At 64.2% G+C, this 55,632-nt stretch carries 58 protein-coding genes (1 of these 58 only partly in view); 20 read left to right on the top strand and 38 right to left on the bottom strand.

From position 1 onward, the window contains the following. Positions 1-284 precede the first annotated feature (284 nt). Positions 285-503, bottom strand: coding sequence for a hypothetical protein (locus tag JQ580_RS31710; RefSeq protein ID WP_094975513.1), 219 nt, complete (start codon positions 501-503; stop codon positions 285-287). Positions 504-707: 204 nt separating this feature from the next. Then, positions 708-1,685, bottom strand: coding sequence for a magnesium transporter CorA family protein (locus tag JQ580_RS31715; protein WP_212284976.1), 978 nt, complete (start codon positions 1,683-1,685; stop codon positions 708-710). Positions 1,686-2,020: 335 nt separating this feature from the next. Here JQ580_RS31715 and JQ580_RS31720 point away from each other — a divergent pair, with 335 nt between their 5' ends. After that, on the top strand, positions 2,021-2,707 hold the full coding sequence (locus tag JQ580_RS31720; RefSeq protein ID WP_094892196.1) for a L,D-transpeptidase: 687 nt from the start codon (positions 2,021-2,023) through the stop codon (positions 2,705-2,707). Between the two features lie 36 nt (positions 2,708-2,743). Here the strand turns inward: JQ580_RS31720 and JQ580_RS31725 are convergent, their stop codons facing one another. Continuing rightward, entirely contained in the window at positions 2,744-3,835 is a 1,092-nt protein-coding gene (locus tag JQ580_RS31725) for an extensin family protein (RefSeq protein WP_212284978.1), read from the bottom strand. A 64-nt stretch (positions 3,836-3,899) separates the two neighbouring features. Between JQ580_RS31725 and JQ580_RS31730 the strand changes: the two genes are divergently transcribed. Together JQ580_RS31730 and JQ580_RS31735 are read left to right on the top strand one after the other, a co-directional pair. Beyond that, a complete protein-coding gene (locus tag JQ580_RS31730) occupies positions 3,900-5,528 on the top strand; it encodes a fatty-acid--CoA ligase (protein WP_212284980.1) in 1,629 nt (542 codons plus the stop codon). A 191-nt stretch (positions 5,529-5,719) separates the two neighbouring features. Next, positions 5,720-6,574, top strand: a complete 855-nt coding sequence (locus tag JQ580_RS31735; RefSeq protein ID WP_212284982.1) for a DUF1499 domain-containing protein — start codon at positions 5,720-5,722, stop codon at positions 6,572-6,574. 127 nt (positions 6,575-6,701) lie between these two features. On the opposite strand, the gene JQ580_RS31740 is transcribed toward JQ580_RS31735, so the two are convergent. From JQ580_RS31740 to JQ580_RS31755, 4 genes are all read right to left on the bottom strand, one after another. After that, positions 6,702-7,622 carry an MBL fold metallo-hydrolase gene (locus JQ580_RS31740; protein ID WP_212284986.1) on the bottom strand — a complete coding sequence of 307 codons (921 nt, stop codon included), beginning with the start codon at positions 7,620-7,622 and terminating at the stop codon, positions 6,702-6,704. 168 nt (positions 7,623-7,790) lie between these two features. Continuing rightward, entirely contained in the window at positions 7,791-9,005 is a 1,215-nt protein-coding gene (locus tag JQ580_RS31745; RefSeq protein WP_212284988.1) for an acyl-CoA dehydrogenase, read from the bottom strand. A 128-nt stretch (positions 9,006-9,133) separates the two neighbouring features. After that, positions 9,134-10,210 carry a 3,4-dihydroxy-2-butanone-4-phosphate synthase gene (ribB, locus tag JQ580_RS31750; RefSeq protein ID WP_212284990.1) on the bottom strand — a complete coding sequence of 359 codons (1,077 nt, stop codon included), beginning with the start codon at positions 10,208-10,210 and terminating at the stop codon, positions 9,134-9,136. 145 nt (positions 10,211-10,355) lie between these two features. Beyond that, positions 10,356-12,086, bottom strand: coding sequence for a cation:proton antiporter (locus tag JQ580_RS31755; protein WP_212284992.1), 1,731 nt, complete (start codon positions 12,084-12,086; stop codon positions 10,356-10,358). A 67-nt stretch (positions 12,087-12,153) separates the two neighbouring features. Here JQ580_RS31755 and JQ580_RS31760 point away from each other — a divergent pair, with 67 nt between their 5' ends. Continuing rightward, positions 12,154-12,681 carry a DUF3124 domain-containing protein gene (locus JQ580_RS31760; RefSeq protein WP_212285078.1) on the top strand — a complete coding sequence of 176 codons (528 nt, stop codon included), beginning with the start codon at positions 12,154-12,156 and terminating at the stop codon, positions 12,679-12,681. 88 nt (positions 12,682-12,769) lie between these two features. After that, on the top strand, positions 12,770-14,002 hold the full coding sequence (locus tag JQ580_RS31765) for an aminotransferase-like domain-containing protein (protein WP_212284994.1): 1,233 nt from the start codon (positions 12,770-12,772) through the stop codon (positions 14,000-14,002). Between the two features lie 8 nt (positions 14,003-14,010). On the opposite strand, the gene hpaD is transcribed toward JQ580_RS31765, so the two are convergent. Both hpaD and JQ580_RS31775 read right to left on the bottom strand, forming a co-directional pair. Continuing rightward, entirely contained in the window at positions 14,011-14,865 is an 855-nt protein-coding gene (hpaD, locus tag JQ580_RS31770) for a 3,4-dihydroxyphenylacetate 2,3-dioxygenase (RefSeq protein ID WP_212284996.1), read from the bottom strand. A gap of 18 nt (positions 14,866-14,883) precedes the next feature. After that, the gene (locus JQ580_RS31775) at positions 14,884-15,153 is read right to left on the bottom strand and encodes a helix-turn-helix domain-containing protein (RefSeq protein ID WP_212284998.1); all 270 of its coding nucleotides are present in this window, start codon (positions 15,151-15,153) and stop codon (positions 14,884-14,886) included. 163 nt (positions 15,154-15,316) lie between these two features. Here JQ580_RS31775 and JQ580_RS31780 point away from each other — a divergent pair, with 163 nt between their 5' ends. Further along, entirely contained in the window at positions 15,317-15,769 is a 453-nt protein-coding gene (locus tag JQ580_RS31780; RefSeq protein WP_212285000.1) for a hypothetical protein, read from the top strand. A 95-nt stretch (positions 15,770-15,864) separates the two neighbouring features. Continuing rightward, positions 15,865-16,098: a hypothetical protein gene (locus JQ580_RS31785; protein ID WP_106953281.1), complete on the top strand. Its 234-nt coding sequence runs from the start codon at positions 15,865-15,867 to the stop codon at positions 16,096-16,098. A gap of 97 nt (positions 16,099-16,195) precedes the next feature. Here JQ580_RS31785 and JQ580_RS31790 read toward each other — a convergent pair whose 3' ends face one another. The 6 genes from JQ580_RS31790 to JQ580_RS31815 all read right to left on the bottom strand — a co-directional run bounded on the left by JQ580_RS31790 (position 16,196) and on the right by JQ580_RS31815 (position 21,645). Continuing rightward, entirely contained in the window at positions 16,196-17,014 is an 819-nt protein-coding gene (locus JQ580_RS31790) for an aldo/keto reductase (protein ID WP_212285001.1), read from the bottom strand. Between the two features lie 267 nt (positions 17,015-17,281). Continuing rightward, positions 17,282-18,856 carry an alkaline phosphatase D family protein gene (locus tag JQ580_RS31795; RefSeq protein ID WP_212285003.1) on the bottom strand — a complete coding sequence of 525 codons (1,575 nt, stop codon included), beginning with the start codon at positions 18,854-18,856 and terminating at the stop codon, positions 17,282-17,284. Positions 18,857-18,973: 117 nt separating this feature from the next. Beyond that, a complete protein-coding gene (locus JQ580_RS31800; protein ID WP_212285005.1) occupies positions 18,974-19,306 on the bottom strand; it encodes a hypothetical protein in 333 nt (110 codons plus the stop codon). A 9-nt stretch (positions 19,307-19,315) separates the two neighbouring features. Further along, positions 19,316-19,735 carry a hypothetical protein gene (locus JQ580_RS31805; RefSeq protein WP_212285007.1) on the bottom strand — a complete coding sequence of 140 codons (420 nt, stop codon included), beginning with the start codon at positions 19,733-19,735 and terminating at the stop codon, positions 19,316-19,318. A 108-nt stretch (positions 19,736-19,843) separates the two neighbouring features. After that, positions 19,844-20,845, bottom strand: coding sequence for an NAD(P)H-dependent flavin oxidoreductase (locus tag JQ580_RS31810; protein WP_212285008.1), 1,002 nt, complete (start codon positions 20,843-20,845; stop codon positions 19,844-19,846). 62 nt (positions 20,846-20,907) lie between these two features. Next, positions 20,908-21,645 (bottom strand): SDR family oxidoreductase, encoded by a 738-nt coding sequence (locus tag JQ580_RS31815; RefSeq protein WP_212285010.1) that lies wholly within the window; start codon positions 21,643-21,645, stop codon positions 20,908-20,910. 164 nt (positions 21,646-21,809) lie between these two features. Between JQ580_RS31815 and JQ580_RS31820 the strand changes: the two genes are divergently transcribed. Beyond that, complete coding sequence (locus JQ580_RS31820) at positions 21,810-22,274, top strand: winged helix-turn-helix transcriptional regulator (protein ID WP_212285012.1); 465 nt, start codon at positions 21,810-21,812, stop codon at positions 22,272-22,274. Positions 22,275-22,406: 132 nt separating this feature from the next. On the opposite strand, the gene JQ580_RS31825 is transcribed toward JQ580_RS31820, so the two are convergent. Next, positions 22,407-22,565 carry a hypothetical protein gene (locus JQ580_RS31825; protein ID WP_212285014.1) on the bottom strand — a complete coding sequence of 53 codons (159 nt, stop codon included), beginning with the start codon at positions 22,563-22,565 and terminating at the stop codon, positions 22,407-22,409. Between the two features lie 20 nt (positions 22,566-22,585). After that, entirely contained in the window at positions 22,586-22,960 is a 375-nt protein-coding gene (locus JQ580_RS31830) for a PRC-barrel domain-containing protein (protein WP_212285016.1), read from the bottom strand. Between the two features lie 212 nt (positions 22,961-23,172). Here JQ580_RS31830 and JQ580_RS31835 point away from each other — a divergent pair, with 212 nt between their 5' ends. The 3 genes from JQ580_RS31835 (at position 23,173) to JQ580_RS31845 (ending at position 25,132) form a co-directional block, all read left to right on the top strand. After that, positions 23,173-23,400 (top strand): hypothetical protein, encoded by a 228-nt coding sequence (locus tag JQ580_RS31835; RefSeq protein WP_212285018.1) that lies wholly within the window; start codon positions 23,173-23,175, stop codon positions 23,398-23,400. An 87-nt stretch (positions 23,401-23,487) separates the two neighbouring features. Next, positions 23,488-24,039, top strand: a complete 552-nt coding sequence (locus tag JQ580_RS31840) for a DUF4142 domain-containing protein (RefSeq protein ID WP_212285020.1) — start codon at positions 23,488-23,490, stop codon at positions 24,037-24,039. Positions 24,040-24,241: 202 nt separating this feature from the next. Continuing rightward, on the top strand, positions 24,242-25,132 hold the full coding sequence (locus tag JQ580_RS31845; RefSeq protein WP_212285022.1) for an SDR family oxidoreductase: 891 nt from the start codon (positions 24,242-24,244) through the stop codon (positions 25,130-25,132). A 440-nt stretch (positions 25,133-25,572) separates the two neighbouring features. On the opposite strand, the gene JQ580_RS31850 is transcribed toward JQ580_RS31845, so the two are convergent. The 3 genes from JQ580_RS31850 to JQ580_RS31855 all read right to left on the bottom strand — a co-directional run bounded on the left by JQ580_RS31850 (position 25,573) and on the right by JQ580_RS31855 (position 26,323). Further along, complete coding sequence (locus JQ580_RS31850) at positions 25,573-25,809, bottom strand: hypothetical protein (protein ID WP_212285024.1); 237 nt, start codon at positions 25,807-25,809, stop codon at positions 25,573-25,575. Positions 25,810-25,879: 70 nt separating this feature from the next. Further along, a complete protein-coding gene (locus JQ580_RS34185; protein WP_283814018.1) occupies positions 25,880-26,011 on the bottom strand; it encodes a hypothetical protein in 132 nt (43 codons plus the stop codon). A 117-nt stretch (positions 26,012-26,128) separates the two neighbouring features. Beyond that, positions 26,129-26,323, bottom strand: a complete 195-nt coding sequence (locus JQ580_RS31855) for a hypothetical protein (RefSeq protein WP_212285080.1) — start codon at positions 26,321-26,323, stop codon at positions 26,129-26,131. A 94-nt stretch (positions 26,324-26,417) separates the two neighbouring features. Here JQ580_RS31855 and JQ580_RS31860 point away from each other — a divergent pair, with 94 nt between their 5' ends. The 3 genes from JQ580_RS31860 to JQ580_RS31870 all read left to right on the top strand — a co-directional run bounded on the left by JQ580_RS31860 (position 26,418) and on the right by JQ580_RS31870 (position 35,150). Further along, positions 26,418-26,930, top strand: a complete 513-nt coding sequence (locus JQ580_RS31860) for a DUF4142 domain-containing protein (protein ID WP_212285026.1) — start codon at positions 26,418-26,420, stop codon at positions 26,928-26,930. 421 nt (positions 26,931-27,351) lie between these two features. Beyond that, the gene (locus JQ580_RS31865) at positions 27,352-33,648 is read left to right on the top strand and encodes a HAMP domain-containing protein (protein ID WP_212285028.1); all 6,297 of its coding nucleotides are present in this window, start codon (positions 27,352-27,354) and stop codon (positions 33,646-33,648) included. A gap of 14 nt (positions 33,649-33,662) precedes the next feature. Then, positions 33,663-35,150 carry an HWE histidine kinase domain-containing protein gene (locus tag JQ580_RS31870; protein ID WP_212285030.1) on the top strand — a complete coding sequence of 496 codons (1,488 nt, stop codon included), beginning with the start codon at positions 33,663-33,665 and terminating at the stop codon, positions 35,148-35,150. A 95-nt stretch (positions 35,151-35,245) separates the two neighbouring features. Here the strand turns inward: JQ580_RS31870 and JQ580_RS31875 are convergent, their stop codons facing one another. Continuing rightward, positions 35,246-35,515, bottom strand: coding sequence for a hypothetical protein (locus JQ580_RS31875; RefSeq protein ID WP_249134586.1), 270 nt, complete (start codon positions 35,513-35,515; stop codon positions 35,246-35,248). Positions 35,516-35,623: 108 nt separating this feature from the next. Here JQ580_RS31875 and JQ580_RS31880 point away from each other — a divergent pair, with 108 nt between their 5' ends. After that, entirely contained in the window at positions 35,624-35,881 is a 258-nt protein-coding gene (locus tag JQ580_RS31880; protein ID WP_212285084.1) for a hypothetical protein, read from the top strand. Positions 35,882-35,974: 93 nt separating this feature from the next. Next, the gene (locus tag JQ580_RS31885) at positions 35,975-36,223 is read left to right on the top strand and encodes a hypothetical protein (RefSeq protein WP_212285032.1); all 249 of its coding nucleotides are present in this window, start codon (positions 35,975-35,977) and stop codon (positions 36,221-36,223) included. A gap of 72 nt (positions 36,224-36,295) precedes the next feature. Here the strand turns inward: JQ580_RS31885 and JQ580_RS31890 are convergent, their stop codons facing one another. Beyond that, positions 36,296-36,856 carry a type 1 glutamine amidotransferase domain-containing protein gene (locus tag JQ580_RS31890; RefSeq protein WP_212285034.1) on the bottom strand — a complete coding sequence of 187 codons (561 nt, stop codon included), beginning with the start codon at positions 36,854-36,856 and terminating at the stop codon, positions 36,296-36,298. Positions 36,857-37,229: 373 nt separating this feature from the next. Next, positions 37,230-37,451 carry a hypothetical protein gene (locus tag JQ580_RS31895; RefSeq protein ID WP_212285086.1) on the bottom strand — a complete coding sequence of 74 codons (222 nt, stop codon included), beginning with the start codon at positions 37,449-37,451 and terminating at the stop codon, positions 37,230-37,232. A gap of 116 nt (positions 37,452-37,567) precedes the next feature. On the opposite strand from JQ580_RS31895, the gene JQ580_RS31900 reads away from it, so the two are divergent. Further along, on the top strand, positions 37,568-37,762 hold the full coding sequence (locus JQ580_RS31900; protein WP_212285036.1) for a DUF3072 domain-containing protein: 195 nt from the start codon (positions 37,568-37,570) through the stop codon (positions 37,760-37,762). An 87-nt stretch (positions 37,763-37,849) separates the two neighbouring features. After that, complete coding sequence (locus JQ580_RS31905; RefSeq protein ID WP_212285088.1) at positions 37,850-38,152, top strand: DUF6496 domain-containing protein; 303 nt, start codon at positions 37,850-37,852, stop codon at positions 38,150-38,152. 12 nt (positions 38,153-38,164) lie between these two features. On the opposite strand, the gene JQ580_RS31910 is transcribed toward JQ580_RS31905, so the two are convergent. Beyond that, the gene (locus JQ580_RS31910) at positions 38,165-38,527 is read right to left on the bottom strand and encodes a hypothetical protein (RefSeq protein ID WP_162407063.1); all 363 of its coding nucleotides are present in this window, start codon (positions 38,525-38,527) and stop codon (positions 38,165-38,167) included. 277 nt (positions 38,528-38,804) lie between these two features. Next, the gene (locus JQ580_RS31915; protein ID WP_212285038.1) at positions 38,805-40,340 is read right to left on the bottom strand and encodes a Do family serine endopeptidase; all 1,536 of its coding nucleotides are present in this window, start codon (positions 40,338-40,340) and stop codon (positions 38,805-38,807) included. A 209-nt stretch (positions 40,341-40,549) separates the two neighbouring features. On the opposite strand from JQ580_RS31915, the gene JQ580_RS31920 reads away from it, so the two are divergent. Beyond that, entirely contained in the window at positions 40,550-41,386 is an 837-nt protein-coding gene (locus JQ580_RS31920; RefSeq protein WP_212285039.1) for a universal stress protein, read from the top strand. Between the two features lie 15 nt (positions 41,387-41,401). Here JQ580_RS31920 and JQ580_RS31925 read toward each other — a convergent pair whose 3' ends face one another. The 12 genes from JQ580_RS31925 to JQ580_RS31980 form a co-directional block, all read right to left on the bottom strand. Then, entirely contained in the window at positions 41,402-41,614 is a 213-nt protein-coding gene (locus JQ580_RS31925) for a hypothetical protein (RefSeq protein ID WP_212285041.1), read from the bottom strand. A 182-nt stretch (positions 41,615-41,796) separates the two neighbouring features. Then, the gene (locus JQ580_RS31930) at positions 41,797-43,668 is read right to left on the bottom strand and encodes a putative bifunctional diguanylate cyclase/phosphodiesterase (protein WP_249134592.1); all 1,872 of its coding nucleotides are present in this window, start codon (positions 43,666-43,668) and stop codon (positions 41,797-41,799) included. 2 nt (positions 43,669-43,670) lie between these two features. Continuing rightward, entirely contained in the window at positions 43,671-44,126 is a 456-nt protein-coding gene (locus JQ580_RS31935; protein WP_249134587.1) for an FIST C-terminal domain-containing protein, read from the bottom strand. After that, complete coding sequence (locus tag JQ580_RS31940) at positions 44,018-44,821, bottom strand: FIST signal transduction protein (RefSeq protein ID WP_212285047.1); 804 nt, start codon at positions 44,819-44,821, stop codon at positions 44,018-44,020. The genes JQ580_RS31935 and JQ580_RS31940 overlap by 109 nt, the downstream gene beginning before the upstream one ends. Positions 44,822-45,030: 209 nt before the next feature. Next, positions 45,031-45,768 (bottom strand): ribulose-phosphate 3-epimerase, encoded by a 738-nt coding sequence (rpe, locus tag JQ580_RS31945; protein WP_212285049.1) that lies wholly within the window; start codon positions 45,766-45,768, stop codon positions 45,031-45,033. Beyond that, positions 45,765-46,688: a CbbX protein gene (gene cbbX, locus JQ580_RS31950; RefSeq protein WP_212285051.1), complete on the bottom strand. Its 924-nt coding sequence runs from the start codon at positions 46,686-46,688 to the stop codon at positions 45,765-45,767. The genes rpe and cbbX overlap by 4 nt, the downstream gene beginning before the upstream one ends. Positions 46,689-46,784: 96 nt before the next feature. Next, entirely contained in the window at positions 46,785-47,192 is a 408-nt protein-coding gene (locus JQ580_RS31955; protein WP_212285053.1) for a ribulose bisphosphate carboxylase small subunit, read from the bottom strand. A 12-nt stretch (positions 47,193-47,204) separates the two neighbouring features. Next, on the bottom strand, positions 47,205-48,665 hold the full coding sequence (locus tag JQ580_RS31960; RefSeq protein ID WP_212285055.1) for a form I ribulose bisphosphate carboxylase large subunit: 1,461 nt from the start codon (positions 48,663-48,665) through the stop codon (positions 47,205-47,207). A gap of 34 nt (positions 48,666-48,699) precedes the next feature. Next, positions 48,700-49,785: a class II fructose-bisphosphate aldolase gene (gene fba / locus JQ580_RS31965; RefSeq protein WP_212285056.1), complete on the bottom strand. Its 1,086-nt coding sequence runs from the start codon at positions 49,783-49,785 to the stop codon at positions 48,700-48,702. A 12-nt stretch (positions 49,786-49,797) separates the two neighbouring features. After that, a complete protein-coding gene (gene tkt, locus JQ580_RS31970; RefSeq protein WP_212285057.1) occupies positions 49,798-51,816 on the bottom strand; it encodes a transketolase in 2,019 nt (672 codons plus the stop codon). Positions 51,817-51,832: 16 nt separating this feature from the next. Then, positions 51,833-52,708: a phosphoribulokinase gene (locus tag JQ580_RS31975; protein WP_212285059.1), complete on the bottom strand. Its 876-nt coding sequence runs from the start codon at positions 52,706-52,708 to the stop codon at positions 51,833-51,835. Between the two features lie 12 nt (positions 52,709-52,720). Next, entirely contained in the window at positions 52,721-53,758 is a 1,038-nt protein-coding gene (locus tag JQ580_RS31980) for a class 1 fructose-bisphosphatase (protein ID WP_212285061.1), read from the bottom strand. Positions 53,759-53,878: 120 nt separating this feature from the next. On the opposite strand from JQ580_RS31980, the gene JQ580_RS31985 reads away from it, so the two are divergent. Next, positions 53,879-54,856, top strand: a complete 978-nt coding sequence (locus JQ580_RS31985) for a LysR family transcriptional regulator (protein ID WP_212285063.1) — start codon at positions 53,879-53,881, stop codon at positions 54,854-54,856. Positions 54,857-55,084: 228 nt separating this feature from the next. On the opposite strand, the gene JQ580_RS31990 is transcribed toward JQ580_RS31985, so the two are convergent. Then, positions 55,085-55,632 carry the 3' portion of an NAD-dependent epimerase/dehydratase family protein gene (locus JQ580_RS31990; RefSeq protein ID WP_212285065.1) on the bottom strand. The gene runs 349 nt beyond the window's last position, so 548 of the gene's 897 nt are visible here — the last part of the coding sequence; its start codon lies beyond the right edge, outside the window — the gene reads right to left on this strand; its stop codon occupies positions 55,085-55,087.

Here is a 55,632-nt window from a genome sequence, read left to right on the forward strand (position 1 = left end):
ACGCTGCCGCGTCCACCGCAAGCCCGGCTCGCGAACGTGACGACTTCACGTCGCCCCTCCTGGGTGAGCCGGGATGGAGCGACACATACGCCGAAACCGAATTTCGGTAAAGCGGAATATTTTTGCGACGGCAGATTGACAGAGGCCGACACAGGCTCTGTCAGTCTCCAGCTCACCCGCCGGTCAGACCTCAGCCGATTGTTCTGGAGACACTTCGCAGAAGGGAAGCAAGGCGATCCAGACAACGCCGCCGCAAGACCTGGATCGCCCTCGCCTTCCGTTCCTCAATCGATTCGAATCCGACGTGACCTGTCGCGCGGCATTGGAGCGGCCGTGCTGAATGCGGTCGAGCAGTCGTCGTCATTCTCACCGTCGAGCAGCGGAGCACCACAGTGCCGGCACATACGTGCCGACATCGACGACGCCTTGCCGCTCGCCAGGACCTGGCGATAGTTCGCGAGGTCGATGACGTTGCGGGGCGACGTTATGTGTTTTTCAACCATGGCTGTTCCTCGCGGCTACGCCCTGCTTATCGCAGACAAGTTTCGCGCAAACGTTCAGCCCACCGCTCAAATTTTACCGGAGGAATTGCGGCACGGCGAACATGTCACCGCGCGGCCTCAATCCCGATCTATTCTGCGACACGATTCACCGTGTCTGTGTGACCGGCGTAAGGTCTCGGTAGCTATTTTCCAAGCGCGACGTGATCAGAGCCACTTCTTCCACTTGAAGATCCAGTACGGAACGATGGCGGCGATCAGCATCATCACCAGTGCGAACGGATAGCCGTGCGTCCATTCCAGCTCCGGCATCGTCTTGAAATTCATGCCGTAGATCGACGCGATCAGGGTCGGCGGCATCAAGACGACGGCCATCACCGAGAACAGCTTGATGATGTTGTTCTGCTCGAGATTGACGACGCCGAGCATGGCGTCGAGCACGAACGTGATCTTGCTGGAGAGATAGGAGGCGTGGTCGGTCAGAGAGGACACATCGCGCTGCATGGTCTTGAGCTGCTCGCGCATGTCCTTCGACCATTTCACGCCCTCCACGACCGCGGAGAGGAAGGCGACGACGCGGCCAATCGAGACAAGGCTCTCACGCACCTTGGAGGTCAGGTCGCCCTTGCGGCCGATCGAGATCAGAATCTGGGAATATTGCTTGGCGTGACCGTGTCGCTCGCTCTCGGGCTCGAAGATGTCGTGGCTGACCTGATCGATCTCGGCGCCGCACCGCTCCAGGATGTCGGCGCAGCGGTCGATCACAGCGTCCAGCAGTTCCATCAGGACCATCTCGCCGGTGATGGACGGCGTGCAGGAGCGGGCCAGCTTGGCCTCGACCAAGGCGAACGGCTTCGGCAGTTCGTAGCGCACCGTCACCAGGCGGTGGTCGCCGAGGATGAAGGTCACCGCCGTGGTCCGGGGCATATCGGTATCGGAGTGGCACATCAGCGTCGCGGTCATGTAGCGCGCGCCGTTCTCGATATAGAGGCGACTGGAGATCTCGATCTCTTGCATGTCTTCCCGGGTCGGAATGGCAATCCCCGCGAGCCGCTCCACCGCCTTGTCCTCGGCCGCGCTGGGGTTGACGAGGTCGATCCAGACCGCGCTTTCGGGCAGAGCGGTGAGATCTTCGATCACAGCCTTCTTCAGGACGGACTCGGAGGGAACGAAAACCGAAAACATGCACAACTCCAGAGAACCTGCGTCAGAATGACAGGCCTTAGCGCGATTCTGACAAGTTCATGATGACAAGCACATTAACGGAGCGTTTGCATTTGTGGCGGCGCCATGGCTCAACTGTGGCCCGGAATCGACAGTCCGCCTCTCGCAGCCCAAAAATCGGCGCGGGACCGCAAATCTTGCGGCAGAAAAGCCACAGGTCGGGTCTCGCAGCGCGGGATAAGCCCTTCAGTGCTGGAATTGTGCAGATTTCAACGATAATGGGATTAACGGAGTCGAGGAACTTGGGCGGTAAGCTCAGGCCTTCTGCACGGTATTGCTTTGATTGGAACCAAAACATGTCGTCGCTGAAAGTTAAATTGGGAATTCTGGCCGCCGGCCTGATGCTATCGGGCTGCATGCAGGCCACGCATTTCGAGGCGACCGACACAAAGGCCTTCAAGCCCAAGGACAAGGAACTGCTGGCCAAGGTCAGGTACGAGAACACCCCGGTTGCGGAGCCGTTCCGCCGCGCCATCGTCGATTACCATCGCAAGGAATCGCCGGGCTCGATCGTGGTCGATTCCGACAATCACTATCTTTACTACGTGCTGGATGGCGGCAAGGCGATCCGCTACGGCATCACCGTCGGCGAAGAGGCCATGGCATGGTCGGGCATCGCCAAGGTGGGCAGCAAGACCGAGTGGCCGGCCTGGCACCCCACCCCCGGCGAGATCTCGCGCCTGGGCGTGCCGACCTACGTCGCACCCGGTCCGGACAATCCGATGGGCTCTCGCGCGATCTACCTTTATTCCGGCGGCAAAGACACGCTGTTCCGAATCCACGGCACCAACCAGCCGGAATATATCGGCGCCTCGATCTCCTCGGGCTGTATCCGCCTGACCAACGAGGACGCGATCGATCTCTATGATCGCGTCAAGCTCGGCACCCTCGTCGTGGTGCTCGAGCCGAAGCACGGCGACTCACCCTACAATTCGCGGCTGGCGCTCGGCGGCAGCCAGACCGGCCAGGCGGGCAGCTACTGACCCCCTGCTGATCTCCGAGATCCAAAAGCGCCGGTTTCACCGGCGCTTTTTTGTTGCCGGCTTGTGCGGCTGGGACTTGCCGGCATCGGCGGCCGGCTTCTCCGCCGCATCGTCGTCGGCGCCGTCCTTGGCCTCGGACTTGGTCTCGGATTTGGCTGCGACCTCGCGCGGCGGCGCCTCCTCGGGGCGCTCCGCCGGCAGCAGCGGCGCGATTTGCGGCAGAGGATCCCAGACGTTCCACTGGCAGATCCGGTAATCGTTGCGCCGCTGCGCGAGATCGAGATGGATATGGTCCTCATGGTACCAGTCCGAGCCCGGACCGAGCACGGTGGAAAATCGTGAGCAGACCGAATGCAGCACGCGCTCACGCACCTCGCGCGGCATGGTCCGGTCGGTAAGGCCGATCGACTGCCCGTTTGCCAGCTTGATGCCGCGGACGTCGAGGGCGTTGGCCTTGCCGTGCTCGGACAGCAGCGCGCCGGCGACGCGGTTGCGTCCCCGGCATTCGAAGCTGTCGAAATTGTCGAGTTCGCCGATGGCCGAGCCGAGGCTGGTGGCCAGCGGCGCCATGTCCTTGCGCAGCCAATCGGCGATCGCAGAAGCCATGGTGCAGCGAAGGATCGCCGCCGGCTTGACCGTCACCTTGCGCTTATCCGGCAGCACGACGGCTTCCAGCCGCACCAGATCCTCGCCGCCGCAGGCGCCGGGGCCGCGGATATCCGGAACGGAGGGCGCGATCGCGATCTCATCCGTCAACGCGAGGCGGCAGGCGGAGACCGGCTTCTCGGGTGGTGCCGCAGCCTCGGCGGGCTTGTCGGCGCCAGGCTTGTCCGCGGAAGGCTTGTCCGCGGAAGGCTTGCCGTCCGGCGCCGGCGGGGCTTCGTCCGCGGCCTTGGGCGCCTCCTCGGGGCGCGGTCTCGGGAGCGGGATCCTGGCGGAATGAGCCGCGGGGCGCGGCCGGGGTGCGGCGATACCGAAAATATCCAGCGGGGATGTATATTTTCGCGCCTCTGCCCTCTCGGCGAGCACCAGCGACAGCCCGAGCGCAGCGGTAACCATTGCCGCGCCAGCGGACATATAGCCGCGACAAGACCATTTGCGGCGAAAGTCCGGCACGCTAAAACCCATGGCAATCTTTGGCCCAACGCTGAGAGCGACAACGCGCCCAGCGACTTCCCGGAGGAACGTCGGAATGCTTGGTTTGATGCAAGATTGGCCCCTGCTCTGCCACCGGATCATCGAACACGCCGCCAAAATCCATGGCAAGCAAGAGGTGGTGACACGCTCGGTCGAGGGACCGATCCATCGCACCACCTACGCTGAAATCCACAAGCGCGCGCTCAAGGTCTCGCAGGTGCTGGATCGCGAAGGCATCAAGCTCGGCGACCGTGTCGCGACGATCGCCTGGAACACCTGGCGCCATCTCGAGGTGTGGTACGGCATCATGGGGATCGGCGCCATCTGCCATACCGTCAATCCCCGCCTTTTCCCCGAGCAGATCGCCTGGATCATCAACCATGCGCAGGACCGCATCGTGATGACCGACATCACCTTCGTTCCGGTCCTGGAGAAGATCGCCGACAAGCTGACCAGCGTGGAGCGCTACGTCGTGCTGACCGACAAGGCGCATATGCCCGAGACCACGCTGAAGAATGTCGTCGCCTACGAGGACTGGATCGCGGAGGCCGACGGCAAATTCAAATGGAAGGACTTTGACGAGAACACGGCGGCAGCGATGTGCTACACGTCCGGCACGACGGGCGACCCGAAAGGTGTGCTGTATTCGCATCGCTCCAACGTGCTGCATGCGCTGATGGCCAACAATGTCGATGCGCTCGGCACCAGTGCGTCCGAGACAATGCTCCCGGTGGTTCCCCTGTTCCATGCCAACAGCTGGGGCATCGCCTTCTCTGCACCCTCGCAGGGAACCAAGCTGGTCATGCCCGGCGCCAAGCTCGACGGTGCCTCGGTCTATGAGCTGCTCTCGACCGAGAAGGTGACGCACACCGCAGGCGTGCCGACGGTGTGGCTGATGCTGCTGCAGCACATGTCCGCCAACAATCTCAAGCTGCCCGACCTGAAGATGGTGATCTGCGGCGGCTCGGCGATGCCGCGCTCGATGATCAAGGCCTTCCTCGACATGGGCTCCAACGTGCGCCACGCCTGGGGCATGACCGAGATGAGCCCGATCGGCAGCGTCGCGGCGCTGAAGCCGCCGTTCCAGAACGCGACCGGCGAAGCCCGGCTCGACGTGCTGCAGATGCAGGGCTACGCGCCTTTCGCGGTCGAGATGAAGATCACCGACGATGCCGGCAAGGAGCTGCCTTGGGACGGCAAGACGTTCGGACGCCTCAAGGTCTCCGGACCCGCTGTCGCAAAGGCCTATTATCGCGTCGACAGCAACATTCTCGACGAGGACGGCTTCTTCGACACCGGCGATGTCGCGACCATCGACGAGGCCGGCTACATGCGGATCACCGACCGCTCCAAGGATGTGATCAAGTCCGGCGGCGAGTGGATCTCCTCGATCGAGTTGGAAAATCTCGCGGTCGGCCACCCCGCCGTGGCCGAGGCCGCCGTGATCGGTGTCTACCACCCGAAATGGGACGAGCGGCCGCTGCTGATCGTGCAGCTCAAGCAGGGCCAGCAGGCCAGTCGCGAGGACATCCTCAAATACATGGACGGCAAGATCGCCAAATGGTGGATGCCCGACGACATCGCTTTCGTCGACGGCATCCCGCACACCGCCACGGGCAAGATCCTGAAAACGGCGCTGCGCGACCAGTTCAAGGATTACCGCTTCCCGAACGCGGCGGCGTAACGGGCTCACGCGTCTTTCCGGGGGCGATGCTTACACATCGCCCCCGGGGCCGGTGACTGCATCGTCCCCGGGATGACGGGCAGTAACAACCCGGACTCCCTTGAATTTGCCTCCGGGCCGTGGTCTCAACGGCGCATCGTCGCGCCAGATCGGCCGGCACCGCTCCAAAAGACCCCGGCAGAGCTCACCCGATGGCCCGCAGGTTTTCCGCTCCCTATCAGTCGGAGCCCGTGTCCAGCCTTGCGAGCTGGGCGCGCAATCTGGCCGTGTTCGCGGTGGTGGCGGTGGTGGTCTCGATCATCATCGTCCGCTTCGATTTCCTGGAGCCGAAGCCGGCGCTTGCGACCTTCTTCGGCGGGCTCGCAATAGCAGGCCTCTCGATCCTGTTCGGGCTCGCGGGCTTTGCCGCGATCTGGCAGAACGGCTCGCGCGGCATGGCGCGCATCCTGCTCGCGTTCCTGATCGACGGGGCAATCCTGGCCTATCCCGCCTATCTCGCCTTGCAATATCGCAAGCTGCCGCCGATCTACGACATCACCACCGACCCGATTGATCCGCCGCGCTTCGACGCGCTGGCGCGTCTGCGCACCGGCGAGGGCACCAACACCGCGGTCTATGCCGGACTCTATTCGGCGGAGCAGCAGCGCCACTTCTATCCCGATATCGAGCCCGTCGAGCTCGAGATTTCCGTCGACCGCGCCTATGCGATCGCGCTCCAGCTCGTCAACAAGCGCAAATGGATCGTCATCGACGAGCGCGCCCCGCAGCCGCCGCGCCGGATCGGCCGCATCGAGGCGGTGGCGCGCACGCCGATCATGGGGTTTCGCGAGGACATTTCGATGAGATTCGTGGCGGACGGCGACGATTCCCGTGTCGACATCCGCTCGGCCTCGCGCAATTTCGACAGGGATCTCGGCAGCAATGCCGCCCGCGTCAAGAAGTTCATCGACGATCTCAACACCGCTGCCGATGCCGACGCGCTGAAGCCGGTGAAGAAGACCCCGGTGGCGCCGCCGAAGGCGCCGGCGAAGACGGTGAAGAAGTAAGCCAGTCATTCCGGGCGTGCGAAGCACGAGCCCGGAATCCATTCTTCGACAAATGTACGGCCCGATGGATCTCGGGTGCGCAATTGCGCACCATAGTTCTCGCTGCGCGAGTCCCGGAATGACGAGGTTAGCTTGCCATCCGATACGTCCCGCCGATCACGGGATCGCCGTCGGTCGCCACGATACCGCGGGCAACCAGATCCTCCAGGTGCGCCAGCACGGAATAGCCGGCCGCCGTCGTGAGCCTCGGGTCGATGCCGATATAGATCGCGCGGACCATGGTCGGGATGTCGGTCTCGCCCTTGGCGAGGCGGTGCAGGATCGAGGCCTCGCGCGCCTTGCGGTGGCGGATCAGGAAACGCACGAAGCGCTGGCCGTCGGGAATCTCGGGGCCGTGTCCGGAGAAATAGAGATCCTCCTCGCGTGCGGCGAGCCGGTCGAGCGAGTCCATGTAGTCGATCATCGAGCCGTCGGGCGGCGCCACGATCGAGGTGGACCAGCCCATCACGTGATCGCCGACGAAGTTGAACTTTCGCTCCGGCCAGGCGAACGCCAGATGATTGGCGGTGTGCCCCGGCGTTGCCACGGCCTCGAGCCGCCAGCCGTCGCCTTCGACGACGTCGCCATGGGCGACCCTTATATCGGGCACGAAGTCGCGATCGGAGCCTGATTCCGGAGTGTGCTTCTCGCTTTCGAACCGCGGGCGCGAGGCCCGGTGCGGACCTTCGGCGTAGACCGGCGCGCCGGTCGCCTGCTTGATCCGCGCGGTGTTCGGCGAATGGTCGCGGTGGGTGTGGGTGACGAAGATGTGGCTCACCGTCTCGCCGCGCACGGCATCGAGCAGCGCAGCCGCATGCGCCGCGTCGTCCGGCCCGGGGTCGATGATCGCGACGTTGCCGGTGCCTACGATGTAGCTGACCGTGCCAGTGAAGGTGAACGGGCTCGGATTGTTGCAGAGCACGCGGCGGACGCCGGGCCGGACTTCCTCGACGACGCCGGCCTTCAGCGGAAAGTTGCGGTTGAACGGGACGTCGTCATTGTCGGACATGGCTTGCTCATACCTTGCTGACTTCGTCATGCCCGGCCTTGCGCCGGGCATCCACGCTCTTCGCATGGCCCAAGACGTGGATGGCCGGGACATCTGGCGCGAAACCGCGCTTCGCGCTTTTGCCCGGCCATGACGGAGGAGAGTTTTCTCGCCTCGCTCCCTGGGCGTCTAGAAAAACGCCTGAATGCCCGTGATGGCGCGGCCGAGGATCAGCGCGTGGACGTCGTGGGTGCCCTCGTAGGTGTTGACAGTCTCGAGGTTATGGACGTGGCGCATCACATGGTACTCGATCGAGATGCCGTTGCCGCCGTGCATGTCGCGCGAGACGCGGGCGATGTCGAGGGCCTTGCCGCAATTGTTGCGCTTCATGATCGAGATCATCTCGGGGGCGAACTTGCCCTCGTCCATCAGGCGACCGACGCGAAGCGAGCCCTGAAGGCCGAGCGCGATCTCGGTCTGCATGTCGGCGAGCTTCTTCTGCACCAGCTGGGTCGCGGCGAGCGGCCTGCCGAACTGCTTGCGATCGAGCGTGTACTGGCGCGCGCGATGCATGCAATCCTCGGCCGCGCCGAGCACGCCCCAGGAGATGCCGTAGCGGGCGCGGTTGAGGCAGCCGAACGGACCCTTGAGGCCCGAGACATTGGGCAGCAGCGCGTCTTCGGGAACCACGACGCCGTCCATCACGATCTCACCGGTGATGGAGGCGCGAAGCGACAGCTTGCCACCGATCTTCGGCGCGGACAGGCCCTTCATGCCCTTCTCCAGCACGAAGCCGCGGATCTGGTTGTCGTGCGCGGCCGACTTGGCCCAGACCACGAACACGTCCGCGATCGGCGCGTTCGAGATCCACATCTTGCTGCCGGTGAGGCGATAGCCGTCCGCGACCTTCTCGGCACGCGTCTTCATGCCGGCCGGATCCGAGCCGGCATCCGGCTCGGTCAGGCCGAAGCAGCCGACCCACTCGCCGCTGGCGAGCTTCGGCAGGTACTTCTTGCGCTGGTTCTCGTCGCCATAGGCGTAGATCGGGTACATCACCAGCGACGACTGCACCGAGTTCATCGAGCGATAGCCGGAATCGACCCGCTCGATCTCGCGCGCGACGAGGCCATAGGCGACGTAGCTCGCGTTGGCGCAGCCATATTCCTCCGGCAGCGTGATGCCGATCAGGCCGAGCTCGCCCATCTCGTTGAAGATCTCGCGGTCGGTCTTCTCCTCGAGATAGGCCTTGGTGACGCGCGGCAGCAGCTTGTCCTGGGCGTAGGCGCGTGCGGTGTCACGCACCATGCGCTCGTCTTCGGTCAGTTGCTCGTCGAGCAGGAACGGATCGTCCCATTGGAAAGAAGCCGCAGCCGGCTTGTCCTTGGCCTGGGGGCGCACGCTCATGAAACGTCCTTTCGTCTGGTTCCGTCGAATTTGCCCGACAAACTAAAGCGCCGCGGCAACAAGTGCAATTGCATCCTGATTTCGGTCATTCCGGGGCGCGCAACGGCGCGAGCCCGGCAACGGTGGAGTCAGCTTTCGAGCTGCTCGTTGGCGACGATCTCGATGCCGAAGCCCGACAGGCCCTTGTAGTCGTGCACCGAGGAGGTGAGATGGCGGATCGAGGTGACGCCGAGGTCGCGCAGGATCTGCGCGCCGACGCCGACCTCGCGCCACTGGCGGTTGCGGTCGGCTTCCGACGCAGACTCGTCCGGCAGCGCCGCCACGGGAACGCCGGCCGCACCGTCGCGCAAATAGACCAGCACGCCACGGCCGGAGTTCTTGAAATGCTCGAGCACGGCGGCCATGCGCTTGTGGCCGGTGAAGATGTCCTTGACGATGTTCGGCTTGTGAAAGCGCGTCAGCACGTTCTTGCCATCGCCGACGCCGTTGTAGACGAACGCGACGTGGGCGATGGAATCGAACGGCGAACGATAGGCATAGCCCTGCAAGGGTCCGATCGGGCTTTCGGTGACGAAGGTCGAGACCCGCTCGATCAGCTTCTCGCGCGCCTGGCGGTAGGCGATCATGTCCGCAATGGTGACGTGCTTGAGCTTGTGCTGGGCGGCGAAGCTGGCGACCTGCTCGCCCTTCATCACGCTGCCGTCGTCGTTCATCAATTCGCTGATGACGCCGACCGGCGGCAGGCCGGAGAGCTTGCAGAGATCGACGGCGGCCTCGGTATGGCCCGAGCGCAGCAGCACGCCGCCGTCCTTGGCGATCAGCGGGAAGATGTGGCCGGGGCGTGCGAAATCATTGGCGCCGGCATTGGGATTGGACAGCGCGCGGCAACAGGAAGCGCGCTCCTCGGCCGAGATGCCGGTGCCGCCGTCGGGCTTGTAGTCGATCGACACCGTGAATGCCGTGGTATGGGCGGAATCGTTGTGGGCGACCATCGGATCGAGCCGCAGCCGACGCGCGTCCTCGGAGGTCACGGGCGCACAGACGATACCGGAGGTGTGGCGGATGATGAACGCCATCTTCTCGGCGGTGCAGAGCGAGGCGGCGACGATGAGGTCTCCCTCGCCCTCACGGTCGTCGTCGTCGGTGACGACGACGAGCTCACCCCGGGCAAAGGCCTGCAAGACTTCCTGGACGCTATCGGGCATGTCCCAATCTCTATCGGTTACGAGCGGGAGGCTTAGCCGGACTTGGGCCGGGGCGCTAGTGTCCTGAACGCAACCGCATATGCCGCGGCAGGCCTGCCAAGATGGGACAGGCTTGCACCGAAGATACCAGCGATTCAGGCGCCCGTCAGGGCAGCACTTCGCGGCGCTCGCCGAGCCGCTGGTCGAGCTCGGCGCGCTTGTCGGCGAGCAGGCCGGCCTGCGCGGCCTCGATCACGGTAAACAGTTCATGAGCGTCGCTGAGCCGGGTCACGGTGACGTAGCTGGCGCCGGCCGCATAGAGCTCCTCCACGTCCGACAGCAGGTCGGCGGTGGCCACGATCATGGCGGTGGGGTTCAGGGTGCGGACGTGGCGGACCAGCTTCTCGTTGCTGGCGCCCTTCAGAAGCGAATCCGGCACGCTGAGGATGATCATCTCGGACTTGCCGACGCCGGCATGGAGCAGCGTATCCGCACTGCTGATGTCGCCATAGATCACGTGCAGGCCGCGCGACAGCAACGTCTGGTACACATTGGGGTTGAAGTCGATCACGGTGATCTGCTCCAAGAGCACCGGCGCCTGCCGTTCGATCTCGGCCAGCAGCGCGCTCGCCGCACGGAAAAAGCCGAGGATGACGATACGGCGGGCCTCGCCATGGTCGCCCTCGTGCCCCTCCTCCCCATGGCCGTTGCCATGGTCGAGATCGCGCAGGCCGATCCGCTTCAGGGGGCCGATCGCCCAGCGGGTAATCTCGTCGCTGCGGCTCATCGCGAAGGTCGAGAGCACCGCGAGCACCACGAAGGCGAAGGAAGCGGCATTTGCCGTCTGTGCTGCGATATGATGATCGTTGACGCCGGTCTGGATCACCACCAGCGAGAACTCGGAGATCTGCGCGAGGTTCAGCGCCGGCAGCAGGCTGGCGCGCAGGCCCTGCTTCATCAGATAGAGCGGCGTGAAGGTGGTGACGAGGCGGCTGACCACGGTGAAAGCCGCGATCATCAGCGCCAGTCCGATCACGGAGAGGCCGGGTACGGGAATGGTCATGCCGAGCGCGACGAAGAACAGCGTGATGAAGAAGTCCCGCAGCGTGGTGACCTTGGCGGTGACGTCGAGCGCATAGGGAAAGGTCGAGAGCGAGACGCCTGCGATCAGGGCACCCATCTCGCGCGACAGCGACAGCCGCTCGGCGGTCTCGGCGACGAGAAAGCACCAGGCCAGCGCGCCGAGCAGGATCAGTTCGGGCCGCCGAGCGATCTGGTGGAACACGCGCGGCAGCACGTAGCGGCTGACCAGCAGCGCGGCGGCAACCAGCACTGCGACGCGGCCGATTGAGAGCAGGATGACGCTGACTTCCAGATTGGCCAAGCTCGGCTGCACCGCCAGGAACAGGATGGCGAAGATGTCCTGGAGCACCAGCACGCCGAGCGTGATGCGCCCCGGCAACGTGTCGAGCTCGCGCTTCTCGTACAGCACCTTGACGATGATCACCGTGCTCGACAGCGCGCAGGCGACGCAGAGATAGACCGCATCGAAGTGCCCGCCGCCGAGCGACAGGCCGATGCCGACGAAGAACAGGACCCCGAGCAGGCAGCCGCCGAGCAGCTGACCACCCGCCGCGAACAGGATCACCTTTCCCGCCCGCACAATCTTCTTCAGGTCGATCTCCAGCCCGATCATGAACAGCATGAAGATCAGGCCAAGCTCCGAGATGACGCTGATCGATTCCTGCGAGTGGACCCAGCCGGCGCCGAATGGACCTATGCAGAAGCCGGCGATAAGATAGGCCAGGATCAACGGTTGCCGGGAGAAATGGGCGAGCAGGCCCAGCATCCAGGCAAACAGAATACAGAGAGTGATGTCGCGAATGAGCTCGTGCATGCCAAATTGGTCCGTTTTGCCGCACCCTAGGGCCGGGTTGCAGCGCGGCAAGCGAGCAATTCGTCACATGCAACAGGGGCTGTTCGCAGCAATGCTGCTATGCCCCCTCGCCTTTGCCGTGCCCGCCGCCGCACAATCCAAGGTCAATATTGAACAGAACTTTGCCGATTCCCTCACCGCGCTGCCGAAAGAGGGGCTCGCCGTTTCCGGTGGATTCTACGTGCCTGCCTATTCCAGCGTCGCAATGAGCCAGGGCAAGCTGCGCGTCGACTTCTCGGTGACCTTGAGTGTTCACAACGCCTCCGAGACCCAGCCGCTGGTAATCAAACGCATCGCCTATTTCGACACCGCAGGCAAGCAGGTCGAGAGCTATCTAAAGGCGCCTGTGGCCTTGAGGCCGCTGGCCACCGTCTCGATCTTCATTCCGACCGATGACGTGCGCGGCGGGACCGGGGCCAATTTCCTCGTCGACTGGGCCGCGACAGGCGAGATCGCCGAGCCGGTGATCGAGGCCCTGATGGTTGGCGGCGTTGCCAATGCGCATTACGCTTTCATCAGCCAGGGCCGTCCGACCAGGGCGGCCATAAAGAATTGAGCCGTCCGACCCGGACGGTTGGCCAGGATTAAGGCTGCCCGGTGCAAACGCCGGCTGGCTCAACAAGAACAGAACGAGGAACGCTCCCATGACGTCCAGCTTTGAGTTCGCGCCCCTGTTTCCCGCAGGGCTGCCGGCCCCTTCCGCGCGCTGGACCGGCCTTGCCAAATACAGTTTCGTCGGCGGCAACAATGATTCCGAGCAACTGCCGCTTGAGGGGCTGATCGAGGCGACCAATTCCGCCCTGCAAAAGGAAGGCCGATCGCTGGCGACTTACGGGCTGGCGCATGGGCCGCAGGGCTATCTGCCGCTGCGCGAATTCCTGGTGACGAAACTCAAGCGCGATGCCGGCATCGCCTGCACTGTCGACGATCTCATGATCGTGTCCGGCTCGCTCCAGGCGCTCGACCTCGTCAACGCGACTCTGTTGACGCGCGGCGATACCGTGATCTTCGAGCAGGACAGCTATCAGGGTTCACTGACCCGCCTGGCGCGGCTCGGCGTCAACGTCGTGGGCGTTCCCCTCGACAAGCACGGCATGCGCATGGATGTGCTGGCCGCGACGCTGGCTGACCTGAAGAGCCGCGGCATCCGGCCGAAATACATCTACACCATTCCGACGGTGCAAAATCCGACCGGCAGCATCATGCCGGAGAGTCGCCGCGCCGAGCTGGTACGGCTTGCGGCCGAATATGGCGTGCCGATCTTCGAGGACGATTGCTATGCAGACCTGGTCTGGTCGGGCGTGCGCCCGCCCGCGATCTACGCGATGAGCCCGGGTGGCGGCGTGATCCATATCGGCTCGTTCTCGAAGTCGATCGCGCCGGCGCTGCGCGTCGGCTTCATCGTGGCGCCATGGGAGGTGATGTCGCGGATGCTGGCGCTGAAGACGGATGCCGGCTCCGGCGCGCTGGAGCAAATGGTACTCGCCGCCTACTGCAAGCCGCATTTCGCAAGCCACGTGCCGGCGCTGACCAAGGCGCTACGCACCAAGCTCGACACGCTGATGGAGGCGCTGAACGAACAGTTCGGGACCGCTGCCGAGTTCGAGGAGCCCAAGGGCGGCATCTTCCTGTGGGTGAAGCTGCCCGACCATGTCGACACGCTGAAACTGTACCAGGCCGCGCTTGCCGCCGGAGTCTCGATCAATCCGGGACCGGAATGGTCGACCGACAAGAAGCATTCCAGCTCACGTCTGCGGCTGTGCTTTGCGAGCCCGACGCATCAGCAGATCCGCGAGGGCGTCGCCGTGCGGGCCGAGGTCTGCCGAAAGGAATTCGGGGTGCCCGCCCGTAGCGCCAATGTAGAGAAGCGGGCCTGAGGCCGCCCTCACGCCTCGACGTGAAACTCCACGTTGACCTGGCCGCTCCCGGACGACGGAAAATAGTCGCAGAGCTGTTCGGCCGCGCCGCGATAATCGTACCAGCCCAGCGCTGCGAACAGCATGATGGTGTCGGCCATGCCGCCCTCGCCGTTGCACTTGGTGGCGTAGTCCGGGAGCATGTCGAGGAATTCGCGATAGCGGCGGCTCTGCCACAGCTCGAGCACGCGCAGATCGACTTGGCGGTTGAACTCGCTGGCGACCGACGTCCAGGCCTCGGGGCCCAGCTTCTTGTTCGGCCACAGCCGATGCGAGAGCGAACCGCTGGCGAGGATCGCCACCCGTTCACCGGATTCGTCGATTGCGCGGCGGACCGCCTCGCCTAGAAGCCGGCTCTCCTCGAACGAGGTGAACAGCGGCGAGGCGACTGAAACCACCTTCGCGAAACCGTCCGGGTTCATGTAGTGCATCGGCACGATGGTGCCGTATTCGAGCCCGAGGCTGGCCACCTGATGGGCGATCACGTTCAGGCCGGCGTCCCCGGCCTTTGCAGCGATGGCTTTGGCCAGGCGCGTGTCACCCGGCAAATCGTAGCGAAGATCCTGGATCATCTGCGGCGCTTCGTGGCTCGTGAACGAGCCGCGATGCCGCGCATTGGCATTGATGTGGTAGCCGAAATTGGAGAGCCAGTGGGTGTCGAACACCACGAAGCAGGTGACGCCACGCTGTTTCGCCCGCCGGCCGAGTTCGCGCAAAGACCTGACCGCCGGCTCGCGGGCGTCGCGCAACGGGCTTCCGGGTTGCTCCGACAGCATCAACGATGGAACGTGGGTGACCTTGGCCGCGAGTACGAGCTGCCCCATCGTGGTCACCCCGAAAGGTCAGGCCTGCGGCTGGCTGCCGTGGATCGCTGAGGCCAGCCGCAGCAGGAGGACGATCGAGACGTTGCCCTTGCCGGCCTCGATCTGGGCGATGTAGCGCTCGGAAATCCCGGAACGGCGGGCCAGCTCGCGGCGCGACAGGTCGCAGCGCATGCGCGAGGATCTCAAGCGATCGCCGAGTTCGGTCAGAAACGCGGTCTCGGAATAAGGCGGCACGGCACAGCTTCCCGGCAGCACTTCGCCCGCAAAATCCATGACTTGATTCAGCATTGCTCTATCCAGATCCAGGTTCGCCTTCGGGACCGCCATCCTACCCCGGAAACGACCGGCCTCATTGACGCGGATCAAATTCGCGAGCGATCGGCGGCGGCCATGGACGGCAGCGGGCGGGATGCTACACTTTGAAATTCTTCGAGGCGGGGTCTTTCAGGACATGACGCGTTGTTTAAGCCGCTCGATCGCGGCTGCGATGCTGTGGGCGGCGATCAGCTCCACGGCAAATGCCGGGACACTGACCGACACGGTGGAGGAATGGGGCCTGCTCGGCTCCTGGGCTGTCGACTGCGCGGCCCGGCCCGACCGCGACAAGGGCGCGCTCCTGACTTACGAAATCCGGAAAGACGGAAGGGTGATGTACCGGCGCGATTTCGGCGAGGCCAGGGACGAGAACGAAGTGGTGTCGGCCACCGTGAACGCGGAAGGCCTGCTCAATGTGATGGTGTACTTCCCCTCGCTGCATCAGACGCGTGAGTTCGGGCTGCGGCTGTCCAGGGACGGAAGTCTCCGCGCGATCTACAATCGCAGCGAGCGCGGCGAGTACACGATCAGAGACGGCAAATACGTCGCGACGGGCGCACCGACGCCTGCACAGCGACGCTGCGACTAGTCACCTGAACAGCCGTTCAGAATTCTCCTGCAGTTCCTCCGGAACGTTCGCATGAATGCGCGGTTTAGATGTGCATTCTTTTGGAGGAGGACATCATGAAGAAGATTGGTTTTGTAGTTGCGGCCTTGGGTGCGCTCGTGATCGCGGCGCCGACGCTGGCAAGCGCGGAGACCGTGGTGATCAAGCGTGGTGGCTACCACCATCATCACGCTCCGTACGGCGCTCGCGCCGAATTCCGCGGCCACCGCGACCACGGCTGGCATCGTGGCTGGCACAATCGCAACAAGGTCGTGGTGATCAAGCGCAGTCATCGTCACCACTGGGACTAACGCAAAGCCCATTTGGAAATGGCCCCTCACGGGGCCATTTTCTTTGCGCGGTCGCTTGGCTGAATCGACGATTCCTGCAATGTCCGTTTGAACGCAGCTAGTCCCAAGCCGGAGCAAACCCCGGATTGACGCAGCGCCTGTCCTTCGGCAGCGCGGCGATTTTTGCGCGATCGGTCTCGTCGAGCGTAATCTTGAGCGCGTCGAGATTGGACTGCTGGCTCTCCCGGCGCGAGGCCTTCGGAATCGCGGCGACGCCGTCCTGATCGAGCAGCCATTTCAGCGCAACTTGCGCAGCGGTCGCATTGTGTCTCGCACCGATCTCGGTCAGGACGGGATCCGAGGCGATCCGCCCCTGCGCCAGCGGACAATAGGCGACCAGCGGGATCGACTTGGCCCTGAGATAGGCGAGCACCTTCGATTGATCGAGCATCGCGTGATACTCGATCTGGTTGCAGGCGATCGGCGCCCTGATGTCCTCGACAGCGATCTTGAGCAGCGCGGTGGTGAAATTGGCAACGCCGATCGCCCGCGCGCGCCCCTCTTCCTTCAGCTTCATCAGGGTCTCGAACACCGCACCCCAGTTGGCGGTCTGCGACGGCCAATGCACCAGGTAGAGATCGACATGATCGAGCCTGAGTTTGTTCAGGCTGGCATCGAAGGCGCGGCGGATCGCGTCCGGGCTGAGGTTCTCATGCCAGACCTTGGTCGTGACATGCAGTTCGCTGCGCGGCAGGCGAGCCGCGGCAAGGGCAGCGCCGATCGATTCTTCGTTGGCGTACATCTCTGCGGTGTCGATGTGGCGATAGCCGACCGACAGCGCGCTCTCGACCGCGGCGCGGCAGGCATCGCCCTGCAGACGAAAGGTGCCGAGGCCGAGCTTGGGCATGCTGATGCCCTGTGTCTTCAGATTGTCCATGAACAGCTCCTGACATATTGCATCCCGCCGGTCGCGCGGTGAAGCCGCGGGGAACAACTCTTTGGTGATGGAAAAGAGGTGGCGGGAACACTTGTTATAGCGGTTGAGCCATGGTGCGGCCAATCAAGATCGGGTTAGCGTTGTAACGCGTGACGCCTGGCCACCGTCATGGCCGGGCTTGTCCCGGCCATCCACGCCTGACCGCACGAAGAACGCGGATGCCCGGGACAAGCCCGGGCATGACGACTGGGGCGAAGGGCTGGCTTCTCACGAATGCTGCGCGACCACAGCAGGGCGCGCCTGCGGCTGCGGCACGATGTCGACCGACCAGAGGTCGCGATCGTCCACATCCTTCAAAGTCACGGTCATCACGCCGCTGGTCCCGTCGATGTCGACGCGGCCGAAGAACTGCAGTCCGAAACACGGCGCCAAATTTTCGCCCTGCGCGGCGCTGCAGCCATTCTGGTACATCGCGACCGGACCGAAGGTATTGTCGAGCTCGCCCGGGCCCCAGGTGCCGGCATGCAACGGGCCGGAGACGAACTCCCAGAACGGCTCGAAGTCCTGAAACTCCGCCTTGCCGGGATTGTAATAATGCGCCGCGGTGTAATGCATGTCGGCAGTGAGCCAGACGATATTGCGCACGCCGGCGCGCTTGATGGAGGCCAGAAGGTCCGCGATCTCGTTCTCGCGACGGTCGGGGGGCCCATCGCCGAGCGCGACGGCGTCCATGCTGATCAGGCCGATCGGCAGGTCGGCTGCGATCACCTTCCAGGTCGCGCGCGAAGCGGCCAGTTCGCGCTTCAGCCAGGCAAGCTGCTCGGCGCCCAAAATCCAGCCGTGGTGATCGCCGCCCTTGTTCCAGCTGTCGTCGCGATAGCTGCGCATGTCGATCATGAAGACGTCGAGTAGCGGGCCGTAGGCGATCTTGCGATAGACCCGGCCTTGCCGCGCGCCGACATCGCGGATCGGCATGAAGTCGAAGAAGGCACGGCGGGCGCGTGCGACCAGGCTTGGGGTGCCGTCGTCCTCATAACCGGCCTCGTCATGGCTGCCGGTGGGCGACCAATCGTTGGTGACCTCGTGGTCGTCCCACTGCGCGAACATCGGCACCTCGGCGTGAAAGGCGCGAAAATTCTCGTCGAGATGGTTGTATTTGTAGTTGCCGCGAAACTGCGCCAGCGTGTGCGCAACCTCGGACTTGTCCTCGGTCACGAGGTTGCGCCAGATCTCGCCGTTCGGCAGCTTCTGCTCGGAAGGGACCGTGCAATCGGCGTAGATGTGATCGCCGGAGTGGATGAAGAAATCCGGACGATTGTCGAGCATGGTGCGATAGCTGCGATAGCCGCCGCGCGCGACGTCGATGCCCCAGCCCTGCCCCGCGACATCGCCGGACCACAGGAACGAGATCGATTGGCCAGCGGCCGGCGCGGTGCGGAAATGCCCGACGCGGCTCTCGCCGGCAATGCCGGTCGCGATGTCGTCGAAGCGCACGCGGTAGAAGATATCCTGGCCGGACGGCAGATCGTCGAACTGCAGCTTTGCGGTGAAATCGGCGTCGGGCAGAGCATCGCGCGAAGCCGCCGCGATGATGGTCTTGAAACTCTCGACGGTCGAGCATTCCACCTGCATTCGCGCGGGACGGTCGGCACGCGCCCAGACCACGGCGGAGTCGCCAGAGACATCGCCTGATTGAATCCCGCCTGCGATCCGTGGCCGGTCGGCGGCGCGGCTGAGGTTGGGCGCGGCGAGCGTGCCGAGCGAGGCGACGGCAAGGCTTGAGGTGGAGCGAACCAGGAATTGCCGCCGAGTCCATGCGCGCGAAGCGCGGAGCGTTGCCATTCAGGAAACCTTCGTCGAGTCGCGACGAAAGGTGCCTGCGCCGTTTGACTGCCGGCTTACAGTTTCTTGACTCCACGCCTACGGTTTTGCGACGCATCGGTGACGATCGGACGCCGCCTAACTCGACGTCGGAAGCCCGCCGACGTGATTGCCGTCGAGCGAGCGCCCTGCCGCCTTCCTCGCCCTCCTCTCGCGATTCGCGAGGTATCCGGTCAGTATCGCCAGGGGATGTGTGACGAGGAGGCTACGCACGTGCCACAGGCTATAGGTGTAGACGGCCTCGCTGACCTCCGTCAGCTTGCCATGGCTTGCCAGATAGTAGTGACCGCCAACGGCCTTGCCATTGACTGCATCACCTCCGATCGCGACCGCCACGATCACAAAGATGACGAAGTTCAGGACACCCAGGCCGCACACTGCCAACAGGCATCGATAGCGGAAATCAGACACGTCTGCTGCTTAATGCTTCCAGTTGCAGATGCCGCCAGAGCGGCACGGCCAGGTCTGGATGCGTGTGTCCATCGCCTGCGCGTCGAGCGGGTTGCCGTGACGATGCGCGAGCTTGGCGCGCGCCGCGCCGCGCGACTGGGCGGGCCTTGAGTGGGCAACCCTTGGCTCGGTTACACGGACGCGCTCGGCGGCAACCTTCCTCGGCACGTCGACCGGCTCGGCGCGCGCCTGCGCCTCGTTGCCGCCGCGCGCTTCAAGCGCAACCGGCGCGAACTGCGTCTCGGGCCCGAGCCGTTTCGGCGACAGCACGGCCCTGGAGAGATCGAGACCGAGATATTCGTCTGGCTTGTAGTCATCAGCGCGCGCGACGCCGCCCCATGCGAGCATGAGGGCAACGGCAACGGCAAAATGAACGCTCTTCAGGACCACGGACGCCTCCTGAAATTGATTTTGAAAGAGGTAATTTATCCCTATTTAGGAGGCGTCGCGCGCAATTCCAGCGGCCAAGTGCCGCCGTGGTTAAGAAGTTTGCCGGTGTCAGGCGACCTTTCGCGCCGCACCCGTCCCATCCAGGAACCCCATCAGCCGGCTACGGATGATCTGTTCCGCCTCGTCCATGATGCGATCGACGAGTTCCTTGCAGGAGGGGATGTCGTGGATCAGCCCGGCGACCATGCCGCAGCTCCAGGCGCCGGCATCCATCTTGCCCTCCAGCATGATCCTGGGATAGACGCCCGCGACTCGGTCGTGGATGTCGTCGATCTTGAGCTTGTCGCCCTTCTCGCGCTCGATCTCGATGAGGCGATCGACATTGGCGTTCCTCAGCACGCGCTCGGTGTTGCGCAAGGAGCGCATGATCAGGCGGGTGTCGAGCTCGGTCGCAGCGACCAGCGCGTTCTTCACGTTCTGATGCACAGGCGCTTCCTTGGTAGCGATGAAGCGCGTGCCCATGTTCATGCCGGCCGCGCCTAGCGACAGCGCCGCGACGAGGCTACGCCCGTCGGCCATGCCGCCGGACGCCACGAACGGAATCTTCAATTCCTCTGCCGCCCGCGGCAGCAGGATCATGTTCGGGATATCGTCCTCGCCGGGGTGACCGCCGCACTCGAAGCCATCGACGCTGACGGCGTCGCAGCCGATCCGCTCGGCCTTGAGCGAGTGACGCACCGAGGTGCATTTGTGGATGACCTTGATGCCTGCTGCCTTCAACGCCGGCATGTATTGTTCGGGGCTGCGGCCCGCCGTCTCAACGGCCTTGATGCCACCCTCGACGATGGCCGCGATGTATTCCGGATAAGGCGGTGCCGCGAAGGTCGGCAGGAAGGTGAGGTTCACGCCGAACGGCTTGTCGGTCATGTCGCGGCAGCGGGTGATTTCCTTGGCGAGCAATTCCGGTGTCTTCTGCGTCAGGCCGGTGATGATGCCGAGCCCGCCGGCGTTGGAAACGGCCGCAGCCAGTTCGGCAAAGCCGACGAAATGCATGCCACCCTGGATGATGGGGTGCTGGATGCCGAACAGCTCGGTGATCGCGGTCTTCACTGAAATACCTCCCGGAATGGCCTCGTTGTTGGGACCAGTCTAACCGGACTTTTGCGCCGCGGTCACCATTTCTCTCCGAACGGGCGGATCTCCATCTCGAAGGTCCAGGCGCTCTTCGGCTGCTGGTAGAGTTGCCAATAGGCATCCGCGACCGCCGTGGGCGGCATCAGCAGATCGGGATTGTCGAGCGCGTTAGGCCCCAGCGCCTCGAGCCGGCGCTGCCGCACCCATTCGGTATCGACGCCGGAATCGATGATGAGATGGGCAACATGGACGTTCTTCGGCCCGAGCTCGCGCGCCATCGCCTGGGCCACCGCACGAAGTCCGAACTTGGCGCTGGCAAAGGCGGCAAAGCCGCTGCCGCCGCGCAAGGACGCAGTCGCCCCAGTGAAGAAGATGTTGCCGCCGCCGCGCGGCAGCATCAGCCGCGCCGCTTCGCGACCTGCCAGGAAGCCGGAATAGCAGGCCATCTCCCAGACCTTGCGAAACACGCGCTCGGTGGTGTCGAGGATCGGGAAATTGACGTTGGCGCCGACGTTGAAGATGCAGACCTCGAGCGGCGCAAGGTTGTCGGCATCGTTGAGGAAGGAGATGACCTCTTCCTCCTTCCGTGCATCGAGCGAACGCGCGTGGATCTCGCCGCCGGCGGCCTCGATGTCCTTCACCAACGGTGCCAGCTTGTCGCCGTTGCGGCGTCCAGCGAAAACCGTGAACCCTTCAGAGGCGAATTTCTTGGCGATTTCGGAGCCGATGAAATCGCCGGCCCCGATCACGGCCGCTGTCGCTTTTCGCTTGGGCAAGGTCGCCTCCTCCGATGAGAGCGCTGCGTGATTAATAGGGATTCTATAGTTCTAAAATGGAACTGTCAAACTTTCGCGCGTACTGCTAATTTGCTCACGCAATTGTCTCGAACATTCAAGTCAGTTCCTTTTTCTGACTGACTAGGCGGAGCTGGAGACCGATCATGAAATGGGACACGTTAGACGAAGAACAGTGCTCGCTCTCCCGCACGGTCGCAGTGGTCGGCGACCGCTGGACGCTGCTGATCCTGCGTGAATGTTTTCTGCGGGTGCGCCGGTTCGAGGGGTTTCAGTCCTCATTGCAGATCACGCGCCACCTGCTCTCGGAGCGGTTGAAGAAGCTGGTGCGCTTCGGCATCCTGCGCCGCGTCCCTTATTCCGAGACGCCCAAGCGCTACGAGTACATCCTCACGCAGAAGGGCCTCGACCTCTACCCGATCATCATGGCGATGGTGCATTGGGGCGACACCCACATGGGCGACGAGCGCGGCCGCCCGCTGCTGCACCAGCACAAGTCCTGCGGCAAGTTGTTCGATCCCGTAATGGTCTGCTCGGAATGCGGCGAGGCATTGCACGCGAAGCAGGTGCACGTGCATGCGGGGCCGGGGCGGAAAGAGGCGGTCGCATAGGCCGCTTCCAATTAGCTGTGGTGCCCGGCTCGTCCGGGACATCCAGTCGCTAAAGAACCGTACGCTCAAAACAAGAGCGCGGCACAATGGGTGCCGCGCTCGTGTCTGCATCTTGCGGAAGGCGCGCCTAGCTCAGTGCGTCTTCGTCTCGTGCCATTTCTCGAGATCAGGCGTGTGGTCGTCCGACCCCTGCTCCTTCTCCGGATTGCCTTTCCAGGGCTTGTCGGTCTGTTTGTGAGAACCCCAGTCGCTCTGGTGCCGGGGATCGTCGTTCGGCTGTTCCTTGCTCATTGCTTTTCCTTCATTGGAGATCACGCAACGGGAACGCCGTAATAAGTGTTGATACCCCGCACCGCGGCATCATCACCCCAGTTCCAATCGCTTCGTTCGCCATATTTGGGCGCGCCTTCCAGTTCCTTGGTGGTGATGCCGGTGATGTAGCCGCCAAGCTCCGTATCGTATTTCAGCGACTGCCAAGGCAGCGGGTAATGATCGTTGCCGAGGCCCAGGAATCCGCCGAAGCCGAGCACGGCGTAGGACACCTTGCCGCTGACCTTGTCTATCATCACGCGTTCAATCGAACCGATCTTGTTTCGATCAGCCCCGAAGACCGATGTTCCCTCGACCTTGTCGCTTCCGATCAGACGGCCCATTTCGTCGCGGTCCATTTCGCCCTGATTCAGCATTGTCGTTCCTCCACTCAGCCGATGAGTTTCAACCGGACAGGCGAGCGTTCGTTCCGACGCGGATGTTCCCCGGTGCGAGCCAGGAACATCGCAAGAAAGGAGCCGGTCTCTGAGCTTCAAGCACAACCGAGAAGAGCTGAGCGAAGTTCTCCGGGAAGCTTGGGGTTTGCATCGCGAGTTCGGACCCGGCGCATCGCATTTGAGGTGAAACGATGAGCGACTTTCGCGACATCCAGCATGGCGTCAACGATCCTGTCGATGGCATGGACGTCAAGCGGCAGATCAGCGACAACAGGACGACCCATGAGCGCGCGCAACGCCACGCCGATATACGTGCCGACGCTGCGGCCACCGCCGCCGAGCCGATTCTGCCGGAGCGGCTTCGACGCAAGCCGACCGACCCCATCAATCCGCGCACCGGGCGGAACCCTGCGGATTGAGCTGTAGGAACCACAGCCACTCAGGCGTGTTAGTCGGCGCAACATCGCGCGGCATGAGGCTGCGCGCCTCGATCGGAGCAACCAGATATGAAACGCACAATGATTGCCCTTGCCTGCGTTCTGCTCGCGGGCCCCGCGCTCGCCCAGTCCCTTGGCGAGAAGACCGGCGTCAATTCCGCCCTCGGCGTCGCGCCGACGACCGCCGACTTCGTCAAACAGGTCGCCATCAGCGACATGTTCGAGATCGAGTCGAGCAAGCTTGCCCAGCAAAAGGGCAACGCCCAGGAAAAGACCTTCGCGCAGCAGATGGTCACCGACCACACCAAGACCAGCACCGAGCTCAAGGGCCTGGTCGGCCAAAAGAAGATCCAGGCGACGCTCCCGACGGAGCTCGACAGTTCGCACCAGAGCAAGCTCGACAAGCTCAAGAACGCGAGCGGCAAGGACTTCAGCTCGGACTACAATTCCTATCAGGTGAGCGCCCATGAAGATGCGGTGTCGCTGTTCGAACGCTATGCAAAGGGCGGCGACAATTCGGAGCTGAAGGATTGGGCGGGCAAGACCCTACCGGCGCTCAAGCACCATCTCGACATGGCCAAGGAGCTCGGCAAGGCGCCGAGCGTCGGCCAGACGAAGTAACGCAGTCCTGATGGACGCCGGCGCGCCCGGCGTCCTTCACCAAGCAACGTCGACCGCCTCCGCGCATTGAGCCTTGACCATCGCGGAGAGCAAAATGTCGAACCACAGCAAAACCTCAATGTCCCGCCGGCACGTCGTCCACGCTGCGAGCGCAACGCTCGCGGCGGCTTCGCTGGCATCCACAGCGAAAGGAGATACGTCCATGGCCGAGCACGGTCTCATCGATCCCGTCAGCCGCTATCCGAAGCCGCCGTTCAAGAAGCAATCGCAGCCCTGGCCGGGTCTCGCCGGTCAGATGGAGCCGCGCCCGGACCATGGCGAGACGAGTTATAAGGGCTCCGGCCGGCTCGCCGGCCGCAAGGCCCTGATCACCGGCGGCGATTCCGGCATGGGCCGCGCCGCCGCGATTGCCTATGCGCGCGAAGGCGCCGACGTCGCCATCAATTATTTGCCGGCAGAAGAGCCCGATGCACAGGAAGTCATCGCGCTGATCAAGAAGGAAGGACGCACCGGCCTGGCGATCCCCGGCGATCTCCAGGGGGAAGCCTTCTGCAAGCAGCTCGTCGAGCAGACCGTGCAGGGCCTCGGCGGTCTGGACATCGTCGTCAACAACGCGGCGCGGCAGCAGACCCGCGCCTCCATCCTCGACGTCTCTTCGGAAGACTTCGATGCGACGATGAAGACCAACGTCTACGCGCCGTTCTGGATCATCAAGGCGGCGCTGCCGCATCTCAAGCCCGGATCCTGCATCATCGGCACGACCTCCGAGCAGGCCTACGATCCCTCGCCGGATCTCTATGATTATGCGCAGACCAAGGCGGCGACGATGAACTACGTGAAGGCGCTGGCCAAGCAGCTGGCGTCGAAGGGCATCCGCGTCAATGGCGTGGCGCCGGGGCCGATCTGGACGCCGCTTCAGGTCTCCGGCGGCGCCACGATGGAGAAGCTCGAAAAGTTCGGCGGCATGACGCCGCTCGGACGCCCCGGCCAGCCGGTCGAGCTCGCCTCGATCTACGTGCAGCTTGCGGCCTCCGATGCCAGCTACGCGACGGGCCAGGTGTATGGCGCTGCCGGCGGATCCGGACAGCCGTAGCCGCACTGCCGCATGATCTGAAATCCGTGTTCGATCAGACCCGGCCGGATAGGCTGAGGTCACGGGCCACGGGCGCGGGGTCCCCTTCTCCGGGCGATCCCGCGATGCATTTCCATCCGGTCACGCCGTGCATATGGGCGCCCTCGCCTCCGCGTCCGGTCTGTTGCCGCCGGACCGCCGCCGGGCGGCTCGCTTCCTTGCCGGCGCTGTCGTGTCGATCCGAACCCTTTGCGGGCCGCGGCCCGATAGACCCACGCAGGAAGACCCCGATAACGGCAGCGCTGTGGCTCAAGCAGCGGTCCCTAAGCAAACGGCCCCGGCACGGGGCGTGCCAGGGCCGTCCTTGGAGATTGCTTCCGGTGCACCGGGGGAATGACAACCGGAAGCAATCCATCGACTCCCGGCGCGGGGAGTCGTTCCCCGCGCCGGATCGAAAGCGTCTAGCCGGTCGGCGCGTCGCCGGAATCGTTCGGCGTCATCCCCGAGCCGGGCGTCTTGCTGTTGTCGTTCAGCTTGGGATCGCGCGTCGCCTCTCGCGACGGCGAGCCGTTCGATCCTGTCTTCTGCGCACCCGTCTTCTGCGGATCCGTATCGTTCACGGATTGCGCCCGCTGCTTGTCGCGGGGCTGCTCTTCGCCCCGCTGATCCCTAACGATGCCGTGGTCGGAATGGGCCATGATGTGCTTTCGCCTCTTCTGATGTGTCGAAGCGCTTACGCATGGCGGCGTCGAAGGTTCCGATGCGGTGCTAGCTGTGCGCCGCGTGGACCGCAGCCGATGCCTTTTCCAGATGAACCTGGCGCACCGTCGTCACAGTCGCGAACGCGACCGAGACACCAAAGGCGAAAACCAGTGAAAGAAGTGCCAGACGTGGGGCCATCACAAAACCTCCTCCTGGAAGGGAAAACCAACGCGATCGACTACTCCCTGATCATCCCCGATTGGTCGCTTGCATTCCGTGAGCCGTCTCACACGCGGATTCGCGAAAGCAGAGCGCTCACGCCTCCCGATGCTGAGCAAAACGCCTCGGGACGGGCGGAATTTCGCCATCGAGCCAATCTTGCTCGTGGGCGAGCGCCGTCCAGGCGCTAGCCATGCGCGAATAGCGCTTGTTGGCGGGGCCTCCCTCGGCGCGCTCCGCGAGCTGAAGACAATTATCGGCGTTGTCTCTGAAGATGTCAGACTGTTTCATCCGAAAGACGTGGGGACGGAACACCGGCATCGCAAGCCGATTGCCAGATCGTAATGTTTCCGGGAACTTCGCCTTTTGCCCGGGGTTGTTGGCGATGCGAATTTTGGTCGCGATCATCCTGGCATTCATCAGCACCGCAGCGCTTGCCGACAGCACCGGTGAGCAAAAGACTGTCGAGCGCGTACCGAGTGCGACCGATGTCATCACCGGCCTTTACGATTTCAGCCGCTTCCAGCAAGGCCTTCTGGAGAGTGCCGACCTGAAGGGCAACGCCGAGGTCAGGAATCTCGCCGCCTTGCGCGCCGAGGAAGCCGTCAAGCGCGACAAGGCGTTGAAACAGATCCAGGAGGCGATCGGCGCAGAGCCGCGTGCAGGCAAGACGACGTCCGTCAGCGCGAGCCTGGTGGAGCCCGAAACCGTGGATGGACCGACTTACGTTCGAACGTTCTACGCCTCGCAAATTCCCGAATACGAATCGGCCATCGAACTCCTCGACCGCTATCTGAAAGGGCCCGACAACACCGCCCTCGCGGCGTTCGCCCGCGAGCAGCTCCCGATGCTGCGCGCGCAGGTCAAAGACGACGCGCGCACGATGGCCGACAAGTAGCGTCCTCTATTAGTCTTTCGGAGGATATTGCTGGCTCTCCGACCGGACCGCGGGGTAGCCTTCGGGCATTTGCCAGTCCGCCATTGCCATCCTAGCCGCCCCACGATGAGGTCCCGCTGCCGCTCGGCTCCGATCGGGTCGCCGCCTCCGTGGTCGGCGCATCAGCGGCTGGATCCGCCGGTGACTGCCCTCGGCCGCTAGAGATGCCCGCACGAAAGACTGGCGTATTCTGCTGTCGCCCTTTTCTCAAAAGAATATGGAACCAATGCGAAGTTTCGCCGTTATTGGCATCGGGCTGAGCAGGACAGGTTCCATATCCTCGCGCCGTAACATTGGCGCTTGATTTCGAATTTGGCTAAAGCTCTATTTTGACCAGTCGCGTCTGGCCGTGGATTCGGCCGACACCTGCGGGGGAATCAATATGAGCGACCTCGATCCCGGATCTGCATCACGGTCCGGTCGTCGTGTTCCAAAGCCAAAACCCAATGGTATATCGGATCCGGATTCGCGGGCCGAACTGCTGCTCGCCCTGCAGGCCATGCGCAGTGGCGATTTCTCGGTCCGCATGAGCGGCGACTATCTCGGCATCGACGGCAAGATTGCCGACACCTTTAATGAAATCATCGCAGCCAACCAGCGCATGGCGCAGCAACTCGAGCTGGTCGGCCAGGTGGTCGGCCGCGAAGGCAAGACGCGCCAGCGCGTGAAGTTCGGCCTCGCCTCGGGCTCCTGGGCCGACATGGAAGGGTCCGTCAACACGCTGATCGACGACCTGCTGTGGCCGACGCGCGAGGTGACGCGCGCGGTCGCGGCCGTCGCGCAAGGCGACCTGCTCCAGACCGTCAAACTCGACGTCGACGGCCGCCCGCTTCGCGGCGAGTTCCTGCAGTCGGCGACCATCGTCAACACCATGATCAAGCAGCTCGGCGTGTTCACCTCCGAGGTGACGCGCGTGGCGCGCGAGGTCGGCACCGAGGGCAAGCTGGGCGGCCAGGCCCAGGTGCCGGAAGTGACCGGCGTCTGGAAGGACTTGACCGAGAGCGTCAACTCGATGGCGAACAATCTGACCAACCAGGTTCGCAACATCGCCGAGGTGACGATCGCGGTCGCCAACGGCGATCTCTCCAAGAAGATCACGGTCGACGTCCGCGGCGAAATCCTTCAGCTCAAGGAAGCCATCAACACGATGGTGGACCAGCTGCGTTCGTTCGCCTCCGAGGTGACGCGCGTCGCGCGTGAGGTCGGCACCGACGGCAAGCTCGGCGGCCAGGCGATCGTGCCCGGCGTCGCCGGCACCTGGAAGGACTTGACGGACTCCGTCAACGCGATGTGCGGCAACCTGACCGCACAGGTGCGCAACATCGCCAACGTGACGACCGCCGTGGCGCGCGGCGACCTCTCGCGCAAGATCACGGTGGACGTGCGCGGCGAGATCCTGGAGCTGAAGGACACCATCAACACCATGGTGGACCAGCTCAACGCCTTCGCCTCGGAGGTGACGCGCGTGGCGCGCGAGGTCGGCACCGAGGGCAAGCTCGGCGGCCAGGCCCAGGTCTCCGGGGTCGCCGGTACCTGGAAGGACCTCACCGACAACGTCAACTTCATGGCCTCGAACCTGACGGCGCAGGTCCGCAACATCGCCGACGTCGCAACTGCCATCGCGAGCGGCGACCTCTCGAAGAAGATCACGGTGAACGTCTCGGGCGAAATCCTTCAGTTGAAGGAAACGCTCAACACCATGGTCGACCAGCTCAACGCCTTTGCCGGCGAAGTCACGCGCGTCGCGCGCGAGGTCGGCACGGAAGGGCGGCTCGGCGGCCAGGCCAACGTGCTCGGCGTCGCCGGCACCTGGAAGGACCTCACCGAGAGCGTCAACTCGATGGCCTCGAACCTGACGGCCCAGGTCCGCAACATCGCCGAGGTGACGACCGCGGTCGCCGGCGGCGATTTGTCGAAGAAGATCACCGTGGACGTGCGCGGTGAAATCCTCGAGCTGAAAGACACCATCAACACCATGGTGGACCAGCTCAACGCCTTCGCCGGCGAAGTCACGCGCGTCGCGCGCGAGGTCGGCACCGAAGGCAAGCTCGGCGGCCAGGCCGTCGTGCGCGGCGTCGGCGGCACCTGGAAGGACCTCACCGACTCCGTGAACTCGATGGCCTCGAACCTCACCGGTCAGGTCCGCAACATCGCCGAGGTCGCGACCGCGGTCGCCAAGGGCGATTTGTCGAAGAAGATCACGGTGAACGTGTCGGGTGAAATCCTTCAGCTGAAGGAAACGCTCAACACCATGGTCGACCAGCTCAACGCCTTCGCCGGCGAAGTCACGCGCGTCGCGCGCGAGGTCGGCACCGACGGCAAGCTTGGCGGCCAGGCCGGCGTGCCCGGCGTCGCGGGCACCTGGAAAGACCTCACCGACTCCGTGAACTCGATGGCGGGCAACCTCACCGCCCAGGTCCGCAACATTGCCGAGGTCGCGACCGCGATCGCCGGCGGCGACCTGTCGCGCAAGATTACGGTGGACGTGCGCGGCGAGATCCTGCAGCTCAAGGACACGCTGAACACGATGGTCGATCAGCTCAACCGCTTCGCGGGCGAGGTGACGCGCGTCGCGCGCGAGGTCGGCACCGAAGGCCGCCTCGGCGGCCAGGCCAATGTGCCCGGCGTCGCCGGCACCTGGAAGGATCTCACCGACAGCGTGAACTCGATGGCGGGCAACCTCACCGCTCAGGTCCGCAACATCGCCGAAGTGACCACTGCGGTTGCGCGCGGCGACCTCTCGCGCAAGATCACCGTCGACGTGAAGGGCGAAATCCTCGAGCTCAAGAACACCATCAACACCATGGTGGATCAGCTCAACGCTTTCGCCGGCGAAGTGACGCGCGTGGCGCGCGAGGTCGGCACCGAAGGCAAGCTCGGCGGCCAGGCCGAGGTGCCCGGCGTCGCCGGCACCTGGAAGGACCTCACCGACAACGTCAACTTCATGGCCTCGAACCTGACCGCCCAGGTCCGTAACATCGCCGAGGTCGCGACCGCGATCGCCGGCGGCGATTTGTCGAAAAAGATCACGGTGGACGTGCGCGGCGAGATCCTGCTGCTCAAGGATACCTTGAACACCATGGTCGAGCAGCTCCGCTCCTTCGCCGCCGAAGTCACGCGCGTCGCGCGCGAGGTCGGCACCGAAGGCCGGCTCGGCGGCCAGGCCGTCGTGCCCGGCGTCGGCGGTACCTGGAAGGACCTGACCGACAACGTCAACCTTCTGGCCGCAAACCTCACCACCCAGGTTCGCAACATCGCCGAAGTGACCACGGCGGTCGCCCGCGGCGACCTCTCCCGCAAGATCACCGTAGACGTGAAGGGCGAAATCCTCGAGCTCAAGAACACCATCAACACCATGGTGGACCAGCTCAACGCCTTCGCCGGCGAAGTCACCCGCGTGGCGCGCGAGGTCGGCACCGAAGGCAAGCTCGGCGGCCAGGCCCAGGTGCCCGGTGTCGCCGGTACCTGGAAGGATCTCACCGACACCGTCAACTTCATGGCGGCGAACCTGACCGAGCAGGTGCGCGGCATCGTCAAGGTGGTGACCGCGGTCGCCAATGGCGATCTGAAGCAGAACCTCACGGTGAAATCGAAGGGTGAGGTCGCCGCCCTCGCCGACACCATCAACAACATGACCGAGACGCTCGCGACCTTCGCCGACCAGGTGACGTCGGTGGCGCGCGAGGTCGGCGTCGAAGGCCGCCTCGGCGGTCAGGCCAACGTGCCGGGTGCTGCCGGCACCTGGAAGGATCTCACAGGCAACGTCAACCTGCTCGCCGCCAACCTCACCTCGCAGGTGCGCGCGATCGCGGAAGTCGCGACCGCGGTGACCAAGGGCGATTTGACGCGGTCGATTCAGGTCGACGCTCGCGGCGAAGTCGCCGAGCTGAAAGACAACATCAACACGATGATCACGAATCTCCGTCTCACGACGGACGTGAACACCGAGCAGGACTGGCTGAAGACCAATCTCGCCAAATTCACCAACATGCTCCAGGGCCAGCGGGACCTGACCACCGTCGGCCGGCTGTTGCTCACCGAATTGTCGCCGCTGGTGAACGCCCATACCGGCGTGATCTACCAGATCGAGAGCGAGGACAATCCGCAGCTGCTGCTGCTCGCCTCCTACGCCAGCGACGGCGTCTATCCCTATCAGCGCGTGGTGCAGTTCGGCGACGGCCTGATCGGCCAGTGCGCGCTCGACAAGCGGCCGCGCGTGGTCACCGACATCCCGTCCGACGTGGTGCCGATCAACTCGGCGCTGTTCCGCGTCGCGCCGAAGAACCTCGTCGTGCTGCCGGTGCTTTTCGAGGGTCAGGTCAAGGCCGTGATCGAGCTCGCCTCGCTCGTCTCCTTCACGACCTCGCAGATGACGTTCCTGGAGCAGCTCACCGACTCCATCGGCATCGTGCTCAATTCGATCGAAGCGACGATGCAGACCGAAGGCCTGCTCAAGCAGTCGCAGCAGCTCGCCGGCGAGCTGCAGACCCAGCAGCGCGAATTGCAGCAGACCAACGACCAGCTCGAACAGAAGGCGCAACAGCTTGCCGAGCGCAACGTCGAGGTCGAGCGCAAGAACCAGGAGATCGAGCAGGCCCGCCGCGCGCTGGAGGAGAAGGCGACGGAGCTTGCGCTGACGTCGAAATACAAGTCCGAATTCCTCGCCAATATGAGCCACGAGCTGCGCACGCCGCTGAACTCGATCCTGATCCTTGGACAGCAGCTCACCGACAACCCGGACGGCAACCTCTCGGCAAAGCAGGTCGAATTCGCCCGCACCATCCACGGCGCCGGCACCGACCTGCTCAATCTCATCAGCGACATCCTGGATCTGTCCAAGATCGAATCCGGCACGGTCACTGTCGACGCCGAGGAGATCCTGACGGCGAACCTGCTCGAGTCCGTCGGCCGGCCGTTCCGGCACGAGGCGGACAACCGCAATCTATCGTTCAAGATCGACATCGATCAGAATCTGCCGCGCAGCATCGTCACCGACTCCAAGCGGCTGCAGCAGGTTCTGAAGAACCTGCTCTCCAACGCGTTCAAGTTCACCGCCGAAGGCGAGGTGCGCCTGAAGGTCACCGGCGCGGTCGGCGGCTGGGGCACGGATCACCCGGTGCTGAACTCCGCCCCGGCCGTGATCGCGTTCGAAGTGTCCGACACCGGCATCGGCATTCCCCTGGAGAAGCAGAAGCTGATCTTCGAGGCGTTCCAGCAGGCCGACGCCGGTACCAGCCGGAAATACGGCGGCACCGGCCTCGGGCTTGCGATCAGCCGCGAACTGGCGAGCCTGCTGGGCGGCGAGATCCATCTGCGCAGCTTGCCGGGCAAGGGCTCGTCGTTCACGCTGTATCTGCCGCTCAAATATTCCGGCCCGACGCTCGCACCGCGTGCGGTGCCGACGCTGCAGCCACACAACCAGCCGCCGGCGCTTCAGCCGGCCGCGCCGGAGCAGCAGCGCGTCATCGAGCAGCTTCCCGACGACCGGCTCAACCTCGAGCCCGGCGACAGCATCCTCCTGATCGTCGAGGACGACCCGCATTACGCGCGTGTGCTGGTCGACCTGGCGCGCGACAAGGGATTCAAGGTGCTGGTCGCAGCTCGCGGCGCGGAGGCGCTCGAGCTTGCCAAGCAGTACCAGCCGCGCGCGGTCTCGCTCGACGTGTTTCTGCCGGACATGCTCGGCTGGACGGTGCTGAGCCAGCTCAAGCACAATCCGCTGACCCGCCATATCCCCGTGCAGGTCATCACGCTCGACGAAGACCGCCAGCATGCGCTGGCGCGTGGCGCGTTCTCCTTCGTCAACAAGCCGACGACGACCGAGGGCGTCTCGGCCGCGCTGACGCAGATCAAGGAATATGCGCGTCCCAGGCGCAAGCGGCTCTTGATCGTCGAGGACAACGAGGCCGAGCAGCTCTCGATCCGCGAGTTGCTGCATCACGACGACATCGAGATCGTGACCACCAACACCGGCGCGGGCGCACTCTCGACGCTGCGCGAAGCACCCTGCGACTGCGTGGTGCTCGATCTCAGGCTGCCTGACATGAGCGGCTTCGAGGTACTGGACCGGATCCGCGACGACGAGGCGCTGTCGAACATCCCGGTCGTCGTCTTCACCGGCCGCGAGCTGTCGGCGGAGGAGGACGCGGAACTTCACACCATGGCGCGCAGCATCGTGGTCAAGGGCGTGGAATCGCCGGAGCGCCTGCTCGACGAGACCGCGCTGTTCCTGCACCGCGTGATCACGGAACTTCCGCTCGAGAAGCAGCGGATGCTGGAGAAGCTGAACAGTTCCGACGAGGACCTGATCGGCAAGACCGCCCTGCTGGTCGACGACGATGCCCGGAACATCTTTGCGCTGTCGAGTGTGCTGGAACGGCGCGGCATGAAGGTTTTGACGGCCACGACCGGCCGTGAAGCCGTCACGCTGGTGGAATCCAATCCGGAGATCGCCATCGTGCTGATGGACATCATGATGCCGCAGATGGATGGCTACCAGACGATCGGCGTCATTCGCGAAAACCCGGCCTTCGCCCGCCTTCCGATCATCGCGCTGACCGCCAAGGCGATGAAGGGCGACCGCGAAAAATGCCTGGAGGCCGGCGCGTCCGACTACCTCGCCAAACCCGTCAACACCGATCAATTGCTGCTTGCTATCCGCATGTGGCTGCACCGTTGAGTTTGGATGCGCGAATGGACCATGAAAAGGTCAACATTCTCCTCGTCGACGACCAGCCGGCTAAGCTGCTCGCCTATGAGGTGATATTGAAGGAACTCGGCGAGAACCTCGTGATCGCCTCGTCCGGCCGTGAGGCGCTGGAGGTGCTGCTCAAGACCGAGATCGCGGTGATCCTGGTCGACGTCTGCATGCCCGAGCTCGACGGCTTCGAGCTCGCCGCGATGATCCGCGAGCATCCGCGCTTCCAAAAGACCGCCATGATCTTCATCTCCGCCATCCAGGTCAGCGACCTCGACCGCCTGCGCGGCTACGAGATGGGCGCGGTCGACTACGTTCCGGTGCCGGTCGTGCCGGAGGTGCTGCGCGCCAAGATCAAGGTGTTTGCCGAGCTCTACCGCAAGACCCGCGAGCTCGAACGGCTGAATCACGAGCTTGAGGACCGCGTCCGCGCACGCACGGCAGAATTGGAAAACTCCACCGCGAAGCTGCGCGAAAGCGAGCAGCGGCGCAGCATGGCGATCGCCGCCGGCAAGATGGGTTCCTGGGATTGGGACTGGATCAGCGGCGACTGGATGTGGGACGAGGGGCAATATCGCATCTTTGGCGTCAGCCCCGACAGCTTCGCGGTCAACCCGGCCAACGTTCAGGCGCTGCTGCATCCCGATGACGTCGAGCAGTTGCGCAAGGCGATTGCCGAATTCAACAAGGGCACGCGGGCCTATGAGACCGAGTTCCGCATCCTGCGGCCCGATGGAGAGGTGCGCTGGTGCGTGGGCACAGCAGCAGCAACAGTGGACGACAGCGGTCGCGTCGTGCGGGTGAGCGGCGTCACCGTGGACATCACCGAACGCAAGCGTGCCGAGGAACGGCAGAATCTGCTGGCCCGAGAAGTCGATCATCGTGCCAAGAACGCGCTGGCGCTGGCGCAATCGATCGTGCGCCTCACCCGCGCCGACGAGGTCAAGGCCTATGTCAGCGCCGTCGAAGGACGCATCAATGCGCTGGCGCGCGTGCACACCATCCTGTCGCTGTCGAGCTGGCAAGGCGCCGAGCTTTCCAGACTGATCGATGAGGAGCTTGCACCCTATTCGCTCGGTGGCCAGATCGTGTTGGCGGGTCCGGAGGTGCAGTTGATGCCGACGACGGCCCAGACCCTGGCGCTTGCGCTGCACGAGCTCTTCACCAACTCGGCCAAGTATGGCGCCCTCTCTACCAGGTCGGGACGGCTCGCGATTGGCTGGCAAGTCGAGGACCAAAGGCTGACGCTGAACTGGGAAGAAACCGGCGGTCCACTCGTCATGCCCCCGAAATCTCGCGGCTTCGGCACGCGGAGCCTGCTTGCGAGCGTCGAGTCCCAGCTCGGTGGACAAGCACAATTCGATTGGCGAGCCGAGGGATTGTTGTGCCGTCTGGAGGTGCCGCTGACACGCAAGACAGCGGCAACCGTCCCCGGAAAATTCGACCCCGCAAGCGCGTCCGAATTGCAACGCGCCTCGGGCTAGAGCACGATGCGATCAGGATGAAGCGTCATCGCGCTTCAGGTTGGCTTTTGCGTATGATCTTCGGATAACCGCTGCACAGCTGTCCGGATCGTGCCTTAGCCCGACGCCACCATCCTCGATTGCCGCTGCGGCAGCGCTTCCTCGGCGACGCGTCCTTCGAGCCAAGCTTCCGTCCGAGCGAGATCGCGTAGCGCCGTCGCGTAGCGGCGGGCCGCACTTCGCTCCGCGCCGCGTGGCAGTTTGCGGGCCTTGCGCAGCATATCCGCTGCCGCGTTGCGATAGGCCAGCGAGCGGTAAAGAAACACGACCTTACCCATAGCGAATGTTCCCGTTTCGAATGTACCCGTTGTGCTGGTGCTCATCATCGTCAATCCGGCATGAACGTCGGATGAAGCCGACCACGACAATCCTTCTTCCGTTTGGAACCGGTGAATATCGCCCGCGTTGGCATGACAATTCGGGATGCGGTTCCCATGCGCTCAAGAAAGTCTTCCGACTTGATCTCCCCCGCCGGCCTCATCAAGCTGATGATGCATGCGTTGATGGGCGCAGCCCTCGGCCTCACCTTCGGCCTTACGCTGATCTTGTCCAATCCGGCCGTCGCCAGCTTGCTAGATCACAGCGGAACCCACGCCGCCATCGTCGTCGCCCTCGCATTGGTGACGACTTTCGCGATCGGCGCCACACTCACCGGCGCTGTGTTCATCCTCGTGGAGGACAAGCAAACTTGAAGCGTCCGTGACCTGCGGGAGATATGCTGGTCGGAACTCCTTCGCCGAATAGCGGTTGGCTGCCTGCGTCAATTTAACTCAGGAGTTCCCCGTATGACAAGGACGAAGCTCGTTCTCACCGCGTTGTTGGCCACCGGCCTTGCCGCTGCGCCGCTCGCCGCACAGGCCAAGTCGCACAAGGCGAAACACGGATCATCGATGTCGTCCTCGCAGACCACCGGCGCCAACACCAAGTCCTCGAAGGGCGCGGATCCCTCCGGCCAGGGCGGTTCCGGTCCCGGCTCGGACCAGGGCGGCACCATGACCAACCAGAACGGCAAGGGCATGACCAATACCAAGTAGGCCCAGACCGACCAGGTCAACAAAAGCCCCGCGGCGACGCGGGGCTTTTTCGTTGAGGCGAGCATCTGCCACTCAGGCAGCGTTGCGCTGCACGTGACGGCCCTCCTTCACTTCCTCGATGATCTTGGCGCTGAACGCTTCCAGGTCACCGGGATTGCGCGAGGTGATGATGCCCTGGTCGACGACCACCGCAGAATCTTCCCATGCCGCGCCGGCATTGATGACATCGGTCTTGATGGACTTGTAGGACGTCATCTTGCGACCCTTGGCGATGCCCGTCTCGATCAGCAGCCACGGCGCATGACAGACGGCGGCAACGACCTTCTTCGCATTGAAGATATCCTTGATGAAGGACAATGCCTTCGGCTCGAGGCGAAGCAGGTCGGGGTTGATCTGTCCGCCCGGCAACACCAGGGCGTCGTAGTCGCTGCTGGAGGCCTGGTCCAGCGTCTTGTCGACGGTCACCGGCCGCCCCCAATCCTTCTTGTCCCAGCCCTTGATCTCGCCGGCTTCAAGCGAGATCACGTGAACCGTTGCGCCGGCCTGTTTCAGACGTTCGCGCGGCACTTCCAGTTCCGACTGCTCGAAACCGTGCGTCGCGAGAATCGCGATGGTCTTGCCTTTGATATCCATGGAACGCTCCATTGCTGTGTCAGGAGCCCGGTCAATCGGCCCATCACGCTTCCGTTCCGAGCACTGGCGCAGCTCACGGGGATGTGCGGCCGACCTCGACGGCTGCTTGAGCGTACGCGGCAGAGGCCGATCCGGCGCGTCGCTTGCGCTCACGCGTCGGATGTCAGGGTCTTGACGGCCGCCCGTGGAGTTCGTCTTCACGAGATGGTCGAGCTGCGCCCGCTTGCGTCCGAGCAGAACTTGAGCCGCAGCATCATCGAGACCGGCGCGCTGCAATTGCCGGATGGCGGAGCCCAGTTCGAGAATCTCGGCGCGCAACTTCAGGGTCCGGTAAGCGTCCGGATCTTCTTCCACGGCGCAATCCCCCAAAGGTTCAGCGCCGGGTGCGCGCGCGCTCGGGATTGCCGGCTGTCTTTACAAGACGAAGACGCACCCGATCGCGGACGTCAGGCAGGACACCGCCGCCGCCGGCAGCCTTCCATTCCCCGATCAGCAGGTCGACTTTCCGGCGCAGATCCATCTGCGCCTGGGCCTGTTGGGCGCAATCGCGATCGCCGTTGATAAGATCGCGCACTGACGCCTCGACGCCGGCCATTTCAAGCCTCAAGGCGCTGATTTTACGTCGAATTTCATTAATTCTGTTGTCCATGACTTGTTAGAACAAAATAAGAACATATAGTCAAGGCACGATTTTCAGGAGGGAGAAGCGCCATGCAGGTTCAAGGCAGATACGACGCCAGGGTTTTCCTCACGGAGCAGATGACGCGGACGCAGGGGCTGAGGTTGAAGCGGTTGAGCGAAGAAGCCTATCAACCCGCACAATATGCGCGCGATCTATCCTTCAGCGAGGCGGCTCGGCGCATCCAAGTGCTGGAAGCCGAGATCGAGCTCGCGAATTCGTTTTAGGCTGCGTCGTGCATTTGCAACGTTTGAAGATGCGTTTTCGGAACCATGCCCCTGTCGAGAGGTTTTTCCGGCCAAGGGAGAATATGCATGGCACGCAAGGCAAAGAAACGCCGCTACTCACCCAGCTCCGGCAGCGATGTCGAAAGCGAGATGCGCCGCTACAAGAAGGGCACCGCTAAGAGCGGTCCCAAAGGCCGTGGCGGTCGCGTGAAGAGCCGCAAGCAGGCAATCGCAATCGGACTGTCGAAGGCACGCAAGAAGGGCAAGAAGGTCCCGAAGAAGGCTGCCAGGACGTCTTCCAAAAAAACGTCCAAGAAAAGGACGGCCAAAAAGACGACAACCAGGAAGACAACGAAGAAATCGTCAAAGCGCAAATCGAGCAAGCGCTGAGGTCGATCCGTCTCAGATCATGCTGCCCGGCATGAAGCAGCGGATCGAAACCCCGAACGCGGTCTTCACCGGCCACACCATGGTGCGGCCGGCACGGTTCGGCTCGGTGATGACGGCCTCATCCGGTACCTCGATCCACTCGCCGTCCAGACGCACGCGATAATGACCGTTATGGGACTCCCAGTCGGGATCGGCGACGGCAAACCCATCCGCATCCGAGCAGCACGGACCGAGGTGGCTGCGCAAACCGTCGAACCATGGCTTCAGCGGCGAATCCGCGTAGCGCCCGTCGTCCCGCCCGAGGGCGTTTCCGCCCCAGAGCACGAATGGCGCCACCAGCAGCGCACTCCTAAGCGAGAGCTTCAATCGATCCATGTCGGCACCGATCAATGCGAACCAGCGGCCTCTCGTGTGAGCGGCGGCAGGTTCCGGGGGTCCACGCTCGCCTGAACCTGGCGGCGTCATTGCCGTCAAGCCTTCAGCAACTTCAAAGTGTGATGAGTGAACACGGCTTTTTCGGACGAACCGGGTCATCATCGCTGCAGTTAACGAGAATGTTATCGATCGCATCCCGGCAAGCCTGAAGCGAACGGAAACGGAAAAGGCGGCCACACGGGCCGCCTTTCTTGTTCAATGCCGACCGACGTTCGCCTCAGGCGAACGGTACCGCGACGAACCGGGTCGCCTGCGCGTTTTTGACCTGCAACAGCACGCTGCGCTTGCCGGACGATTTGGCCTGCGCCAGCTCGGAGCGGACATCGCCGACATTGGCGACGGCCTTGCCGCCGACATTGAGGATGACGTCGCCGGTCTGGATGCCGCGCTGCGCCGCCGGCCCTTGCGGATCGACCTCGGTGACGACGACGCCCTTCTGGCCGGCGCCTTGGACGTCACCGGCCGGAGCCAGCGCAAGTCCGAGGCGCGGAGTGCCGGAGCCCGGCTGTTCCTTGCCAACATCGGCCTTGGCCTGCTGTTCGTTCGGCAACTCGCCGAGCGCCAGCGTAACCGTCTTGCTGTCGCCCTTATGGAAGAGGTCGAGCTTCACCGAACTGCCAGGCGCAAGGGTCGCGATCGTGCGGGCAAGGTCTCGCGAATCCTTGACCGCCGTACCGTTGACGGAGGTGATGACGTCACCCGCCTCGATGCCGGCCTTCGCCGCCGGGCTGCCGTCCTGCGGGTTGTCCACGATGGCACCGCGCGCCTCCTTCAGCCCGAGGCTGTCGGCGATCTCGGCGGTGACCGGCTGCACCTGCACGCCGAGCCAGCCACGGGTCACCGCGCCCTTGTCCTTTAACTGCGCGACGACGAGCTTTGCGGTCGAGGCCGGAATGTCGAAGCCGATGCCGACCGAACCGCCCGAAGGCGAGAAGATCGCGGTGTTCACGCCGATCACGTTGCCGGTCATGTCGAAGGCCGGGCCGCCGGAATTGCCCTTGTTGATGGGCGCATCGATCTGGATGAAGTCGTCATAGGGACCGTTGCCGATGTCGCGGCCACTGGCCGAAACGATGCCGGCAGTCACGGTGCCGCCGAGGCCGAAGGGATTGCCGACCGCAACCACCCAGTCGCCGATGCGCGGCTTCTGGTCGGAGAATTTGACGAAGGGAAAATCCTTCTTGCCGTCGACCTTGATCAGCGCGAGATCGGTCTTCGGATCGGTGCCGACCACCTTGGCCGTGTAGCTGGTGCCGTCATCCATGGTCACTTGCACCGACTCGGCGTGGTCCACGACGTGGTTGTTGGTGACAGCATAGCCGTCGGCGGAGATGAAGAAGCCGGAGCCTTCGCCCGTGATCATCTGATGGCGCTGGCGCGGCATGCCGTTCATGCCGCCCGGGCCGCGGAACCCGAACTGCCGGGAGAACTGGTCGCCCGGAGAATCCTCGTCCTGATCCATCCGGTTCTGCTGCAGCATCGCGCTCTTGTCGTTGTCCTGGTCGATCTTGACCCGCACCGAGATGACGGCCGGCTTGACCTTGCTGACGAGATCACCGAAGCCCGGCGGAGTCGTTGCGGATTCCGCGGCCTGGGCCGGCGCGATGAAGGAGTTCGGACCGAACGGCAAAGAGCCGGGAGAAGCCGCCAGCACCGCCACGCCGAGCGCGGCGACGGTGCCGAGCAGCGCCAGCCGGCGCGGCCTCAAGATCCTGCGGGACGTCGGGATGTCGGAATTGACGCGATCGTTCATGTCGAAATGTCCATGTTGGGTAAGGTGTCGCCTTGACTCCAACATGGCCCTCGCCACCTTACGACGTCCCGTCCGTCCGATTAAATCTTGGCAAAGGACTCGCGCCACCCCGCGGAACATCGCCGCCCGCACATTTGATGCAGCTCAACGCGCGTCCTTCGGACGGTGAAAAACTGCGGCCACCGGATGATGTCCCTCGGAGGCGTGCCATGTACAAAGACATTCTTGTCCACATCCCCACCGAACGCCCCATGCGTTCCGCGATCGACGGCTCGATTTCGCTCGCGGCACAGTTCAACGCCCATCTCGACGCGGTCGCGGTCGGCTATGTCGCAACCAGTGCGGCCTACGTGATGGAGGGCGGCGCCGCGGTCGCGGCCGTGTTCGAACTGGAGCGTGAGCGCGCTGTCGAGCGGGCCGAAGCCGCGCTCGCGGTGTTTGGCATCGAAGCGGCGAACGCCGGCGTCTCCTACGCCTGCCGCGCGCTCGGCGCGATCCCTGCGGATGCAGCCGGCTCGCTCGGCGAGATGGCGCGACTGCACGACCTCAGCGTCGTGCTCCAGCCTGATCCCGCGCAGGGCTCGTTCGACAACGACGTCCCGCGCGAGATCCTGTTCCAGGCAGGCGGTCCGGTGTTGTTCCTGCCCTACACATTCCATGGAGCTTTCAAGGCAAGCAGGATCGGCATCTGCTGGGACGGCAGCCGCCTCGCGGCCCGCGCCGTGCGCGACGCCGCACCGTTCCTGGCGCGTGCCGACGAGATCGTGATCATCACCATCAACGAGGCCAAGGCCGTGTCCGACGAAGCGTCAGCGAGCAACCTCGCAAGACATCTCGGCCGGCGCGGATTGTCGACCCGCACGGTCAGCATGTCGGCGAGCCGCGCCGACATCCAGCCGACCATTCTGTCGCTGGCGGCCGACGAGGCGCTCGATCTGCTGGTGATGGGCGGCTACGGCCATTCGCGCTTGCAGGAGCGCATTCTCGGCGGCGTCACCCGCGCCACGCTGGAAGCCATGACGGTCCCGACGCTGATGTCGCATTGAGACCAACAGGCGCCGTCACGCTGCGACCGGGGTCTCCCACGTCGCGGGCACGCCGGCGTCCTCATTGTGTGGCGCGTTGCACACGTCGAAATGCGCCTTGAGCTCGACCTCGGCGAGATGTTCGAAATGTTCGGCCTGGCCGAGGAGCTCCCAGGTCTGAAGCGGGCGGTAAGCCGCCTGCTGACGGCAGAGTGATGCCAGCGCCCGGTAGCGACGTACGTTCTCCATGAGACCCTCCCTCGCATTCACTGGGCTTATTGCCCGGATTTGCGTCAGGCCTATGGCGGTTGTGCAAAAGATTTTCTGCGCCCAGCGCGCGCTTCGCCTCGGCCTATTATTAGGAAATATATATCCGACCCAAAGTTCCAAATTCGTGCCGATTGACGCCCGGGGGTGCCCGGACCCGTCGGCTAGGCGTAGAGCCGGCGCTCCACTGTCACGCCGACCAGGTCGAGATAGCGCTCGATCAAGTCGGGCCGGCCGACCAGATAGCCCTGCATCTCCTCGCAGGCCTCCCGCGCCAGGAAGGCACGCTGCGCTTCCGTTTCCACCCCCTCGGCAATGACCGGAATGTTCAGGGCGTGCGCGAGGCTCAGCACCGCGCGGACGATCTCGGCCGATTGCGGCGTCGCCTCGAGATTGGAGATGAAGCTGCGATCGATCTTGATCTTGTCGAACGGGAACGACTGGAGATAGGACAGCGAGGAATAGCCGGTGCCGAAATCGTCCATCGCGATGCGGATGCCGAGCGCCTTCAGCCGTCGCAACAAATTGAGGGCGCGGGTAAAATCACCGATCAGCACGCCCTCGGTGATCTCGACCTCGAGCCGCGTCGGCGCAAGCCCGGTCTCCAGCAGGATCTGGTGGATCGAACGTTCGAGATCGCCGGCCTGGAACTGAACCGGCGACAAATTGACGGCGACCTGCAGCGGCCGCGGCCAGGATGCCGCCTCGCGGCACGCTTCGCGCAAGACCCATTCGCCGATCTGGACGATCAGCCCGTTCTCCTCGGCGAGCGGAATGAACTGGTCCGGCGGTACGAAGCCCCGCGTCGGGTGATTCCAGCGCAGCAGAACCTCGAAGCCGATCACTTCGCCATCCACCCGCGCCTGCGGCTGGAAGTAGACCAGGAACTGGTTCAGCTCCAGCGCCTGTCGCAGATCGTGCTGCAACAGCCTGCGGTCGCGCAGCTCCTGATCCATCTCGGATTCGAAGACGCGGACGCGCCCACGGCCCTCGCGCTTGGCGCGGTAGAGCGCTGAATCGGCATTGGCGAGCAGCGTGGCGGCATTCACGCCGTCATCCGGATAAAACGCGATCCCGACGCTGAGGCCGACATGGGGAAGATAGTCGTCGACCTCGAGCTCCTTGCCGATCGTCTCGACCAGCCGTTCGGCGAGCACCAGGGCGTCATCGCGGCTGATATCGTCGGGCATCAGGATCATGAACTCGTCGCCGCCGATACGGGCGACGAAGGCACCGTCGGCCTCCGCGGCAAGCCGGTCGGCCGCCGCCCGCATCAGCATGTCGCCGACCGGATGGCCGAACACGTCGTTGACCTCCTTGAAGCGGTCGAGATCGAGGCTGAGCACGGCAAAACTGGTTGCCGCCTCCTGCGCCCGCTCCAACCGCTCGCCGAGTGCGGCATTGAAGGCGCTGCGGTTCGGCAGGTCGGTCAACGCGTCATGATGCGCAAGATGGCTGATCCGCGCCTCGTTCGTGATCCTCTCGGTGACATCCTCGATCACGCCGACCAGATATTGCGGCGCGCCGCTGCCGTCCCTGACCAGCAGCTTGCGCGAATTGACCAGACGATCGTGGCCCTTCACGCCGATTTCGAGCAGCTGGCCCTCCAGGAACATCGGCGTGCCGCTGTCGACGACGCGGCGATCCTGCTCGTTGACGACGCGAGCGATATGGTCCGGAAAAATCTGCTGCGGAGTCTTGCCCAGCATCGCCTCGCGCGGCATGCCGTAATACTCCTCGCCTGCGCGATTGAGCAGGACGTAGCGGGAATCCTTGGCATCCTTGGCGAATACCGCGATCGGGATGTTCTCGATGATGCTGTCGAGGAATTCGCGCGCGCGCCGCAGATCCTGTTCGGCGCGCTTGTGCGTCTGCTCGAGTTCCTCGATCATCAGCTTGATCGCACGGTCGGTGCGGCGGCGATCGCGATCGCCCTCCTCGTAGGCCGCACTGACGAGCTCGCCTAGCTTGGTCAGGTCGACCTGTCCGGATTCATCCGTCGACTGGCGAATCTGTCGTGCGATCAGCCGGTGCATGGTCAAGCTGCCGCCTCCGCGATGACGGTCACGGTCATGGTCTGGTTGTGCAGCTCGCAGCGGCCGGACGCGGCCGGCGGGGCGATCTCGCCGTAGGAGTAGAATCCGATCCGGACGAAATCCTCGCCCAGTTCGGCGGCAACGGCGTCCAGCTCGTCCTGCGTGCGCTGTCCCATCACCCTGCGGCGACCGGTACAGCTCACCAAGATGGCAAGCTTGTCGCCGGCAACGTTCTCCGCGAGCGCGCTGCGCGCCTGCCTGCCCGCTTCGCCGGCACCGGCGGCGAGACTGTCGAAATTGGCCCGCATCAATTGCGCAGTGCATCCTTCCGGGATGTCAGCCGCGAACGTCAGGGTGCCGGCATTGCGATCCACCGCGAACACCGAGCGCACGATCTGCCGTTCCGGCTCCGCTTCGTCGTGAATGCGCAAGGGAAACGCCAGACCCGAACCGGGCATCGCCTCGGCCTCTTCCTCGCCGAGATAGCGGGTGTAGAGGTCCAGCGGCGGCTCCCGTCGAGCTCCACGACCACGGATCCTTCCGACTTCGTCACCCTTCGACGCGGACCGAACACATCCCAGCCGCCGGCACAGCCATGCGCGAAACGGAACGAAGCGCCGTAGAATGCGATTGCGGCGACGCGGTTCGGCGTCGGCTCGGCGTCAGCTCCGACAACCGTCTGTTCAAACCGGGTGCCGTCGCCGGCGAGCCCGCCGGTAACCGGCAAATCCGGTCCCAGAACCTCCGTGATTCCGGCAAGCAGTGCGCCACCGTTCACGGCCAATCCGTCGGACAGGACAAACAGACCCGCCAGATCGGCCGCCTGCGCCTGGCGGGCCAAGCGCGCGCCGCAGGCCTTTGACGCATCGCGGGCTTCGACGACCTCTTGCACCAACCGCACCTGCGTATGGGCGAAACGCAGGGCGACCGCGATGACTTCGTCATCGCAGATGTCGTCGCCATGGATTTGTCCGCCGGTGCTGCAGCCGACGATATGACTTTCGGGATAGAGTCCGCGCAGTTCGCGATAGCGTTGGCCGTCCACCAGTTGCTCACAGCTGCCGAAATAGAGCACGAGTTGGGGAAGCTCCCGGAGGGCTTCCGCTCCGCGCCAGCCATGGGCAGCATTCCAGTGAATATATTGAATTTGCATCCCGCGCTCTCTGCAGCTCTTGAACCACAGATTGTGGAGCGGCGCATTGCGTCGCCGTTAATTGCACGTGTCCTTCGGCACCGTTGGTTACCCCGTCATGAAAGGTATTGTCGGGTTGCGCAGGATTCTCCGTAGGAACCCGGAGAGAAATACGTCCGATGAGACGATCGACACCTCGGCCCAGTCGCTTTGGCAATGCCCTACGTAATCTACCGGATGCGCGCGCTGTCGCCGAGGCGCATCGGCTGCACGGCATTTTCTTGCCGCTTCGGAACTCGGCCCCTCTCGGCGGCGGTCCGAATGGCCGCAATGTTTGCGGCATATTCGGCAACGCTCTTGCCGCGAAACACCGCGGAACCCGCCACCAGCGTATCGGCGCCCGCGGCGGCCACGGCAGCGGCATTGTCGCGCGTGACCCCGCCGTCAACCTCGAGCCGGATCGGCCGATCGCCGATCATGGCCTTGATCCGCTCGATCTTCGCGAGCTGGGATTGCAGGAACGACTGGCCGCCGAAGCCGGGATTGACCGTCATCACCAGCACGAGGTCGAGACGATCGAGCACATATTCGATCGCACTCTCGGGCGTGGACGGGCACAGGCTGACACCGGCCTTCTTGCCGAGCGCGCGGATGGCCTGAAGCGAACGATCGAGATGAGCGCCGGCTTCGGCATGAACGGTGATGACGTCGGCCCCCGCCTTCGCGAACGCTTCGAGGTAGGGATCAACAGGCGCGATCATGAGGTGCACGTCGAACATCTTCCTTGTCGACGGCCTGATCGCCTTGATGACATCGGCGCCAAAGCTGATGTTCGGCACGAAATGTCCGTCCATGACATCGCAGTGGATCCAGTCGGCGCCGGCGGTGTCGATCGCCGCGATCTCCTCGCCGAGGCGCGCGAAATCCGCGGCCAGGATCGAGGGAGCGATGATGATCTCCCCGGTCATGGCTGTGTGCTCTTCGCGTCGGCCCCACCGCTGAAGACACGGCTCGCCAGCACGTCCATGGGATCGATGGTTTCGAGATCCGCGACATCGAGCATGCGATCGAGATCGGACACCAGACGATCGGCCTGCCGCAGGCGGATGCGGTCGACCGCGTTGCGGATCGAGCGCGCGTTGGAGAAAAAGGGCTGGGTCCGGCGCAGATCGATGTACCTTTCGAAGGCATCACGGGCTGCCGGGGAAAAGCGATAGCCACGCTCCTTGAGCATCAGTTCGGCGATCACCAGCAATTCCGCCTCCGAATAGTCCGGGAATTCAATGTGATGGGCAATGCGGGAACGAAAGCCGGGATTGGAGCCGAAAAAGGTCGTCATCCGTTCGCGATAGCCCGCAAGGATGACGACGAGATCTTCGCGCTGGTTCTCCATGACCTGAAGCAGGATCTCGATGGCCTCCTGTCCGTAATCGCGCTCGTTGTCGGGGCGATGCAGATAGTAGGCCTCGTCAATGAACAGCACGCCGCCCATCGCCTTCTTCAGGATCTCCTTGGTCTTCGGCGCGGTGTGGCCGATATACTGACCGACGAGATCGTCGCGCGTCACCGAGATCACCTGCCCGCGCCGCACGAAGCCGAGGCCGTGCAGGATCTTCGCCATGCGCAGCGCGACCGTGGTCTTGCCGGTACCGGGATTGCCCGTGAACGACATATGCAGCGTCGGCGGTGCGGAGGCCAGGCCTGCACGCTGCCGAATGCGCTCGATCAGCAGCAGCGAAGCGATCTGGCGCACGCGGTCCTTGACCGGCCGCAGACCAATCAGCTCCTGATCGAGTTGCTGCAACGTTGCGATGATTCCGGCCGATTCGGCTTCCTTGCGGAGATCGAACGCGGTCTCGGTGGTCGTGGTATTAGGCACATCCAGCATCGGCGCCTCGAATAAAAGGGCTTCGCCGCGGGGTGGCGGCGAAGCAGTTGTCCGCCAAGGATCTGGAGCAACAAGGCTCCGCGCGGAGACGAATGACTATTGCGGCACGTGCGCGACGTTCTTTCGGATGGTGCTGTAGCGGATCGCGCGCCCGCCGATCTCCTGCCGCACCAGTTCGAATTCCGCCTCCTGCGGTGGCCGGTTGACCAGGAAGGAGATGCGCACCGATTCCCAGCCATGGCTGGAATCAAAACCGCTGAGGCGGATGTAGCGATCGCCATACACGCGGCGGCATTCGGCGAGTTCCATCATCACGCCGGCGGCATCCTGGAGATCGAACATCGGCAGGCCCCACATCTCCCAATAGGTGTTGCGGGGGTGCGGGTCGTCGGTGAACTCGATGTTCACCGCCCAGCCGTTGGCGAGGCAATACTGCACCTGCTTGGTGATCTGGTCATCGGTGAGATCAGGCAGGAACGAGAAGCAGCCCTGGGTCAGTTTCATGATGTCGTCTCCTCAAACGGTTTCCAGCGCGGTCGGCACGAAGTCCGGAGTGTCCGTGGACTGATAGTTGAAGCTGACGTCCTTCCAGACCTCGAGCGCGGCCTTCAGCGGCGTGCAGGTCTCGGCCGCCCTGGCCAGGATCTCCGGACCTTCGTGGACGTAGTCTCGCCCCTCGTTGCGCGCGAGGATCATCGCCTCCAGCGCCACCCGGTTTGCGATTGCACCGGCCGCGATCCCCATGGGATGACCGATGGTACCACCGCCGAACTGCAGCACGACGTCCTCGCCGAGGTGATCGAGCAACTGGTGCATCTGGCCGGCATGGATCCCGCCCGAGGCGACTGGCATCATTTTGTTGAGGCTCGCCCACGACTGGTCGAAGAACAGGCCATGCTCGAGCTTGGTCGCATTAAACTCCTCGCGGCAGACGTCGTAGTAGCCGCGCGTAGTGAGCGGGTCGCCCTCAAGCTTGCCGACCACGGTGCCGGCGTGGATGTGGTCAACACCGGCGAGTCGCATCCATTTGGCGATCACGCGGAACGACACGCCGTGGATCTTCTGCCGCGTATAGGTCGAGTGACCGGCGCGGTGAAGATGCAGGATCATGTCGTTGCGCCGCGCCCATTTCGCCATCGACTGGATCGCGGTGTATCCGATCACGAGGTCGATCATGATGATGACCGAACCGAGCTCCTTGGCAAACTCGGCGCGCTCGTACATGTCCTCCATGGTCGCGGCGGTGACGTTCAGATAGGTCCCCTTCACTTCGCCGGAGGCGGCCTGCGCGCGGTTCACCGCCTCCATGCAATAGAGGAAGCGGTCGCGCCAGTGCATGAAGGGCTGCGAGTTGATGTTCTCGTCGTCCTTGGTGAAATCGAGCCCGCCCTTGAGCGCCTCGTAGACCACGCGGCCGTAGTTGCGCCCCGAGAGCCCGAGCTTCGGCTTCACGGTCGCACCGAGCAGAGGCCGGCCGAACTTGTCCAGCCGCTCGCGCTCGACCACGATGCCGGTCGCGGGTCCCTGGAACGTCTTCACATAGGCGACCGGGAAGCGCATGTCCTCCAGGCGAAGGGCCTTGAGCGGCTTGAAGCCGAACACGTTGCCGATGATCGAGGCCGAGAGGTTGGCGATCGAGCCCGGCTCGAACAGGTCGAGGTCATAGGCGATGTAGGCGAAATATGAGCCCGGCGCGCCCGGCACCGGATCGACGCGGTAACATTTCGCGCGATATTTCTCCGCGGCCGTGAGCCGATCGGTCCACACCACGGTCCAGGTCGCGGTCGAGGATTCACCGGCAACAGCGGCGGATGCCTCGATCGGGTCGACTCCCTCCTGCGGAGTGACGCGGAACAGTGCGATGACATCCGTGTCTTTTGGCGTGTATTCGGGCTCCCAATAACCCATGCGTGCGTATTCCATCGTGCCCGATCGATAGCGCTCTTTGCCGCGGACGGTTCCTGCATGTGCATTCATGGCTCTCTCCTGCTCTTCTCTCTCTCTGAATGATCTAGGCCGCGACCGGCTCACGCGTGCCGATGCGCGGATCGAGTTCACCGACGCGATATCGCCGCGCCATTTCGCTCATCGGAATCACCTTGATCTTGCCGGCGTGGCCCGCCGTGCCGAACTGCTCGAACCGATCGCGGCAGAGCTCGCGCATCGCGTCCATCGCAGGCTTCAGGAACTTGCGCGGGTCGAACTCGGAACGCGTTTGCGCGGCGACTTTCCGGAACACCGCCGTCATTGCGAGGCGGCAGTCGGTGTCGATATTGACCTTGCGCACGCCGCTCTTGATGCCACGGACGATTTCCTCGACCGGCACGCCCCAGGTCTGGGGCATCTCGCCGCCGAACTGGTTGAACATGTCCTGCAGTGGCTGCGGCACCGACGAGGAGCCGTGCATCACCAGATGCGTATTCGGCAGCCTGCGGTGGATTTCCTCGACCACCCGCATCGCCAGGATGTCGCCATCCGGCTTGCGGCTGAACTTGTAGGCGCCGTGCGAAGTGCCCATCGCGATGGCGAGCGCATCGACCTTGGTGGCACGGACGAAGTCGACCGCCTGATCAGGATCGGTCAGGAGCTGGTCGTGGCTGACCTTGCCCTCGACGCCGTGGCCGTCCTCCTGCTCGCCGCCGCCATGTTCCAGCGAGCCGAGCACGCCGAGTTCGCCTTCGACGGAGGCGCCGACCCAGTGGGCGAGATCGACCACGCGGCGGGTGATCGCGACGTTGTACTCGTAATCGGCTGCGGTCTTGGCATCGGCCTCGAGCGAGCCGTCCATCATGACGGAGGTGAAGCCGTGGGCGATGGCGGAGGCGCAGGTCGCCTCGTCGTTACCGTGGTCCTGGTGCATGCAGAGTGGAATGTCCGGATAGGTCCGCTCCAGCGCGTCGATCATGTGCGAGAGCATGAGATCGCCGGCATAGCTGCGCGCGCCGCGCGAGGCCTGGATGATGACGGGCGCATCGACCTCGGCCGCCGCCTGCATGATCGCGATTCCCTGCTCCATGTTGTTGATGTTGAACGCCGGCACCGCGTAGCCGTGGCCGGCTGCGTGGTCGAGCAGTTGCCTGAGGGTGATACGTGCCACGAATGGTCCTCCTTAATGTCGCTTGCGCGCGATTGCCCGTCGGGCGGCCTCCGCAATGCTTTGCGGTGTGATGCCGAATTCGCGGTACAGCACGGGTGCCGGCGCCGAGGCGCCGAATCCGCGCATGCCGACGAACTCGCCGTCAGCGCCGATCCAGCGCGACCAATCGCCCTGTACGGCTGCCTCGACACCGACGCGCGGCGCGTTGCCGAGCACGGTGGCGCGGTATTCGTCGGGCTGTTCCTCGAACAGGGCGAAGCAAGGTGCGGACACGACGGCTGCGCGGATGTGCTCGGTTGCGAGCAGGCGGGCGGATTCCAATGCGATCGACACCTCCGAGCCCGTCGCGATCAGCGTCACATCGCGGCCGCCGTCCGGCGAGACGACGAGATAGGCGCCGCGGGAGACCCGGTTTTTGCCGCGCGCATCGCTGCGGAAAGTCGGCAAGGCCTGACGCGAGAGGCACAGCACGGAGGGGCGGTCTTCGGAATTAAGCGCGCAGTCCCAGGCTTCCAGCGTCTCCACGGCGTCGGCGGGGCGGAACACCAGGAGGTTCGGGATCACCCGCAGCGCCGCCAGATGCTCGACCGGCTGGTGCGTCGGGCCGTCCTCGCCGAGCCCGATGGAATCGTGGGTCATCACATGGATGACGCGCAACCGCATCAGGGCCGCAAGACGGATCGCCGGCCGGCTGTAATCCGAGAACGCGAGGAAGGTGCCCCCGTAAGGGATGAAGCCGCCGTGTAGCGCAAGGCCGTTCATCGCGGCGGCCATGCCGTGCTCGCGAATGCCATAGTGAATGTAGTCACCGGCGAACGCCCCGCGCTTGACCGGGGCTTGCACCTTGGCGTGCGTGAGGTTCGAATGCGTGAGGTCCGCGGAGCCGCCGACCAGGCCGGCGATCGTCCCGGCGATGCCGTCGAGCACCTGTTGCGAGGCTTGCCGGGTCGCGAGCTTCGGACGCTCGGACGCAAAGCGTTCGCGCAATTTTGCCGCGGCCAGCGCATAGGCGGCCGGCAGGCCAACCGCCTTGCCTTCGACGAACATGTCGCGCTGCTCGGGCGTCGCGCCTTCATAGCGATCGAGCCAGGCCAGCCGGTCCACCTGCCCGCGTTGCCCGATCATCCGCCATGCCTTGAGGATCGGGATCGGAACAACGAAGGGCTGGTAGTCCCAGCCGAGCGTGCGGCGGGCGGCCGCGGCCTGCTCGGTCCCGAGCGGGGCACCATGCGCCTTCTCGGTGCCCTGTCTATCGGGCGCGCCGTAGCCGATGATGGTGCGGCAGGCGATCAGCGACGGCTTTGCGGTCTCCCGCTCCTCTGCGATCGCCTGCGCGATCGCTTCGGGATCGTGTCCGTCGATGCTGCGCACCGACCAGCCGGAAGCGGCGAAACGCGCGAGCTGGTCGTCGGAGGTTGCCAGCGAGGTCGGCCCGTCGATCGAGATGCCGTTGTCGTCGAACAGCACGATCAGACGGCCGAGCTGAAGATGGCCGGCAAGCGAGATCGCCTCCTGGCTGATGCCTTCCATCAGGCAGCCGTCGCCGGCGATCACATAGGTGAAATGATCGACGAGCCCGTCGCCATGCCGCGCATTGCCCATCCGCTCGGCGAGCGCCATGCCGACGGCAGTCGCGATGCCCTGCCCCAGCGGCCCGGTCGTCATCTCGACGCCCGGCGTGTGACCGTATTCCGGATGACCCGGCGTCTTGGAGCCCCATTGCCGGAAAGCCTTGATGTCGCCGAGGCTGACATCGCCGCCCGTCAGATGCAGCAGCGCGTAGAGCAGCATGGAGCCATGGCCCGCCGACAGCACGAAGCGGTCGCGATCCGGCCAATTCGGATGCGCCGAGTCGAACTTCAGGAAGCGGGAGAACAGCACGGTGGCGACATCGGCCATGCCCATCGGCAGGCCGGGATGGCCCGACTGCGAGGTCTCGATGGCGTCGACCGCAAGGAAGCGGACGGCGTTGGCGAGATTGTTGTGGCTGACCGCGTAGAGGTCGGCTTCGGCGTGGACGGAGATGTTCATCGAAGTCTCCCCTCGTTCACTTCAGATTTCGCTTGCGCTCGATCAACTGCATGATCAGCGGCGTCAGGATCAGTTGCATCGCGAGATCGAGCTTCGCGCCCGGACACACGATCGAGTTCGCGCGCGACATCCAGCTCTGCGGCAGCATCGACAGCAAATAGGGGAAATCGATGCCACGCGGGTTCCTGAAACGGATCACGACCATCGATTCGTCCGGCGTCGGGATCCAGCGCGCAACGAACGGATTGGAGGTGTCGACCGTCGGCACGCGCTGGAAGTTGATGTCGGTCTCGGAAAATTGCGGGCAGATGTAGTGGATGTAATCGGGCATCCGCCGCAGGATGGTGTCGGTGACGGCCTCGGTCGAATAACCGCGCGCACTGCGGTCGCGGTGCAGCTTCTGGATCCATTCGAGATTGATCACCGGCACGACGCCGATCTTGAGGTCGGCATAGCGGGCGACGTTGACCTTGTCGGTGACGACGGCACCGTGGAGGCCTTCGTAGAACAGCAGGTCGGAATTCTCCGGCAGCTTCTTCCAATCGGTGAAAGTACCGGGCGCCGTGCCATGTAGCGCCGATTCCTCGGCGTCGTGGACATAGTGCCGCGTCACTGCCGTGCCGGTCTCGCCATAGTCGCGGAACGCGCGCTCCAGCTCCTCGAACAGATTGGTCTCGGGGCTGAAATGGCTGAAATGCTTGTTGCCGCGATCGGCCTCCTTGGCCATCTGCGCGCGCATCTCGGCGCGGTCGTAACGGTGGAACGCGTCACCCTCGATGTAGGCGGCATTGACCTTCTCGCGGAAGAATATCTGCTCGAAGGTCTTCTTGACCGAGGTGGTACCGGCGCCGGAGGAACCGGTGATGGAGATGATGGGATGCTTCCTGGACATGCGAGGCCTCGTTCAGATGCGGAAGAATCCACGCCGCGCGAACAGCGGCGATGAGCCGCTAGCCACCAGCAGCGGGTCGCAATGCAGCTCCTCGAGCCGCCGCACCTCCCTGCTCGATCCCATGATCAGCGGCACGCGCTGGTGCAGGTTCTGCGCCGCGAGGTCGAGGATTCGCTCGCGTCCCGTCGTGGCGGAGCCGCCGGCCTGCTCGATGATCATCGCCATCGGATGCGCCTCGTAAGTCAGCCGCAGGCGGCCGTCGCCGTAGCCGGGGCGCGCATCCGAGGGATAGAGGAAGACGCCGCCGCGGGTGAGAATGCGATAAGCCTCGGCGACCAGCGAGCCGATCCAGCGCATGTTGAAGTCGTGGTTTGCAGGCCCTTCGACGCCCGCGAGGCACTCGTCGACGAAGGCGCGCACCGGCAGATCCCAGTGCCGGCGGTTCGACATGTTGATCGCGAGCTCCTCGCTCGCCTCGGCAATCTGCGCGCCGCAGCGTGCGAGGCGGAAGCAGCCGGTCCTGCGGTCGAGCGTGAAGATGTCGACGCCCTCGCCGAGCGTCAGCACCAGGGAGGTCTGCGGGCCGTAGGTCACGAAGCCCGCCGCAAGCTGCGCGGTGCCGCGCTGGTGGAAGGCGAGCGACAGGTCATCGGGAGCGGGAAGGATCGAGAAGATCGTGCCGACCGTCATGTTGATGTCGATGTTGGAGGAGCCGTCGAGCGGATCGATCGCGATGCAGATGCGGCCTTCGCGGTCGCCAATCTGGGCCTCGCGCATCTCTTCCGAGGCGAGCGCTGCGATCGGCAGCTTGTTGAGGCAGCGGCGCAGGATCGCATCCGCCTGCACGTCGAGATCGCGCTGGACGTCGCCGTCGCTGTTGCGGCCGGTGGTCAGGCCTGAGGCGTCCGCGAGATCTCCGGTAGCGATCAGGTCGGCGATCTCGATCGCCGCTGCCGCGATTGCATCGACCGCGGCCGCCACGGCCAGCGCGTAAGGCGCGGTCTCGGAATACCGTTGCAGGTGGTCGTCCAGCCTGAGTTGCCCGGTCATCAGCGTCCATCCCCGTCGCCGGCGCCGCATCCAGTTCCCTCCGCTTGGGAGGTCGGTACGGTCAGTCCCGGCATCAGGAGATTGACAGGGGCAGCTTAATAAGGAAAATTTCTAATCGTAATGAGTGTCAAAGAAATCTCTTATAATGGTCCGAGCCACGCGACCGCCCAGCTCCGGCATCTGACGATCCGGCAGCTGCGCTCGCTCGCGGCGCTCTCGGCCAAGGGCAGCGTGACGGCGGCATCCGGCCATCTCGGGCTGACCCAGCCGGCCGTGACCCAGCAGCTGCGGCAACTTCAGGACCTCGCCGGCCTGCCGCTGGTGCAGCGGACCGGCGACGGGATGCTGCTGACGGCGGCCGGCAAGCAAGTGCTGACGCTGGCCGAACGGGTCGAGGCCGCCATCATGGACTGTCAGGGCGCGCTCGACCTGCTCGCCGGACGGACCGGCGGCAGCGTGCATCTCGGCGCGGTCTCGACCGCGAAATATTTCGTGCCGCATGCGATCGCGGCGTTCTCCAAGCGGCATCCCAAGATCGAGATCAAGCTCACCATCGGCAATCGCCAGGAGATCCGCGAGGCCATGCACGGCTACGACCTCGATTTCGCGGTAATGGGTCGGCCACCGGCCGACGTCACCGTCGACGTCCGCCAGCTCGGGCGCAATCCGCACATCATCGTCGCGCGCAAGGGGCACTGGCTGGAGAACGATTCCGGCCTCAACCTGACCGACCTCGTCCACGAGACCTTCCTCACCCGCGAACCCGGATCGGGCACGCGGACGCTGATGGAGGGCATGTTCCAGAAGTCCGACCTCGAGCCGATCGTCGGCATGGAGATGAGCAGCAACGAGACCATCAAGCAGGCCGTGATCGCCGGGCTCGGCATCGCCTTCATCTCGGCCCACACGGTCGCGCACGAGCTCGCAGAGGGCCGGCTCGTCGTGCTCGACGTCGCGGGCCTGCCGATCGTGCGGCAATGGTATGTGATCCGGCGCAGCGACAAGGTGCTGCTGCCGCCGGCGCAGGCGATGTTCGATTTTCTGGGCTCGGAAGGGTCGAACTATCTGCCCGACGTTCCCGACTTCGGCGCGCGATAGCCGGACGACATTCAGCTCATCAGCTTCATGGCGACGGTCGCCGCCAGAATCACGATGATCTGGAGCAGACGCTCTGTCGTGAAGATGCGGTGGAACGTGGTCATCGCTTGCCCCGGCCGACGCGAAGGAGATTTCGATCGGCCGTTGCTAGCACAGGCGGACAGCGAGACAACTCCGGAATTGCCACGGGTGCCGCTTGCCGCCGGCCTGTTGGGCGGAGGCCGCCCGTCATCCTCTCCCCGGCAGACGGTCGATCCACCATGCGAGAGTGCGGGCGGCCCTCTCCTCGAATCCGACGACCGGCACGCTCGCGCTGACTCCGCGCAGGCGGCGGACGTCGGCGGCCAGGATCGGTTCGGCATCGAGGCCCGTTGCGGCGAGGGCGTCGAACCTGACCAGATGCGTTGCGTCGAGCAGACCAGCCACATGCTCGATCACGCTGCGCAGGCTGCGCACCTCGCCGCTGGCGAGATTGACGGCACCGGTGAGCCCGCTGTCGAGCACGGCGGCAATCATTTGAGCGAGGTCAGCGACATAGACGAAGTCGCGCAGCTGGCCGCCATGCGAACAAGCGAAATGCTCTCCGGCGCGCAGGCTCCGGATCAGCGACGGGATCAGGCGCGCCTCGGGCTCGTGCGGGCCGAACGGAACGAACACACGGCCCCAGGTCGCACCTGCCGCGATGTAGGCTTCGGCCGTCGCGAGCTTGGCTCGTCCGTACAATGTCGTGGGCCGGCATTGGCTGGTGCGTTCCTCACATGGAGCGCTCTGAGGTC

This window comes from Bradyrhizobium sp. SZCCT0148 (assembly GCF_018129985.1).
Taxonomy (GTDB): domain Bacteria; phylum Pseudomonadota; class Alphaproteobacteria; order Rhizobiales; family Xanthobacteraceae; genus Bradyrhizobium; species Bradyrhizobium japonicum_H.

Coding starts and splice junctions, on each gene's coding strand:
- JQ580_RS31710 (WP_094975513.1), bottom strand. CDS start 503: ATGGTTGAAAAACACATAACGTCGCCCCGCAACGTCATCGACCTCGCG.
- JQ580_RS31715 (WP_212284976.1), bottom strand. CDS start 1,685: ATGTTTTCGGTTTTCGTTCCCTCCGAGTCCGTCCTGAAGAAGGCTGTG.
- JQ580_RS31720 (WP_094892196.1), top strand. CDS start 2,021: ATGTCGTCGCTGAAAGTTAAATTGGGAATTCTGGCCGCCGGCCTGATG.
- JQ580_RS31725 (WP_212284978.1), bottom strand. CDS start 3,835: ATGGGTTTTAGCGTGCCGGACTTTCGCCGCAAATGGTCTTGTCGCGGC.
- JQ580_RS31730 (WP_212284980.1), top strand. CDS start 3,900: ATGCTTGGTTTGATGCAAGATTGGCCCCTGCTCTGCCACCGGATCATC.
- JQ580_RS31735 (WP_212284982.1), top strand. CDS start 5,720: ATGGCCCGCAGGTTTTCCGCTCCCTATCAGTCGGAGCCCGTGTCCAGC.
- JQ580_RS31740 (WP_212284986.1), bottom strand. CDS start 7,622: ATGTCCGACAATGACGACGTCCCGTTCAACCGCAACTTTCCGCTGAAG.
- JQ580_RS31745 (WP_212284988.1), bottom strand. CDS start 9,005: ATGAGCGTGCGCCCCCAGGCCAAGGACAAGCCGGCTGCGGCTTCTTTC.
- ribB (WP_212284990.1), bottom strand. CDS start 10,210: ATGCCCGATAGCGTCCAGGAAGTCTTGCAGGCCTTTGCCCGGGGTGAG.
- JQ580_RS31755 (WP_212284992.1), bottom strand. CDS start 12,086: ATGCACGAGCTCATTCGCGACATCACTCTCTGTATTCTGTTTGCCTGG.
- JQ580_RS31760 (WP_212285078.1), top strand. CDS start 12,154: ATGCAACAGGGGCTGTTCGCAGCAATGCTGCTATGCCCCCTCGCCTTT.
- JQ580_RS31765 (WP_212284994.1), top strand. CDS start 12,770: ATGACGTCCAGCTTTGAGTTCGCGCCCCTGTTTCCCGCAGGGCTGCCG.
- hpaD (WP_212284996.1), bottom strand. CDS start 14,865: ATGGGGCAGCTCGTACTCGCGGCCAAGGTCACCCACGTTCCATCGTTG.
- JQ580_RS31775 (WP_212284998.1), bottom strand. CDS start 15,153: ATGCTGAATCAAGTCATGGATTTTGCGGGCGAAGTGCTGCCGGGAAGC.
- JQ580_RS31780 (WP_212285000.1), top strand. CDS start 15,317: ATGACGCGTTGTTTAAGCCGCTCGATCGCGGCTGCGATGCTGTGGGCG.
- JQ580_RS31785 (WP_106953281.1), top strand. CDS start 15,865: ATGAAGAAGATTGGTTTTGTAGTTGCGGCCTTGGGTGCGCTCGTGATC.
- JQ580_RS31790 (WP_212285001.1), bottom strand. CDS start 17,014: ATGGACAATCTGAAGACACAGGGCATCAGCATGCCCAAGCTCGGCCTC.
- JQ580_RS31795 (WP_212285003.1), bottom strand. CDS start 18,856: ATGGCAACGCTCCGCGCTTCGCGCGCATGGACTCGGCGGCAATTCCTG.
- JQ580_RS31820 (WP_212285012.1), top strand. CDS start 21,810: ATGAAATGGGACACGTTAGACGAAGAACAGTGCTCGCTCTCCCGCACG.
- JQ580_RS31825 (WP_212285014.1), bottom strand. CDS start 22,565: ATGAGCAAGGAACAGCCGAACGACGATCCCCGGCACCAGAGCGACTGG.
- JQ580_RS31830 (WP_212285016.1), bottom strand. CDS start 22,960: ATGCTGAATCAGGGCGAAATGGACCGCGACGAAATGGGCCGTCTGATC.
- JQ580_RS31835 (WP_212285018.1), top strand. CDS start 23,173: ATGAGCGACTTTCGCGACATCCAGCATGGCGTCAACGATCCTGTCGAT.
- JQ580_RS31840 (WP_212285020.1), top strand. CDS start 23,488: ATGAAACGCACAATGATTGCCCTTGCCTGCGTTCTGCTCGCGGGCCCC.
- JQ580_RS31845 (WP_212285022.1), top strand. CDS start 24,242: ATGGCCGAGCACGGTCTCATCGATCCCGTCAGCCGCTATCCGAAGCCG.
- JQ580_RS31850 (WP_212285024.1), bottom strand. CDS start 25,809: ATGGCCCATTCCGACCACGGCATCGTTAGGGATCAGCGGGGCGAAGAG.
- JQ580_RS34185 (WP_283814018.1), bottom strand. CDS start 26,011: ATGGCCCCACGTCTGGCACTTCTTTCACTGGTTTTCGCCTTTGGTGTC.
- JQ580_RS31855 (WP_212285080.1), bottom strand. CDS start 26,323: ATGAAACAGTCTGACATCTTCAGAGACAACGCCGATAATTGTCTTCAG.
- JQ580_RS31860 (WP_212285026.1), top strand. CDS start 26,418: ATGCGAATTTTGGTCGCGATCATCCTGGCATTCATCAGCACCGCAGCG.
- JQ580_RS31865 (WP_212285028.1), top strand. CDS start 27,352: ATGAGCGACCTCGATCCCGGATCTGCATCACGGTCCGGTCGTCGTGTT.
- JQ580_RS31870 (WP_212285030.1), top strand. CDS start 33,663: ATGGACCATGAAAAGGTCAACATTCTCCTCGTCGACGACCAGCCGGCT.
- JQ580_RS31875 (WP_249134586.1), bottom strand. CDS start 35,515: ATGATGAGCACCAGCACAACGGGTACATTCGAAACGGGAACATTCGCT.
- JQ580_RS31880 (WP_212285084.1), top strand. CDS start 35,624: ATGCGCTCAAGAAAGTCTTCCGACTTGATCTCCCCCGCCGGCCTCATC.
- JQ580_RS31885 (WP_212285032.1), top strand. CDS start 35,975: ATGACAAGGACGAAGCTCGTTCTCACCGCGTTGTTGGCCACCGGCCTT.
- JQ580_RS31890 (WP_212285034.1), bottom strand. CDS start 36,856: ATGGATATCAAAGGCAAGACCATCGCGATTCTCGCGACGCACGGTTTC.
- JQ580_RS31895 (WP_212285086.1), bottom strand. CDS start 37,451: ATGGCCGGCGTCGAGGCGTCAGTGCGCGATCTTATCAACGGCGATCGC.
- JQ580_RS31900 (WP_212285036.1), top strand. CDS start 37,568: ATGCAGGTTCAAGGCAGATACGACGCCAGGGTTTTCCTCACGGAGCAG.
- JQ580_RS31905 (WP_212285088.1), top strand. CDS start 37,850: ATGGCACGCAAGGCAAAGAAACGCCGCTACTCACCCAGCTCCGGCAGC.
- JQ580_RS31910 (WP_162407063.1), bottom strand. CDS start 38,527: ATGGATCGATTGAAGCTCTCGCTTAGGAGTGCGCTGCTGGTGGCGCCA.
- JQ580_RS31915 (WP_212285038.1), bottom strand. CDS start 40,340: ATGAACGATCGCGTCAATTCCGACATCCCGACGTCCCGCAGGATCTTG.
- JQ580_RS31920 (WP_212285039.1), top strand. CDS start 40,550: ATGTACAAAGACATTCTTGTCCACATCCCCACCGAACGCCCCATGCGT.
- JQ580_RS31925 (WP_212285041.1), bottom strand. CDS start 41,614: ATGGAGAACGTACGTCGCTACCGGGCGCTGGCATCACTCTGCCGTCAG.
- JQ580_RS31930 (WP_249134592.1), bottom strand. CDS start 43,668: ATGCACCGGCTGATCGCACGACAGATTCGCCAGTCGACGGATGAATCC.
- JQ580_RS31935 (WP_249134587.1), bottom strand. CDS start 44,126: ATGCCCGGTTCGGGTCTGGCGTTTCCCTTGCGCATTCACGACGAAGCG.
- JQ580_RS31940 (WP_212285047.1), bottom strand. CDS start 44,821: ATGCAAATTCAATATATTCACTGGAATGCTGCCCATGGCTGGCGCGGA.
- rpe (WP_212285049.1), bottom strand. CDS start 45,768: ATGACCGGGGAGATCATCATCGCTCCCTCGATCCTGGCCGCGGATTTC.
- cbbX (WP_212285051.1), bottom strand. CDS start 46,688: ATGCTGGATGTGCCTAATACCACGACCACCGAGACCGCGTTCGATCTC.
- JQ580_RS31955 (WP_212285053.1), bottom strand. CDS start 47,192: ATGAAACTGACCCAGGGCTGCTTCTCGTTCCTGCCTGATCTCACCGAT.
- JQ580_RS31960 (WP_212285055.1), bottom strand. CDS start 48,665: ATGAATGCACATGCAGGAACCGTCCGCGGCAAAGAGCGCTATCGATCG.
- tkt (WP_212285057.1), bottom strand. CDS start 51,816: ATGAACATCTCCGTCCACGCCGAAGCCGACCTCTACGCGGTCAGCCAC.
- JQ580_RS31975 (WP_212285059.1), bottom strand. CDS start 52,708: ATGTCCAGGAAGCATCCCATCATCTCCATCACCGGTTCCTCCGGCGCC.
- JQ580_RS31980 (WP_212285061.1), bottom strand. CDS start 53,758: ATGACCGGGCAACTCAGGCTGGACGACCACCTGCAACGGTATTCCGAG.
- JQ580_RS31985 (WP_212285063.1), top strand. CDS start 53,879: ATGAGTGTCAAAGAAATCTCTTATAATGGTCCGAGCCACGCGACCGCC.